We start from the raw sequence: 53,197 nt of genomic DNA on the forward strand, positions 1-53,197 counted from the left end.
ACAAGTCCCTCGCGTGTCGCGCATCCCTGCTGTGGGCGGTCTGCGGCGTTGCAAATCCTCGCCATGGCGGCGGCCATGGCTGCGGTTTGCGCCTTGCATCCCATCCCACACCAGGGCGCGCGCCACCGCGCGGACTTATTCAGCGTTGCCCTAATACGCCGCGAGGCAGGCGCAAAAAAGGCCCGCAGGGCGCGAACCCCGCGGGCCAACATGGAGTTGCCTCCCAGGCACCGTCTCGGCGGGCCTTGGAATGGGTCAATCAGCCAAACAACTGCGAGAAGAAGTCCGGGTCCTTGCTGGAGATCAGGTCCCGCCACAGCGGGAAGCTGGCCCGGTCGAACTCCTTGTCGATCACCCCGGCGACCGGTGCCTTGCGGGGCATGGGCATTTCGTCGAGGGGCTGGATGCGGCGCAGCTTCAGGCTGCGCAGCGCGTCGGAATGCTCCATGGCCTGGAGCACCGCTTCAGGGTCCATCATGAGTGCGAAGGGATTGGAGGCGATGACGGCGGTGCTCATGCTGAGGTCCTTTCGGAAGGGCCGGCACGGGTCCGGCGGGTTGGGATGCACTGCGGTTGCGGCCTTGCGGCACGGTTCGCAGAAGCGATGGACAAAATGTAAGCAGCGGCCCGGATGCCGCGGGTCAGGGCGCGGCGCGCCGATGTGTAGGACGTTTCCGGCTGTTACACGCTGCACAATGGCGCCATGCCCTACATGCCGCCCTTCATCGCCAGCCAGCGCTACACCGACGCGGATGCCGCACTGGCCCAGGTCCGCGCCATCTACGACGCGAGCCTCGCCCACCTGCGCGACGCCATGCTGCGATTCGTTGCCGGGGAAGAGCTGCCCGGCCACGTCCGGGCCTGCTATCCCTTCGTGCGGGTGCACACCGACACCGTGGTGCGGGCTGACTCGGCGCTGGCCTACGGCTTCGTCGAAGGCCCCGGAACCTACGAGACGACGCTGACCCGCCCCGACCTGTTCGCGCGCTACTACGCCGAGCAGTTCCGGCTGCTGCGCCGCAGCCATGGGGTCGAACTGGAGGTGGGCATCAGCGCCCAGCCCATCCCGCTGCACTTCTCCTTCGCGCAGAACGACCATGTGGAAGGCATGCTCTCGCCCGAGCGCCGCCTGCGCATGCGCGACCTGTTCGACCTGCCCGACCTGGCGGCCATGGACGACGGCATCGCCAACGGCACGCGGCGCGCCGTGCCGGGCGAAGCCCAGCCGCTGTCGCTGTTCACGGCGCCGCGCGTGGACTACTCGCTGCACCGGCTGCGCCACTACACCGGCACCGGGCCGGAGTGGTTCCAGAACTTCGTGCTGTTCACCAACTACCAGTTCTACATCGACGAGTTCGTGCGCCTGGGCCACGCGGCCATGGCAGACCCGCAGAGCGAGTACGTCGCCTTCATCGAGCCCGGCAACGTGGTCACGCGCCGGCACGGGCTGCCGCAGGCGGCAGCCGAGGACGAATTCGGCCAGTGGCTGGAACAGGCGCAGGGCGTGGCCCCGCCCAGGCTGCCGCAGATGCCCGCATACCACCTGGTGCGCGCCGACCACAGCGGCATCACCATGGTCAACATCGGCGTCGGCCCGTCCAACGCCAAGACCATCACCGACCACATCGCCGTGCTGCGCCCGCACGCCTGGATGATGCTGGGCCACTGCGCCGGCCTGCGCAACAGCCAGCGGCTGGGCGACTACGTGCTGGCGCACGGCTACGTGCGCGAGGACCACGTGCTGGACGAGGAACTGCCGCTGTGGGTGCCCATTCCCGCGCTGGCCGAGATCCAGGTCGCGCTGGAGCAGGCGGTGGCCGAGGTCACCGGGCTGGACGGCCCGGCCCTCAAGCGCATCATGCGCACCGGCACCGTGGCCAGCACCGACAACCGCAACTGGGAGCTGCTGCCCGAGAACGAGCCGCAGCGCCGCTTCAGCCAGAGCCGCGCGGTGGCGCTGGACATGGAGAGCGCCACCATCGCCGCCAACGGCTTTCGCTTCCGCGTGCCCTACGGCACGCTGCTGTGCGTCAGCGACAAGCCGCTGCACGGCGAAATCAAGCTGCCGGGCATGGCCAACCACTTCTACCGCGAGCGCGTGGACCAGCACCTGCGCATCGGCATGCGCGCGATCGACATCCTGCGCGAAGGCGGCGTGAACCGGCTGCACAGCCGCAAGCTGCGCAGCTTTGCGGAGGTGGCGTTCCAGTAGGCCCGAGAACCATCGGCGGCCCGTTCATGCCAGCCACCGGCGGATCGACTCCACGACCTTGCCGCTCGAGATGCCATAGCGCTCGTGCAGAGTGGGCAGCGCGCCGGCATCGAGGACGTCATCCGGCAAAGCCAGCAGGCCCGCCACCGCCTCGCCCACCTTGTCCTGCGCGAGCTGTTCGGCGGCCTCCAGGGCGCGCATGGTGAGCAGGCCGCTGGAGATCACCAGCACCTCCGCGCCGCTGCGCAACAGCTCGGCCTTGCCCAGTTCGAAGCGGTAGTCGTATTCGTCGAGCACCAGCGGCACGCTGCCGCGCAGCAGGCGCATGTACACGGGCCCGGCCGATGCGCTCTACGAGATGTTCGGCATCACAGCGCGAGCCGTCGTGCGCGAGGCATGCCGCCTGCTCGCGCGCGACGCAGAAGAGGCGCCATGAAACTCCTGGGACGCCGCGCCCGGCAGGACCGTCAGGCGCGCGGCCGCACCTTGCCCGCGGCCGCCTTGGCGACTCGGCGCGCCGTCGCCACGTCGGCGGCATGCGCCAGCGCCACGCCCATGCGGCGCTTGACGAAGCTCTCGGGCTTGCCGAAGAGGCGTATGTCCACGCCGGGCTGGGCGAGGGCTTCGGCTACGCCGTCGAACACGATGCCCTTGGCGTCCACGCCGCCGTAGATGACGGCGCTGGCGCCCGGGCTCCTGAGGGTGGCGTCCACCGGCAGGCCGAGGATGGCGCGGGCGTGCAGTTCGAACTCGTTCTGCCATTGCGTGGCCATGGTGACCATGCCGGTGTCGTGCGGGCGCGGGCTGACCTCGCTGAACCAGACGTCCTCGCCCTTGACGAACAGCTCGACGCCGAACAGGCCCAGGCCGCCGGGCTGGCCGTCGTGGCCGATGCCCAGGTTGCCGGTGACGGCCAGCGCGATGTCCTGCGCGCGCGCCAGGGCGCTCGGGTGCATCGGGTGCGGCTGCCAGCTCTCGACGTAGTCGCCGCCGACCTGGAGGTGGCCGATCGGCTCGCAGAAGCGGGTGCGGATGTCGCCGGCCGAGTCCAACGCGCGCACGGTCAGCAGGGTGATTTCGTAGTCGAAGTCGATGAAGCCCTCGACGATGACGCGGCCGTGGCTCACGCGGCCGCCGGCCATGGCGCAGTCCCAGGCCTTGCGCACGTCGGCCGGGCCGTCGATCCTGCTCTGGCCCTTGCCCGAGCTGCTCATGACCGGCTTGACGATGCAGGGGTAGCCAATGCCATGCCCGTCGACGCCGTCGATGGCGGCCTGCAGCTCGGCCAGCGAGTCGCAGAAAGCGTAGGGGCTGGTGGGCACGCGCAGCGTCTCGGCGGCCAGGCGGCGGATGCCCTCGCGGTCCATGGTCAGGCGCGCGGCGCGGGCGGTGGGCACCACGCGCACCAGGCCGGCGGCTTCCAGTTCCTGCAGCACGGGGGTGGCGATGGCCTCGATCTCGGGCACCACCAGCAGCGGGCGCTCGGCCTCGATCAGCGCCTTGAGCTGGGCCGGGTCGCTCATCTGGAGGGTGCGGGCGTGGTGCGCCACCTGGTGGCCGGGCGCGTGCTCGTAGCGGTCCACCGCGATCGTCTCGACGCCGAGCCGCTGCAGCGCGATCAGCACCTCCTTGCCGAGTTCGCCGGCGCCAAGCAGCATGACGCGCGTGGCGTTCGGGGACAGGGGGGTGCCGAGGGTGGTCATGAACAGGCTCCGCAGTGATGAGGCCGCCACTGTACCGGCTGGCTCGGGGGCTCTGCCGGCCCTGAGACCGGAATTTTTGGGTAAATATGGCTGTAGCCCAGGCATCACCTGGGCTTTTAGCTATATATTTTATAGCAACGCCAAGGCCGCCTCCCGCAGCAGCGCGGCCGCCTCGCGCGCCGCCACGCGGCCCTCGTCGGTAGGCACGACCCAGATTTCCACCGCGCTGCCCGGCGCATGGATGGCATGGGCGGCCTTGCCGTCGGCCTGCCGGTTGCGCTCCGGGTCCATGCGAAGGCCCAGCCAGGCCAGCCGCGCGCAGACCTGTTCGCGCAGCACGGCGTCGTTCTCGCCAATGCCGCCGCTGAAGGCCAGCAGGTCCAGGCCGCCCAGGGTGGCGGCCAGCGCGCCGCTCTCGCGCACCACGCGGTAGGTGAACTGGTCGATGGCGCGCTGCGCGCTCGCGCTGCCGTCGGCGCGCAGCTTGCGCATGTCGGCCGAGATGCCGGAGACGCCCAGCAGGCCGCTCTGCTTGTACAGCAGCGTCTGGATCCGCGCCGGCGTCCAGCCCTGCTCCAGCAGGTAGAGCAGCACGCCGGCGTCGAGCGCGCCGCTGCGCGTGCCCATCATCAGGCCGTCCAGCGCGGAAAAGCCCATGGTGGTGGCGACGCTGGCGCCTTCGCGGCAGGCGCACAGGCTGGCGCCGTTGCCCAGGTGGGCCATCAGCACGCGGCCGCGGCCGCGCGGGGTCTGCTCCAGCAGCACGGACATGATGTACTGGTAGGACAGGCCGTGAAAGCCGTAGCGGCGCACGCCCTGCTGCCGCAGCGGCTGCGGCAGCGCGAAGGCGTATTCCACCTCCGGCATGCTGGCGTGGAACGCGGTGTCGAAACAGGCGATCTGCGGCATCTGCGCAAACGCGGCGCGAAAGCGCCGGATGCCTTCGAGGTTGTGCGGCTGGTGCAGCGGCGCCAGCGAGTTGAAGCGCGCCAGTTGTTCGAGCACCTCCTCGGTGACCAGCACGCTGCCGGTGAAGACGCCGCCGCCATGCACCACGCGGTGGGCCACGGCCTCGATGGCGGGCGCGCCGTGCAGCCCCTGCAACAGCGCGCGCAGGCGCTCCAGCGCCGCGCTGAAAGGATCGCTGCCCGCCGGCACGGCCAGCGCCTGCTGCTGCTTGCGCCCCTGGTAGCCCCAGTCGAGCGCGGGGCTGCCGCCGGGTTCGAGCCCCTGGATGCAGCCCGACAGCACATGCGGCTGCACCTGTCCGTCCTGCAGGGGATGCAACGAGAACTTGAGCGAGGAAGAGCCGGCGTTGACGGCGAGAATGGCCATGGTGCGGTCCTGTCTGCGGGGTTCAGCCGAGCTTCCAGGCGTTCTCCGCCTGCTGCCGGCGCTGGTCATGCGCGGCCAGCACGGCCAGCACAGCGGAGGCGACGCGCACCATGGGGCCGTCGGCGCGGCTGGTCAGCGCGATCGGCACGCGCGCACCCAGCACCAGGCCCGAGCCGCTGGCGCCGGCCAGGTATTCGAGCTGCTTGGCTATCATGTTGCCGCTCTCCAGATCGGGCACGGCCAGAATGTCGGCCCGCCCGGCCACCTCGGAGACGATGTCCTTGATGCGCGCGGCCTCCATGGAGACGGCATTGTCGAATGCCAGCGGGCCGTCGAGCAGGCCGCCGGTGATCTGGCGCCGGTCGGCCATCTTGCACAGGGCGGCGGCGTCGAGCGTGGAGGGAATGCCGGGCGTGACGGTCTCCACGGCCGACAGAATGGCCACCCGCGGGCAGGCGATGCCCAGCACCTGCGCGAAATGGATGGCGTTCTGGATGATGTCGGCCTTCTCCAGCAGCGTGGGGCGGATGTTGATGGCCGCGTCGGTGATCAGCAGCGGCTTGGGGTACAGCGGCACGTCGAAGCGGAACACGTGCGACAGACGCCGGCCGGTGCGCAGCGCGGGCTGGGCCAGCACCGCCTTGAGCAGCTCGTCGGTGTGCAGGCTGCCCTTCATCAGCACCTCGACCTCGTGGCCGGCGGCCATGGCCGCGGCGCGCTCGGCGGCGGCGTGGCTGTGCTCGACCGCGATGATCTGCACGCCGCCCAGGTCGATGCCGGCTTCCTCGGCGACGCGGCGGATGCGGCCCTCGGGCCCGATCAGCACAGGCACGATCAGGCCGTGGCCGGCGGCTTCCATGGCGCCGCTGAGCGAGCCGGCATCGCAGGGGTGGACGACGGCGCAGCGCACCGCCTGCAGGCCGGCGACGCGCGCCAGGAGTTCCTTGTGCCGGGCCTCGGGGTCGAACAGCTGCACCTGCGGCGCGTTCACCCGGGGCACGCGCACCTTCTTCGTCGGCGGCATCAGGCGCGCCACGCCCTTGAGCACCACCTCGCCCTTCTGGTTGGTGACCAGGCAGTCCATGGCGACGCGCTTCTTCTCGTCGTCCTTCTCGCTCACGGTGGCCAGCACCGTCAGCGTGTCGCCGATGCGCACCGGCTTGGTGAACTTGAGCTCCTGCCCCAGGTAGATCGTGCCCGGGCCGGGGAAGCGGGTGCCGAACAGCGCCGAGATCATCGCCGCGCCCAGCATGCCGTGCGCGATCACGCCCTGGAACATGGTGGCGTCGGCGTACTCGGCGTTCAGGTGCGCGGGGTTGATGTCGCCGGAGACGGCGGCGAAAGTCTGGATGTCCTCCAGTCGCACCGTGCGCAGCAGGCGCGCGCTCTGGCCGACGCTGAGTTCGTCATAGGTGACGTTCTCCATCCATTCGGTATCGGGGTTCAGGTCAGCATTCATGCGTGTGGTACCTCAGGGGAAAAAGCGCTCAATCGACGGCGTGCACGCCGGCATCCACATAGACCACCTGCCCGGTCATGCCCGAGGCGGCATCGGAGCACAGGAAGGCGCTGAGCTGCGCGATCTCCTCCAGCGTCACCAAGCGCTGCAGCGGGGCCTTGGCCTTGGCCGTGGCCATGAGGCTGTCGAATTCGGCAATGCCCGAGGCCGCGCGCGTCAGGATCGGGCCGGGCGAGACGGCATGCACGCGGATGTTCCGCGGCCCCAGCTCCATGGCCATGTAGCGCACCATCGACTCCAGTGCCGCCTTCACCGGCCCCATCAGGCCGTAGTGCGGCACCGCCTCGCCCGAGCCCAGGTAGGTCATGGACAGCATGCTGCCGCCCGCCTGCATGTGCGGCGCGCTGAGCTTGGCCAGCTCGGCGAACGAGTGGCACGACACGCTCATGGCACGCGCAAAGCCCTCGCGCGAGCTGTCGACGACCTTGCCATGCAGATCCTGCAGCGGCGCCCAGGCGATAGAGTGGATCACGAAGTCGAGCTGGCCGAACTTGCGCACCGCGTGTTCGACGGCTGCCTCGAGCTGGCCCGGGGCCTCGACGTCGCAGTTGATCAGCTCGATGCCCAGCGGCGCGGTCAGCGGCTCGACGTACTTGCGGGCCTTGTCGTTGAGGCAGGTGGCGAGCACGTCGGCGCCCAGCTCGCGCAGCAGCCGGGCGCAGCCCCAGGCGATGCTGTGGTCGTTGGCGATGCCGAGGATCAGGCCTTTTTTGCCGCTGAGGCTGAAGGGGTTGGATGTCATGGAAGTGATCTGCACAAAAGGAATAGAAAAGGGGGCGCGCGGCTTGGAAGGCGTGAATGAATCCGGCGTGTCCGAGCGGACTGCACGAACGTGCGCCATCAAGGCACCGAGCGCAGCCGCAGGGCCGTCATGCCGGACATTCGCGCGCCGATGGGCACGTTCTTGCGGGACGAGCGGGCACGGCGGGTTCTTTCAGGACGTCTCAGTCGTAGACGCCTTCAAACAGCGGCCGCAGATTCATGCCGGGCGCCTCCGGCGCGAAGCCCTTGCACAGCAGCCGGTCGTTGGCGCAGAGCAGGATGTCGCGCACGGCCTGGGCGCCCACGCTCGTGTCGGCCGCCAGGTGCGCCACCATCTCGTATCGCAGCACCAGCAGTCCGCGCAATTCCTCGCGCATGCGGGCCTCGCGCTGGTGGGCGCCGGACGTGCCGGCTTCACCGTCGCAGTGCAGCGCGGCCCGCGTCTCGGCCGTGGTCTGCAAGGGCAGGTGCAGCGTGCGGGCCAGGAACGTGATGCGCGCACCCAGGGTCTCGAACTGCGCCACCAGGCGTTGCAGGTGCTCGGCGACGACTCCGAGCTGGTTGGCGACCTCAGTCTGCATAGCGCGTCATCACGTAGCTTCCGGGCGCATCGCACAGGACATGTTCAGCGCGCATCGCCGGCGGCTTGGCCGGCGCGCCGGAGCGCTCCGCGAGCCATGCGTGCATGGCCTCCCACCAGGAGCCCGGCCGCACCGGCGCCTGGGCCTTCCAGTCGTCCGGGTCGATCCAGCCGCTGTTGTCCTCGACGCTGGCGATCTGGTAGCTGCGCCGCGGGCGGCCGGGCTCGCAGACGATGCCTGCGTTGTGCCCGCCCTCGGCCAGCACGAAGGTCACGTGCGTGTCGGTCTGCAGGTGGATCTTGTAGACCGACTTCCAGGGCGAAACGTGGTCGCGCGTGGTGGCTACCACCATCATCGGCGCCTGGATGTCCATCAGGGCCACGGTGGCGCCGGCAAAGCGGTACTGGCCCGCGGCCAGCGCGTTGTTGAGGAACAGCGCGCTCAGGTATTCGGAGTGCATGCGCGCGGGCAGCCGCGTGGTGTCGGCGTTCCAGCTCATGAGGTCGAAGCTGGCGTCGTCCTCGCCCAGCAGGTAGCGGCGCGTGTTGCGCCCCCATAGCAGGCCGCGCGAGGCTAGGTAGACGAACGAGCCGCCCATCTGCCGGCCCGACAGGTAGCCGCGCTCGTTCATGCTCTGGCGCAGCGAGGCGAGCTGGTCCTCGTCGATGAACACGCCCAGTTCGCCCGGTTCGGTGAAGTCGGTCTGCGCGGCCAGCAGGATCACCGAGGCCAGCTCGGGCAGGTCGGCCGGGATCAGCGCCTGCTCCTTGGCCGTGCGCTCGGTCTTCTTGCGCGCCAGCCGCCCGAGCGCCGCGGCGACGATCGCCAGGAACGTGCCCCCCAGGCAGTAGCCCACGGTGTGCAGCCGCTCTGCGCCGCTGCGCGACTTGACCGCGGCCATGGCGGCGAGCACACCGGCGCTGAGGTAGTCCTGCATCTTCAGGTCGCGGTCCGACGCATCGGGATTGCGCCAGGAGATGATGAACACCGTGTGCCCCTGCTCGACCAGGTACCTGACCATGGAATTGTGCGGCGACAGGTCCAGGATGTAGTACTTCATGATGCAGGAGGGCACGATCAACACCGGCTCGGGCAGCACCTTGTCCGTGCTCGGGCTGTACTGGATCAGCTCGATCAGGTGGTTGCGGAACACCACCTTGCCGGGCGTGACGGCGACGTCCTTGCCCACCACGTGCTGCAGCGGTGCCGGCGGCTCGGCCGGCGTGTCCGGGCCCGCGCTCAGTTGCTCGCGCAGATCCTGCAGGAAGAAGCGCATGCCTTCCTCCAGCGACCGGCCCCGGCTGGCCTGCGCCGCGCGCAGTACTTCGGGGTTGGTGAAGGCCCAGTTCGACGGCGCCAGCGCGTCGAGCGCCTGGCCGGTGAAGAAGTTCACCATGTGCTGATGGTGGTGCGAGACGCCGCCGCCCTGCTGCGCTGCCTCGCGCCACCAACTGTCCACCGCCTTGAAGCTCTCCTTGACCGCGTCGAAGGGCCATTCGCGCCAGGCGGCGTCGGCGAAGCGGCCGTCCTTGTCAGGCTCGGCCTCTTCGTTCCTGACCTTGGCGATGAGGTTTGCGCCCAGGTTCTGCCACGCCTGCAGCGAGAGATCGAGCGCGCGCTGGGCCAGCACCGCCTGGCGGCCCGGCGAGGCCATCAGATGCAGCGCCCAGTCGGCGTGCGCCAGGGCCAGCGCGATGGGTGACAGGCCGCTGCATGAGCGCGCCAATTGGGCATGTACCGATTCGTCGAGCGCGAGCGCGGCCTTGCGCTGCGCCTCCCGCAGGCGCTCGTACTCCGATGGGGCATCCATGACCATGAAAGATTCCAGAAAGGGTGAAAGAACCATTTGCCATTCTGCTGATCACCGTCAAACCGCCGGTTGATGGATATCAACAAACTCCCAGTACCCCACGCCATACAGTGAGCCGGCTCCCCACGGCGTAGCCGCCAGCGGCTGCGACCGCGCGCAGAGACCTCACCATCCACCGGAGCCCACCCATGCTGGACAAGCACTATCTGACACCGTTGTTCGCGCCCGGCTCCATCGTCGTGCTGGCAGGCAGCGCCGAGGCCGCAGCGGCGCACACGCCGCAGGCACGGGCGCTGCATGCGGCGCTGCGCGCCCAGCGCTATGCGGGCACGCTGAATTTCCTGGACAGCCATACCAGCGGCACGCTGGCCGACCTGACGCAGGCGCGCGCCGATCTGGCGGTGATCGCGCTGCCGCCGCAGGAGCTGGCCGCCGGGCTGGAGACGGCCGCGCGCATGCGCTGCCGCGCCGCCCTGATGCTCGGCGGCGCAGTGGGCGCGCCGCAGGCTGCGCAACTGCACCAGATCGCACGGCGTGCAGGCATGCATCTGCTCGGGCCCAACTCGCTCGGCATCCAGCGCCCCGCGCTGCAGCTCAATGCCAGCGCCGCCGGGCCGCTGGCGCAGGACGGTTCGCTGGCGCTGGTATGCCAGTCCGGCGCGCTCACCGCGGCCGTGCTCGACTGGGCCGGAAGCAATGCGGTGGGCTTCTCCAGCGTGATCTCGCTCGGGCCGCACACGCACCTGGGCCTGGCCGCGGCGCTGGACTTTCTGGCCCACGATGCGCACACCCGCAGCATCGCAGTCTGCATGGAGGGCATTCACGACGCGCGCCGCTTCATGAGCGCGCTGCGCTCGGCCGCCAGTGCCAAACCGGTGGTGGTGCTCAAGGCCGGCCGCAGGCCCGCCGGCAGTGCGGCGGCGCAGACGCACAGCGGCGCCATCGTCGGCAGCGATGAGGTGTTCGACACTGCGCTGCGCCGTGCCGGCGCGGTGCGCGTGCGTTCTTTCGTGGAACTGTTCTCGGCTGCCAAATGCCTGGCATCGCGCCACCGGCCGGTGGGCCGGCGGTTGGCCGTGGTGACCAACGGCGGCGGCCCCGGCGTGCTGGCGGCGGATTGGGCGAGCGACATCGGGCTGGAGCTGGGGCGGCTGAGCGAAGCCGCGCAGACCCGCCTGGCGCCGCAGGTGCCGGCACCGGCCACGCTGCAGGACCTGATCGACCTGTCCGAGGAGGCCGGCCCGGAGCACTACCGCGCCGCCCTCGCCGCCGCGCTGGCCGAGCGCGAGATCGACGGCGTGCTGGCCCTGTTCTCGCCCAAACCCGGCACAGACGCAGTCGCCGTGGCGCAGGTGCTGGCCGAGGCCCGCCAGCAGGCCGACAAACCCCTGCTGTCATGCTGCATGGGCGATACCTCGGTGCTGCCCGCGCGCGAATTGCTGCGCGCTGCCCAGGTGCCGAGCTTTCGCACGCCCGAGGCGGCCGTGGGCGCGTTCGGCAGCATTGCCGCCTACCACCGCAACCAGCAGTTGCTGCAGCAGACGCCGCCACCGCTGGCGGCCACGCTGGCCGCGCCCGACATCGAGGGTGCACGCCTGGTGATCGAGGGCGTGCTGGCCGAGCGCCGCAGCAATCTGACCGAGATGGAGTCAAAGGCGCTGCTCGCGGCCTTTCACATCCCGGTGACGCGCACGCTGCTGGCGCGCAGCGCGCAAGAGGCCATGCTGATCGCGACACAGCTCGGCTTTCCCGTGGCGCTCAAGATCGATTCGCCCGACATCGCGCACAAATCGGACGTGGACGGCGTCGCGCTCGACCTGCGCAGCGCCGCGGCGGTGCGCGACGCCCATGAGGCCATGGTGCAGCGCGTGGCGCGCCTGGCGCCCGCCGCGCGCCTGCACGGCGTGACGGTACAGCCCATGGCACGCGCGCGGCGCGGGCGCGAGGTCTGCATCGGCCTGGCGACGGACGCCCCGTTCGGCCCGGTGATCAGCTTCGGTGCTGGCGGCACCATGGTCGAGCTGATGGCTGACCGCGCCACGGAACTGCCGCCACTCAACCAGTTCCTGGCACGCCGCCTGATCGAGCGCTCGCGCGTGGCGCAGACGCTGGGCGAGTGGCACGGCGCCGCCGCCGTCGACACTGCGGCGCTGGAGCAGGTTCTGCTGCGCGTGTCCGAGATGGTATGCGCGCTGCCGCAACTGCGCGAGATGGACATCAACCCTTTGATCGTGGACGCGCAGGGCGCCGTGGCGGTGGATGCGCGCATCGTCCTTGCCGCAGCCACTCCGCCGGCCAGCGGCGGCGCGGGCCATCCGGGGCCGTATGGGCACCTGTCCATCCTGCCCTACCCGGCGCGCCACGAGCAGGCCTGGCCGCTGCGCGGCGGCGGTGAGTACCTGGTGCGCCCGATCCGTCCGGACGACGCGCAGATGATCCAGCGCCTGGTGCGTGAACTCTCGCCCGAGAGCCGCTATTTCCGGTTCGCCTCGCACATCGTCGATCTGCCGCCCTCGCTGCTCGCGCGCTTCACGCTGATCGACTACGACCGCGACATGGCGCTGGTCGCGGTGCGCCGCGAGCGCGGCACCGACGACGCCGGGGAGGCCTGTCACACCGAGCGCATCGTCGGCGTGTCGCGCTACGCTATCAACCCCGACCCCGCGAGCTGCGAATTCGCCCTGCTGGTGGCCGACGACTTTGCCGGCCAGGGCCTGGGCGCACGCCTGATGCTCAGCCTCATGGACGTGGCACGCGAGCGCGGCCTGGCCGAAATCCAGGGCCTGGTGCTGGTGGGCAACAGCAGGATGCTGGGCCTCATGCGCCGGCTGGGCTTCGAGATACGCGCCTACCCGGAGGAGCCGGAGTACCGGCTGGTGACCCATCCACTTTGAATGCACAAGAGATGAGCAAGGCGCCGTTGCGGCGACCTCCCCACGTTCCCAACAAGCCCCAACACCTACATGATGTCTGCCGTTTCCCCCCCTTCCCCCGCGCGCAGCTTGCGCATCGGCGCCCGCCTGGGCCTGGCTTTCGGCGTGCTCATCGCCCTGATGCTGTGCATCGTGGCGGTGGCGCTTTTGCGCATGACCAATCTCGCCAGCGCCACGCATCACATCATTGATGTGGAATGGCCCAAAGCCGATGCCGCCAATACGTTGAGCCAGATTGCCGCAGTCAATGCACGCCGTACGGTGCAGCAACTGATCAGCAATGAGCAGGAGCGCCAGCAACTGCGCCAGGAAGTGGTGCAGGGGCGGGAACGCTTCATCGCCGCCTTCAAGCTGCTGCACGACACGGTGGAGTTGCCCGCGGCCCGCGCCCTGCTGGACAGGGCCGAGCAGGCGCGGCAGGCCTACGTCAAATCGCAGGCGCGCTTCCATGAACTGCTGGATGCCGGTCAGGACGAAGCGGCGACCCAGGAGCTCAAGACCGTCACGCTGCCGCAATTGGCCATCGCCTCGCAGGCCTGCGATGACTTGGCGGCACTGGAGAAAAAAGTGGCGATGGACGCCGGTCGGACGGCCGGCGCACAGGCCAATGCCGCGCGCTGGACGCTGCTGCTGATTGGCCTGGCCGCGCTGGCGCTGGGCGTGGTCATGGCCTGGCGCATCACACACTCCATCACGACTCCCATGGCGCGGGCAGTGCGCGTGGCGCAGGCGGTGGCCGGCGGAGAACTGGGCAACCGGGTCGAGGTGGACTCCACCGACGAGACCGGACAGTTGCTGCAGGCCCTCAAGGACATGGACGAGAGTCTGGCCCGCATCGTGGCCGAGGTGCGCGGCGGCAGCGATTCCATGGCAACGGCCACCGCGCAGATCGCCAGCGGCAACCTGGACCTGTCCAGCCGCACCGAGGAGCAGGCCAGCGCACTGGAGCAGACCACTGCCGCCATGCAGGAACTGTCGGGCACCGTGCAGCAGAACTTTGCCAGCGGCAAGCATGCGGCGGAACTGGCCGAGTCGGCCTCGCAGGTGGCTTTGCGCGGCGGCCAGGTGGTGAGCGACGTGGTGCACACCATGGAGGCGATCAACACCTCGTCGCGCAAGATCGCCGACATCATCGGGATCATCGATGGCATCGCCTTCCAGACCAACATCCTCGCGCTGAACGCGGCGGTGGAGGCGGCCCGCGCCGGAGAGCAGGGACGCGGCTTCGCGGTGGTGGCCTCCGAGGTGCGCTCGCTGGCGCGGCGCTCGGCCGAAGCGGCCAAGGAGATCAAGACGCTGATCGACGAGTCGGTGCACAACGTCAGCGGCGGCTGCACGCTGGTGGAGAAGGCGGGCAGCACCATGGACGAGATCGTGGTGAGCGTGCGCCGCGTGGCCGACATCATGGGCGAAATCAGCACCGCCAGCCAGGATCAGTCGCACGGCATCGAGCAGATCAACCAGGCCATGGCGCAGATGGACCAGGTCACGCAGCAGAACGCCGCACTGGTGGAGGAGTCCGCCGCCGCGGCCCAGTCGCTGGAAGCCCGGGCCCTGTCGCTGGTGCGCACGGTCGGCGCCTTCCGCGTACGGCAGCAGGCGGCCCTGGAAGACGCAGCGGCCTCCCATGGCGACACGGGAGAGAGCTGAGCATGGCTTACTTTGAATGGGCCGACGACATGGTCATCGACGGCGGACCGATAGACCAGGATCACCGCCACCTGGTCGACTTGGTCAACGAGCTGCATACCGCCACCAGCCACGGCACCGGCCGCAGCGTGGTGGCGTCCATACTGAGCCGCACCATCGAAAGCACACGCGAACATCTCGTGCGCGAAGAGGAGCTGATGGCACGCATGGCCTTCCCGGACCTGGAGGCGCACAAGCAAGTGCACGCGGCCTTCATGGAAAAGCTGCTGCAACTGCAGCGCCGCCTGGATGACGGCAGCATCACCGTGGCCTCGCAGTTGTCCGAGGTGCTGCGCGACTGGCTGTCGCTGCACATCCGCCGCCACGACAAGGAGTTTCAGAGGCTCGAGCGCCGCCGCCAGCGCGAGCAGGCGCGGAAGGCAAGCGCCGCGCGGCGAGCGCGCTGAAAACGTGTATAGGATTCGGGTTTTTTCGGACCGTTCAGGAGATATAGACATGACGATTTCGACCGTCGGCATCATCGGAGCCGGCACCATGGGCAATGGCATCGCGCAGGCCTGCGCCGTATCCGGCATCAATGCGGTGATGGTGGACATTTCGGATGCCGCTGTGCAGAAGGGCATCGCCACCATCGAGGGCAGCCTGGAGCGCCTGATCAAGAAAGAGAAGATCACCGCTGCCGACAAGAGCGCCACCCTGGCGCGCATAGCGACCTCGACGGACTACGAGGCGCTGAAGAAGGCGCAACTCGTGATCGAGGCCGCCACCGAGAGCTACGAGCTCAAGCTCAGGATCCTGCAGCAGGCCGACGCGCTGCTGGAGCCGGAGGTGATCGTGGCCTCCAACACCTCATCCATTTCCATCACCAAGCTCGCCGCCGCCACCGGCCGCGCCGACCGCTTCATTGGCATGCACTTCTTCAATCCGGTGCCGATGATGGCGCTGGTGGAGATCATCCGCGGCCTGCAGACCAGCGACGCCACGCACGATGCCGTCAAGGCCCTGGCCGAGAAGCTCGGCAAGACGCCGATCACGGTGAAGAACGCGCCGGGCTTCGTGGTCAACCGCATTCTGGTGCCGATGATCAACGAGGCCTTCTTCGTGCTCGCCGAGGGACTGGCGTCGCCCGAGGACATCGACGCGGGCATGAAACTCGGTTGCAACCAGCCGATCGGCCCGCTGGCGCTGGCCGACATGGTCGGCCTGGACGTGTGCCTGGCGGTGATGGAGGTCTACCTCGCCGAGTTCGGCGACAGCAAGTACCGCGCCTGCCCGTTGCTCAAGGAAATGGTCGCGGCCGGACGCCTGGGCCGCAAGACCGGACGCGGCGTGTACAGTTACTAGGGCGCGTGGGCGTGTCATACTTCACGATGCCATCGCCCCGCAAGACCGCGTGCATGGCGCGGTTTTTCCAATTAAATTGCACTCAATTCAATTGAGCACTACATTACAGCCATGCCAACGACGACCTTGAGCACCGACGAACTGCTGCGGCTGGACCACCAGCTGTGCTTTGCGGTGTACTCCGCGTCGCTGGCCATGACCAAGGTCTACAAACCGCTGCTGGACAAGCTGAATCTCACCTACCCGCAGTATCTGGTGATGCTCGCCCTGTGGGAGGAAGATGGGCTGACAGTGTCGGCTTTGGGCGCACGGCTGTCGCTCGACTCCGGCACGCTCACGCCCCTGCTCAAGCGCATGGAGGCGGCAGGCCTGCTCGCCCGCCTGCGCGACGCTGGCGACGAGCGCCGCGTGCTGATTACCCTGACCGCCGCTGGCCGGCGCCTGAAGGCGCGCGCGCGCGCCCTGCCGGAATGCCTGCTGCAGGCCAGCCAGTGCTCCATTGCCGAACTGCTGGCACTCACCCGGCAACTGCAGGCGTTGCGCGACCAGTTGCGCGTGGCCGCCTGACCCATTTTCCTCCCTCCCTCAACCCAGCAAAGGAAGCACCGTGACCAAGCCACTCGACAAGGTTCTCTACACCGCGCAATCCCACACCACCGGCGGCCGCGACGGCGGCGCCGGCAAGAGCAGCGACGGCGCCCTCGACGTCAAGCTCAACCCGCCCGGCTCCGGCAAGCCCGGCACCAACCCGGAGCAATTGTTTGCCGTCGGCTACTCGGCCTGCTTCATCGGCGCGATGAAGGCCGTGGCCGGCAAGGTCGGGGTCAAGGTGCCGGAAGACGTGGCCGTGTATGCCACCGTCTCGCTCGGCCCGACCGACGGCGGCGCGGCCTACGGCATCGCGGTGAAGCTGTCCATCAGCCTGCCGGGCCTGGACGACGAGCAGAAGATGAAGCTGGTCAATGCCGCGCATCAGGTCTGCCCTTACTCCAACGCCACGCGCGGCAACATCGCCGTGGACATCGTGTACGCCTGATTCTTGCGCAAGGGCGCCCGATCACTGAGGCGCCATTTCGAATCGCACTTCGTGCGCCAGCAGCGGTGCGCGGCAGTGGCTGCACACCACCTGCGGCCGGAACGGCCGGCCGCAGGCACGGTGGGTCGGGCGGATCGAGCTCGGTTCACCGAAGTGGTGTCGGCTGGCCCACGCCGCAAAGCAGAGGATGTAGCCGAACAGGTCACGGCTGGCGGGCGTCAGCCGGTAGATCTTGCGGCGGCCGTCGGCCAGGTCGGTCTGGCACAGCAGCAGGCCCGCATCCACCATGTTGGCCAGGCGGCGGCTCAGCACGCTGCTGCCAATGCCCAGCACATGGCTGAGCGCATCGAAGTGATGGCAGCCGAGGAGTACGGCCGACACGATCAGCAGCACCCAACGGTCCACAGTCAGGCCATGGCTCGGCTCAGCGCCATCGGAGGCGGCCAGGCGCGGCGCCCGTGACCGTACCGACGGCCTCCCCTGCAGCGCCGTGTTGGGCGCGAGCGTGAAGCGCAGGTCGCCGATGCCGGCCTTCTCTCCACAGGCCTCGCAGGCCAGAGCGGGCGCGAAAGCGTGTCCGCAGCGCGTGTGCACCAGGCGCTCGGGCAAATCGAGCGCGCGCCTGCCCCAGCGCCGCTCCCACACCCACATCATGAGCACATGCGGATACAGCGTCATGCCCTTGGTCGTCAGGTGGTAGGCGTGGCGCAAAGGCCGTTGCTGGTAGGGCCGCTGGCGCAGCAGCCCCAGTTCAGTGAGTGAGCGCAGCCGCTGCGCCAGCGTGTGGCGCGGTATGCCCAGGCGGCTTTGCCATTCGTCGAAGCGGCGCACACCCAGAAAGGCGCCCAGCACCACCGCCATGGTCCAGCGCTCACCCAGCAGTTGCAGGCCGTGGTCGAGGGTGCTGGTGGCGAGTGCGTCGCGGGTGAGGTCAAGGTCGAGGTCGGGCATCAGTGGCGTGGCGTGTCCATTCCACGATCATAGGGAAGGCGACGATTGGAGGTCAGCACCCCGAGGCTGTGCGTCGCGCAGGCACTCGCATCGCTCAGCGAAGTCAGTGCATGGCCGTGCCGCTGGATACCAGCATAGGGCGTGTCATCGTCTATTCGACCTCGCGCCATCCGGATGCGCAGTTGCTGACCCGCGTTGCGCATTTCAAGGGCTTGCCCGCGGTGGCGCTTCTCCCGAAATCGGGTTGATACACACCTCCCTAGACCGCGCCGCGGGCCACCACGAAGCTCACCACGGTCGCGCAGGACCCCCCGATGTTGAGCGTCTGGATGCGCTCGGCGCCGTCGATCTGGCAGTCGCCGGCCTGGCCTGTGACCTGGCGCGCCGCGTCGAACAGCATGCGCGCGCCGGTGGCGCCCACCGGATGCCCGCAGCCGATCAGGCCACCGCTCATGTTGACCGGACAGCGGCCGCCAGCCTCGATGCTGCCGTCTTCCACCGCCTGCCAGCTCTGTCCCGGCGCGGTGAGACCGAGGTGGTCGATGGCCAGGTACTCGGTGGTGGTGAAGCAGTCGTGCGTCTCCACGCCGTCCACGGCCTCGATGCCCGGCACACCGGCGCGGCGCCAGGCATCCTCGATGGCCTGTCGCAGATGGGGAAAGACGTAGGGCTGCCCGCGGCTGCGCTCGAACTTGTCGGCCAGCCGCAGACCGGCGTTGCGGTGCCCCCAGCCGGCGATGCGCGCCAGACGTCCGGGCGCGCTGCTCCTGGCGCGCACGAAGCGCTCGGAGGCCAGCACCACGGCGCAGGCGCCGTCGGTCACCTGGCCGCAATCCTGGCGGCGGGTGCCGGGTTCGATCACGGGGTTGGCCTGGTCGTCATCGGTGAAGCTCTGCGCGTCGAAGCGCCACTGCCGGGTCTGGGCCAGCGGGTTGCGCCGCGCGCTGGCATAGTTGAGTTCGGCGATGCGGTTCAGGTGACGCCGGTCGAGGCCGTAGCGCAGTTCGTACTCGCGCGCCACCTGGCCAAAGGCAGCCGGCCACATGAAGGTGCAGTCGATGTCCTCGCGGCCCTGCCAGGCGGCGGCGTTCTGGTTCTGCGACGCCACGTGGCCGGGCAGGTTCTTGAACTCCTCCACCCCCAGCACCAGCACGCAGTCGTAGCGCCCGGCCTCGATCTCGGCCATGGCCGCCAGCACGCCCAGCGAGGACGAGGCGCAGGCGCCCTCGTGCCGCATCGCCGGCACGCCCCAGAGTTCGGGCACCACCTGCGCCACCATCGCGCCCAGGTGCGCCTGCTGGCGCTGCAGTTCGCCAAAGGCGTTGCCGACATGGATGCTCTGCACCTCGGCCGCCTCGACCCGGGCCGCTGCCAGCGCGCCCAGCGTGGCCTCGCGCGTCATGTCCGAGAGGTCCTGGCCGTGGCGTGACCAGGCCTTGGCGAAGTCGGTCTGGTAGCCGCCGAGGACGTAGACCTGCGTGCTCATGCGACGCTCCTCAGGCGTGCGCCCGGCGAAGGCGCGGCGCCGTCCGCGTACGACAGGCCACCGAACCGTGCACGGGCCTGCGCGAATTCGCCGGCCAGCCGCTCGACGATGAGCGCCACCGGCTCGACCGCGCGGGTGGCGCCCACGCCCTGCCCGGCCGCCCATACGTCCTTCCAGCGCCGCGCCGCCAGAGTCTGGCTGCTGTCGTACTGGCGGGTCGGCGCCTGCGGCATGTTGTCGGGGTCCAGGCCGTTGGAGATCAGCGAGGCCCTGAGCCAACTGGCCGGCGTGCCGGTGACGCCGGCGCTCACCACCAGGTCGTCGACCGTGCTGTCGACCAGCATCTGCTTGTAGTCGGCATGGGCCATGCTCTCCGCGGCGGCGATGAAGCGCGTGCCCATGTAGACATAGTCGGCGCCGCTGGCGATGGCGCCGGCAATGCCGCGCCCGTCGCTGATGCCGCCGCCGAGCACGATGGGGCCGTCGAAGAACTCGCGCACCGCGCTGACGAAGGCAAAGGGCGAGAGAAATCCGGTGTGTCCGCCGGCACCCGCGCAGACGCAGGCCAGGCCATCGGCGCCGGCGGCCGCGGCCTTGCGCGCCAGCCCCAGGCTCACCACGTCGGCGAACACCAGGCCGCCGTAGCCATGCACCACCTCAATCACCGGCTTCGGGCTGCCCAGCGCCGTCACGACGATGGGCGGACGGTAGCGCGCGACCAGTTCCAGGTCCTGCGCCAGCCGCGTGTTGGACGAATGCGTGACCAGATTGGCGCACCAGGGGCCGATGGTGGACGCGGGCTGCTCGTCGCGCGCATGGGCCAGACCTTCGGTGATCTGCTTCATCCAGGCGTCGAGCGTCTCGATCGGCCGCGCATTGGGCGTGGGGAATGCGCCCACGATGCCGGCCTTGCAGGCGGCCAGTACCAGCTCGGGACCGGAAATCAGGAACATCGGGGCGGCAAACACCGGCAGCCGCAATGGGAAGGACGCAGGGGACACCATGGGATCAACCTTGTTGTTCATTCAGCGGCCTTGAAGCCGGAAATCTTCACCGCCTCGGCCCAGCGCCGGGAATCAGCGCGGGCGAACCGGGTGAACTCGTCGGGCGTGGAGGGCAAGGGCTCGAAGTCCATCGCGCGCCACTGCTCCTTGATGTCGGCCGACTGCAGAATCCTGATGAATTCGGCATTGAGCCTGTCGACCACCGCGCCCGGCGTGGCGGCTGGCGCAACGATGGCCGCCCAGATGTAGATCTCGAGATCCGGGTAGCCCTGCTCCCGGAAGGTGGCGACCTCGGGCATCAGCGGCGAGCGCTGCGGGCTGGTGACGGCCAGCACCTTGACCTTGCCCGCATCGACCTGCGGCTTGACCGCCAGCAGCGGCAGAAAGGCTGCATCGACCTGGCCGCCGACCAGGTTGGTCACGGCCGGTGGCGTGCCGTTGAAGGGCACGTGGACCATGTCGATACCTGCACGCTGGTTCAGGATCACGCCCGCGAAATGCGAGGAGTTGCCGGCCGTGAACGAGGCGAACGACACCTTGCCCGGCCGCGACTTGGTCCAGGCGACGAACTCGGCGACGTTGCGCGCCGGCACGCTATTGTTCACCGCCATCACCATTGACGCCCCAAGGAAGTTGGTGACCGGGCGAAAGCTCTTGTCCGGGTCGTAGGGCAGGCGTGCGAAGGTGTGTGGGTTGATGGTGAACATGCTGGTATTGGCCAGCAGCAGCGTGTAGCCGTCGGGCGGCGCCGCCATCACCGTTTGCGCGGCGATGATGCCGGAGCCGCCGGGCTTGTTGTCGATCAGCAGCGGTTGGCCGACGCGCTTCTGGAAGGCCTCGGCCACCTGTCGCAACGCCGTGTCCAGCGTATTGCCGGGCGCGAACGGCACGACGATGCGCAGCGGCCTATCGGGAAAGCCCTGCGCCCGCGCCCCGAAGGGTAAGGCCAGCAATGACATGGATCCGAGTCTTTGCAGTGCGCTGCGTCGTTTCATGCTTGCGTCTCCTTGCCTGTGCATGCGCGCCCCAGCAACGTGCCGATCAGCGAGGCCACGCGGGCGGGTTGTTCGATCGGCGTCATGTGACCGGCGTCCTCTATCCACTCCAGGGCCGCGCCCGGGATCAGGCCAGCCAGCGCTTCGGACAGCGCCGGCGGCGTGATGCGGTCCTCGCGCCCGCACATCACCGACACCGGTAGCGCAAGCGCCGCCAGCAGGGACCGGTGGTCGGCGCGTTCCATGATGGCGCGGTTCTGCCGGATCGCAGTGGCAGCGCCGACCTCGCGCAGCAGCGCGCCCAGTTCGTCCATCACCTCCGGGCGGCTCTGGCTGGCGGCGGCGGTGCTGAACTGCGCAATGCCGGCAGCGGCCTTGTCGAAGTCGCGCTCCATCGCGGCGATCGTCTTCTCGCGCGCAGCCCGGCCTTGCGGCGTCTCCGGCTGCGCCGAGGTGTCGAGCAGGCCGAGCGCCGCCACCGGGCGGCGTGCACTGGCCAGCATCTCGATGGCCACGTAGCCGCCCATCGAGAAGCCGCACAGCACCAGCGGCACATCGGCGGGCACGTCGCCGAGCAGGGTCCAGGCATCGCGCGCCATTTCGGCGATGCTGGACTGCGTCTGCACGTCGGCCACGCGCACCTCAGCCCGCTCGGCCAGGAGCGGCCGCACGTGGCGCCAGACTGCGGGCGTATTGAGCATGCCCGGGATCAGCAGCAGCAGCGGCTTCACGCTGGTGCCCTCGTGGACTGCCGCGCGGCCTCGGGCGGGGCGAGCAGGCGCGCGCGCTCGCGCAGCTCGCGCTTGAGGATCTTGCCGACCGGATTGCGCGGCAGCTCGTCGAGCGGCAGCAGGTATTCGGGCAGTTTGTAGACGGCCACGCGCTTGTGCTCACGCAGGAAGTCAACGATGCGCTCCAGCGTCAGCGGCGCGCCCTCGGCCGAGACGACGCAGGCACAGACCTTCTCGCCCAGCGTGGCGTCGGGCACGCCGACCACGGCCACCTCGCGCACGCCGGGGCACGCCAGCAGCAGGCTTTCGATCTCCTCCGCCGAGATGTTGACGCCACCGCGGATCACTAGGTCCTTGGAACGGCCCACGTAGCGGTAGTACTGCAGGCGGTCGCCGGCGATCTCGAACAGGTCACCGGTGCGATAGAAGCCCTGGTCGTCGAAGGCACGCCGGCTCAGCTCGGGCGCGCTCCAGTAGCCGCTGAAGATGGTCGGTCCGTCGAAGCGCAGCTCGCCGGGCCGGCCGGCCACCACGATGTCTTCGCCGGTTTCGGGATCGACCAGGCGCGTGCGGATCTTGCGCGTGGTCGAGATGCTCCACTCGTGCCCGGTCACGCCGGCGCGCGGAAAGAACTGGGCGCGCAGTTCCGGCTCCGGAATGTCGACGTGGTTGCCCGACAGCGCCGCGCCTTCGTTGGAACCGAAGTAGTTGACGATCTGCACGCCGTACCTGTCGGCGAAGCCGCGCACCATCCATTCCGACAGCGGCGCCGAGCCTGAGCCTATGCGCGCGAGCCGCTCGAAGTCGATGCCGGCCAGCAACTGCTCGTTCTGCAGCAGGGTGTTGAGGATGGCCGGCGCGGCCACGGTGTAGTCGATGCGCTCCTCGCGCAACTGCTGCAGGAACACCGGCAGCGAGAACGGCTGGTGCTGCACCACGGTCCCGCCCAGCACCAGCCAGCCCGCGAACGCGGTGGAGAGGCCCGCCATGTTGACCAGCGGAAACGGGTTGAGCAGACGCGCGTGCGGCCGGATCTCACCGGCCTCGATGATCGAGGGCGCAACCACCAGCCATTCGTTGTGGCTGCGCGGCACGCCCTTGGGCGCGGCCTCGGTGCCGGAGGTCCAGCAGATGGTGAACACGTCGTTCGCGCTGACGGCGGCGGCGCTCTCGGCCTGGGCCAGCCGCCGCCGATCCGCCTCGCTCGGGACGCAGCGCAGGGCGGCCCCGACATCGACCGCGCCCGGCTCCGCCGCCTCGCCCCAGGCCAGCACGGTGCTCAGCGCCGGGTGCTCGGCGCGCAGGCCGACGAACATACGCGCCGCGCCATGGCCGCCGCCAGGCTTGCCGATGCGCGAGAAGGTCACCGCTGCGGCCGCCCGCGTGAGAGAGAGGATATGGCCCAGCTCATGCTCGCGGTATTGCACCGGTACCGGCGTGACGATGATGCCCAGCCGCGCGCAGGCCAGGTAGACCACGAACTGCTCGACACCGTTGGGCATCTGTACCACCAGCACCTCGTCGCGCCGGATGCCGCTGGCCAGCAACAGCAGGCTGAAGCGATCGACCTCCTCGCCCAGTTGCGCCCAGCTCAGCCGGCGCGGCGTGCCGTGCGCGAACTCGGCACGGTTGGGCGCGTCGACCACCGCCTCGGCCTCGGGTCGCGCGTGCAGGTGCTGCACGAACAGCGACCACAGCGTCTGTTCGCCCCACCAGCCGCGCGCGGTGTAGGCATCGATCTTGTGTTGCGGGATCAGGATCACGGTGGATTTCCTTGTGACGGACGGACCGTCTGACGCCCTTCAATAGCCGCGCGCGAGCCGCTCGCCGCTGACCCAGGTGGCATGGAAGCCGTTGGGCACGCGCTGCGGCAGCCGGATGCGCGCCACTGGCCCCTGCGCGACGTCACGCGCATCGAACACGGTCACGAACGAGGCCTTCTTCGCACCATCCCACAGGAAGCCGACCAGGTAACCGTCGTCCTCGGCCTGCCAGCCATCCCTGGGCGCGAAGGGCGCCTCGCTGAACCACTTGTCCACGCCCTCGTGGTAGCTGGTGCAGGTGCCGCGCTCCAGATCCTGCCGCACGAAGCCGCAGAAACGCGGGTCTTCTGCGCGGTTGCTGCGGCCCATGAGCACGTTCCACGAGTAGCGGGTTTTGTAGCCCTGCATCCAGGAGTTGATGACCGGGAACTCCTGGTTCACGATGTCGTCGAGCACCCGCTCGCGGGTCTGGCCGGTGCGCAGGTTGAAGCGCCATTCGTAGAACATGAAGTCATGCTCCAGGTTGGCCAGCATCTTGGGAAAGCGCTCCACCTCGATGTTGCCGCGCCAGTCGCGCGGCAGCCGGAACGGCGTGCCGGTCATGACGATCTCGGTGCCGCCCTGGCCGTCGTCCTCTTCCCAGGCGTTGGACACGTGGTACATGTAGGTCGGACTGGCCTCGAACCAGCGGATTTGCTCGGGCGTGCCATGGCGCGGAATGACGCCGAAGCGCGAGGGCAACTGGTGGTGGAACTTGAGCTTGTGGCGCCCGGCGGCGAAGGCGTCCATGTCGTAGAACAGCGGCAGGTCGTGCACCACCGTGTGGTTCGGCGTGACCGCCATGTCGTGCGGCAGGCGCGGGCCGGGAAGTTGCACCGGCATGAAGGTCTGCAGCTTGCCGAAGCGGTCCATCACGCCGTAGTGCATGTAGGGCGCCTCCTTGCCGTAGGCGAAGAACAGGAATTCGCCGGTGCGCTCGTCCACCTTGGAATGCGCCGACACCGGCAGGCCCTTCATGCGCGGATCGAAATCGATCTTGCCGACGGTTGACAGGTCGCGCGGGTCGCACTGGTAGACGTCACCTCCCAGGTACCACATGGAGACGAGCTTGCCGGCGTAGAACTTGACGTCGGTGTTCGAGGTGTTCTTCATCGGCATGTCGGGCCGGTCCTTGCGCGGCGGATCCTTGATGCCTTGCCACAGCGCGGTGCCGGCCGCCATCTCTTCGCGCAGGGCATCGGTCTGGACCCAGCGGTTCTGGTACCGGGCGCGGCCGCCCTCGAAGCGCACCGCATGCAGCATGCCGTCGCCATCGAACCAGTGGTAGCGCCCCGTTGCCGCGAAGCGGCGGTTCGGGCCATTGCGCACATGCAGACCGGTGAGGTCCTTGGGGATCTCGCCCTCCACCTCGGTCAGGTCGAGCGTGAACTCCTGCTCGATCGGCGCGAAGCCACCACTGAGCACGGGAATGTCGTTGTGTCCCATTCGTTTCTCCTTCAGGCAATGGCAGGGGGTGCGGGGCGGCGCGACTGCACGATGCGGAAACGCCCGGCCACGAAGGCCGCGTCGGTCAGGCTGGCGTTGCCGGCAGGGTTGAGCCCGGTCACGTGGTAGTCGCTGTACGCGGCGGCGAAGTTCAGCGGCATCGGGCCGGTGAGGTTGATGGTGAGCTGGGCGCCGGCGCGTGCATAGGCCCGCTCTGCGCGCTCGATGTAGTCCTCATCGGTGGAATACAGGAACGCCGTCAGCCCGCCGAACTCCGTCACGTCCCGGCTGGCCTGGGCCAGGGCATCGCCCGCGTCCGCGCAGGCGATCACGAAGCTGACCGGGCCAAAGCGCTCCTGGCCATAAAGATCGCGCTCGGCCGTGGTGAGCTGCAGCATCAGCGGCGTACTGGTGCGCGCCTGCGGAAACTCCGGATGCGCATAGGCGGCCGGCTGCAGCAGCACCCGACCGCGCCGTGCGCCCTCCTGCTGCAGGCGCGCGAGCAGGTCCAGGGTCCGCGGCGACTGCAGCGTGGCCAGGATCATGGCGGCCTTCTTCGGGTCGGCGGTGAGCGCGCTCACCGCGTCGGCCAGGCGGCGCGCCACCTCGTCGAGCGGCACCAGGCCTTGCGGCGTGCGCACGCCGCAGGCGGGCATGTAGATGTTCTGCGGACTGGTGCACATTTGCGCGCTGAACAGGCACAGGGTCGTGGCCAGGCTGCGCAGCACCGCGTCCAGGTCGTCGGCCGACTCCAGCACCACGGTATTGCAGCCCGCGGTTTCGGTGAACACCAGGGCCGGATGCGCATGGCGCTCGACCCAGTCGCCGAACGCCACGCTGCCGGTGAAGTCGACGATGGCGGTCTTCGGATGCTGCACCAACTGCTTGCCCAGAGGCTCGTCCACGGTGTCGAGCGCCAGCGTGACCAGGTTGGGATCGAAGCCATGCTCGGCCAGCACGTGGCGGAACGCCCGCACCGAAATCGCCATCGGCAGCACCGTGGCCGGGTGCGGCTTGACGATGACCGCATTGCCCGTGGCCAGGCTGGCCAGCATCGAAGGCCAGGCGTTCCATGTCGGGAAGCTGGCGCAACTGAAGCACACGGCGACGCCGCGCGGGACAAGCCGGTAGCGCTTGTGCAGCGCGATCTGGGCCGAGCCGAAGGCGCGCTGCCAGTGCGCGGTGGGCGTGACCGCGTCCATGGCCTGCCTGGCATGGACCAGGGCCTCGATGCCGCGATCGAGCGCGTTGACGCCCGAACCCGTGTAGGCCATGTTGAAGCTCTGGCCGGCGGTGTGCATGACCGCGTGCACGATTTCGAACAGGTGCTCGCGGTAGAGCACGTCGAGCACCTCCATCAGCACGCCGATGCGCGCGTCGATCGCGGCCGCCGCCCAGTCGCCGATGGCGGACTCGGCCGCCTCGAACAGCGCATCGATGTCCGCGCGCGGGTAGACGATGCCCAGCGGCTGCTGGGTATAGGGTGAGATTTCCTCGCCGACCTGCTGGCCGACGCCGGGCGCGCCGGGCTGCCCGAGCACGAAGGGCCGCCCTAGTTGCGCCTCGAAGGCGGCGCGGCCGGCGGCCTGGGCAGCGGCGCTGTCGGGGTACTTGGCCGGCAGCTCCGGATAGGGACTCCAGGCATGGCGCTCGCGGCAGGCGATCACCGCACGCTCGAAGATGGCACGGTGCGCCTCGAACATCGGCAGGGGCGACAGCACGGCGCTCATGTGCGTGCCCAGACCAGACGATGCTGGCGCGCAATGATGCTGCCGGGCAGCGTGTCGGAAGCCGACAGCGTGAGCCGGCCCTGCGCGTCGAAGTCCATGTCGCGCACCTGCCGGGTGCCCACGAAGTTCGGATTGAGCGCATGGGTGATGCTGTGCACCACCTGCTGCCGGCCCTCGGACTCGCGCAGGGCGTAGCGCCCGGCGTACTGGAAGTAGCTCTCGAACGCGGCCAGCCGCTCGGCCTCGGGCGCGCTGCGCACGCTCTCGCTCGACAACCGGCTGCGCCCCGCCCGCGCGATGCAGGCGCTCATCCAGCCGTCGCTGCTGTAGAAGATCAACCCGCTGGCCGCGTCGCCGTAGGGCAGCGTCGGGGAGCGGCCGTCGCCGTAGCGGATATCCCAGCACACCAGTTGCCATGTGCCGAGCAGGGGATTGCGGCCATGCGTCGCGTCAGGCATCGACTTGCCTCCAATAGCTTTCTTAGTTGAACTCAGTTTAGGACGATGGGACCATGACCGCAACGCGGCTTTTCCGCAGACCTGTCGCGCAGGCGTCCGCCGGCCCGCTCACGCGCCACGCACGGTGAATGAATCCCGGAGGCCGCAGATCAGGCCATGCGCAGACACCGCGGGGCCGCAGCACGGCTTCATTGAAAGACAGGCAAAGACGCGAGGCGCGCAGCCTGGGGTGTTCCAGTCACCCCGGCAGACTGGCCACGACCCCCTGCAGCAGGCGCTCGACCAGCACATTCGCCGGCCCCGCGCGCCAGACCCCATAGGCCTCCGACTGCGCCACGCCATGCTCGAGCGGGCGGAACACCGCACCGCGCAAGGCCGATCGGCGCATGGCATGCGGCACCAGCGCCACCCCCAGGCCCTGCGACACCAGCGACACCACCGCCAGCCAGTGCCGCACCTCATGCCGCACCTCGGGCCGGAAGCCGCCTTGGGCGCAGATCGACAGGATGCGCTCGTGGTAGTCCGGCGACACGCTGCGCGCGAACAGCACGAAAGGCTCTTCTCGCAGATCGTCGAGCGCCAGCACGCGCTTGCGCGCCAGCCGGTGCTGCGCCGGCAGGCAGCAGACAAAGGGCTCCACCAGTAGCAGTTGTTGACGCAGTTGCGCCGGCATGCGGCTGGTATGGACGAAGCCCAGGTCAAGCCGGTCGTGCAGCAGTTCTGCGATCTGCTCGCCCGAATTGAGTTCGGCCAACGTGATGCGCACCGCCGGGTGCCCGGCCTGGAAGGCGCGCAAGGCCTGCGGCAGCCCGCGGTACAGCATGGCGCCGACAAAGCCGATGCGCAGCCGCCCTGCCGAGCCGGCGGCCACGTCGCGCGCCTCCAGCGCGGCTTCCTCCGCCTGCGCCAGCAGGCGCCGCGCCGAAGCCTGCAGCGCCTGCCCGGCGGGCGTCAGGCGCACCTCTTTGCTGTTGCGCTCGAACAGGCGCGCGCCCACGCTGTCTTCCAGTTGGCGGATCGCCACCGACAGCGGCGGCTGCGAGATCGCCAGCCGCGCCGCGGCACGGCCGAAGTGCAGTTCTTCGGCCAGCACGGAGAAGTAGCGCAGGTGACGCAGCTCCATGAATAGTCAAATCAAATCGAACAAGACCAATTTGATATTAGACACGGATCATTGCGGCTTCAACAATGCGGCGAACCAGGAGACAAACGCATGTCAAACGCCGCCCCCACCGGCGTCGCGCCAGAAGCCGCGCACGCCCATCCTATTCCCGACCGCCACGGCCAGAACCTGTTCACCGCCGACACCGAGCTGCACCGCCTGCTCGCGCTGTACCTGCCCGACGACCTGCGGCGCCACATGCTGCCGCATTTCGAGCGCCTGGGCGGGCTTGCCGGCGGGCGGCTGGACGAGCTTGCCGGCACCGCCGACCGCAACCCGCCCACGCTCGAACACCGCAGCCGCACCGGGCTCGACGCGCAACGGGTCGTCAAGCACCCGGCCTACGTCGAGATGGAGCGCCTGGCGCTCAGCGAGTTCGGCCTGGGCGCCATGTCGCACCGCGACGAAACCCTGGGCTGGAAGGGCAGGATGCCGCCGCTGGTCAAGTACGTGCTGACCTACCTGTTCGTGCAGGCCGAGTTCGGCCTGTGCTGCCCGGTGTCGATGACCGACTCGCTCGCGCGCACGCTCAGGAAGTTCGGCAGCCCCGAATTGGTGGCGCGCTTCCTGCCGCGCTTCCAGTCGCTCGACTTCGACACCCTGGCTCAGGGCGCCATGTTCATGACCGAGCAGGCCGCCGGCTCCGACATCGCCGCCACGCTCACCCGCGCCACGCAGGACGCGCACGGCCAGTGGCGCCTGTGGGGCGACAAGTGGTTCTGCTCCAACCCGGACGCCGACTTCGCCATGGTGCTCGCGCGCGCCGACGGCGCACCGGCCGGCATGAAGGGCGTGTCGCTGTTCCTGCTGCCGCGCGAACTCGACGACGGCGCGCACAACCACTACCGCATCATCCGGCTCAAGCACAAGCTGGGCACGCGCTCCATGGCGAGTGGCGAGATCCGGCTCGAAGGCGCCGTGGCCTACCTCGTGGGCGAAGCCGGCCGCGGCTTCCAGCAGATGGCCGACATGGTCAACAACTCGCGCTTGTCCAACGGCGTGCGCTCCGCCGGCCTGATGCGGCGCGCGGTGGCCGAGGCCGAATTCATCGCCCGCGAGCGCCGCGCCTTCGGCCGCGCGCTGGCCGACATGCCGCTGATGCGGCGCCAGCTCGACAAGCTGCGCGTGCCAGCCGAGCAGGCCCGCACCATGGTGTTCCAGACCGCGCAGGCGCTGGCCCGCTCCGACGCCGGAGAAGACGGCAGCTACCCGCTGCTGCGCATCCTCACGCCGCTCATCAAGTTCCGCGCCTGCCGCGATGCGCGCAAGGTCACCGGCGACGCCATGGAAGTGCGCGGCGGCTGCGGCTACATCGAGGAATGGAGCGACCCGCGCCTGGTGCGCGACGCGCACCTGGGCTCGATCTGGGAAGGCACCAGCAACATCGTGGCGCTGGACGTGATCCGCGCGGTCAGGCGCGAGGGCTCGCTGCCGGTGCTGCGCGCGCACTGCGAAGCCCTGCTGGCCGAAGCGGCGCAGGCCCCATCCGTCACGCCTGCCTTCCTCGACGCGCTGCGCCGCGCGCTGCACGGCGCCTGCGCCCTGGCCGAAACCGCCGCGCGCGAGGGCGGCGAGGTGCTGGCGCGCCAGGCCGCCTCCGCGCTCTACCACTGCACCAGCGCCTGCGCCATGGCGTGGGAGGCCGCGGCCGGCGGCTCGGCCGATCGCCTGCGCTGGGCCCAACTGGCCTTGCTGCACCGCGTGCTGCCGCGCGACCCGCTGGCGCCGGACGAGCTGCCCGCCGGCTGGACCGCCGTGGCCGCGCGCGCCCTTGCCTGACGCCCTTTCATCCCCCAATAACCAACGGAGACACACCATGAAAAAACGCGCCCTTCTCATCGCGGCCGGCTGCGCCGCCGCGCTCCTGGCACCCTTGGCCCACGCCGACACCTTCCCGTCCAAGCCGCTGACCCTGGTCATCCCCTACCCGCCCGGCGGCCCCACCGATGCCATGGCGCGCACCCTGGCCGCGGAGATCCGCGACAAGCTGGGCCAGCCCATGGTGGTGGAGAACCGCGCCGGCGCCAACGGCAACATCGGCGCCGAGTACGTAGCGCGCGCCGAGCCCGATGGCTACACGCTGATGTTCGGCACCTCCGGCCCGCTGGCCATCAACGCCAGCCTGTACCGCAGGATCAGCTACGACCCGGTCAAGAGCTTCGCGCCGGTGATCCGCGTGGGCTACCTGCCCAACGTCCTGGTGGTCAACCCCAACGTCGTGCCGGCGAAGACCGTGCCCGAACTGGTGGCCTATGCCAAGGCCAACCCCGGCAAGCTGGCCTATGCCTCGTCGGGCAACGGCGCCTCCTCGCACCTCGCGGGCGTGCTGTTCAATTCGATGGCGGGCACCGACTTCCAGCATATTCCCTACAAGGGCACCGGCCCGGCGCTCAATGACCTGCTCGGCGGCCAGGTGGCGATGAGCTTCACCGACGTGCTCACCGCCCAGCAGTACGTCAAGGCCGGCAAGCTGCGCGCGCTGGGCGTGACCACCACCCGGCGCTCGCAGGCGCTGCCCGAGGTGCCGACCGTGGCCGAGCAGGGCTACCCCGGCTACGACGTGAGCGTGTTCTTCGGCGTGGTGGCGCCGGCCGGCACGCCGGCCGACCGTGTCGCCCTGCTCAACAAGGCCTTTGCCCAGGTACTGGCCGCGGACAAGGTCAAGGCGCTGTTCGCCTCGCAGGGCCTGGAGGCGGCCAGCGACACCAGCCCGCTGGCGCTGGGCCGCTTCATCCACGACGAAACCGCCAAGTGGGCCGGCGTGGTCAAACAGTCTGGCGCGCAACTCGATTGAGCACGATGCAGCCCCTTCCAACCGCCCCCACCGGCGCCCTCGCCGGCATCCGCGTACTCGACCTCTCGCGCATCCTCGGCGGCCCGTACTGCGGCCAGATCCTGGGCGACCACGGCGCCGACGTGCTCAAGGTCGAGCCGCCGCAGGGCGACGACACCCGGACCTGGGGCCCGCCCTTCAGGGACGGCGTGGCCTCGTACTACCACGGCCTGAACCGCAACAAGCGCAGCATGCACCTGGACCTGGGCAGCGCCGAGGACCGCGAGGCGCTGCTGGCGCTGGCGGCCGAAGCCGACGTGCTGGTGGAGAACTTCAAGACCGGCACCATGGAGCGCTGGGGCATCGGCTTTGATGCCCTCTCGCAGCGCTTTCCGCGCCTGATCTGGTGCCGCGTCACCGGCTTCGGCACCGACGGGCCGCTGGGCGCCCTGCCCGGATACGACGCCGCGGTGCAGGCCATGACCGGCATCATGAGCATCAACGGCGAAGCCGAGGGCGGCCCGCTGCGCGTGGGCCTGCCGGTGGTGGACATGGTGACCGGCCTGAACGCGGTGATCGGCGTGCTGCTGGCGCTGCACGAACGCGGCAGAAGCGGCCGCGGCCAACTGGTGGAAGCAGCGCTGTACGACAGCGGCCTGTCGCTGCTGCACCCGCATGCGGCCAACTGGTTCATGGACGGCACCGCGCCGCGCCGCACCGGCAATGCGCACCCCAACATCTACCCCTACGACGCGCTGGCCACCGGCACCGACCCGGTGTTCGTCGCCGTCGGCAACGACCGCCAGTTCGCCAGCTTCTGCCGCTGCATCGGCCAGCCGCAGCTCGCCGACGATGCGCGCTACCGCGACGCGGGCGGCCGCTCGGTGCACCGCGACGCGCTAAAGCGGGCGCTCGAAGCCGCGCTCGCCGCTTTCGATGGCCGCGCGCTGGTGGATCAGCTGATGGCCGCCGGCGTGCCGGCCGCGCCCGTGCTGCCGGTGGAGGCGGCACTGACGCACCCGCACACCGCGCACCGCGGCATGGTGGTCGAGATGGAAGGCGGCTATCGCGGCCTGGGCGCGCCGGTCAAGCTCGGCCGCACGCCGGCCACCTACCGCCACGCGCCGCTGACGCCAGGCGATCAATTCATCGGCTGAGCAGGGCTGCAAGGCGAGGGGGACAATCGGCGCATGACCGCCTCCGCTTCCGCCGACACCCTCCATCCCTACTCTGCCCTCGGGCCCGACACCGTGCTCGACGCGCTGGCCAGCGTGGGCCTGCACGGCGACGGCCGGCTGCTCGCCCTGTCCTCCTACGAGAACCGCGTCTACCAGGCGCGGCTGGAAGACGGCCGGATGGTGGTCGCCAAGTTCTACCGTCCCGGCCGCTGGAGCGACGCGCAGATCGCCGAGGAACACGCCTTCGCCGCCGAACTGGCCGCCGCCGAAGTGCCCATGGTCGCGCCGCTCACCCTCGACGGCGCCACGCTGCACCACCATGCCGGCTTTGCCTTCAGCGTCAGCTCCAGCCGCGGCGGCCGCGCGCCCGAGCTGGACGACTTCGAGGTGCTCGAATGGACCGGCCGCTTCCTCGCGCGCCTGCACACCGTGGGCGCCAGCCGCCCCTTCGCGCAGCGCCCGGCGCTGGACCTGCGGAGCTTCGGCACCGACTCGCGCGACTGGCTGCTGGCGCACGACAAAGTGCCGTTGGACGTGCAGGGCGACTGGCAGCGCGCCTGCGACGATGCTCTCAAATTGATAGCTGATAGCCCACTATGTACTAAGGCTGTAGCCACTTTTCCTTCAGATTCTCCGGCCGAAGACGGCGCACTGCGCCGGCTGCGCCTGCACGGCGACTGCCACCCCGGCAACATCCTCTGGACCCCCGCCGAGCTGCCCGGCGGCGGCCCGCACTTCGTCGACCTGGACGACGCCCGCACCGGCCCGGCGGTGCAGGACCTGTGGATGCTGCTCTCGGGCGACCGCCGCCAGCGCACGCAGCAGTTGTCGGCCCTGCTCGACGGTTACGAGCAGGTGCGCGACTTCGACCGGCGCGAACTGGCGCTGATCGAGCCGCTGCGCACCCTGCGCCTGATCCACTACAGCGCCTGGCTGGCGCGGCGCTGGGACGACCCGATCTTCCCGGCCAACTTCCCCTGGTTCGGCAGCAGCGACTACTGGCGCGGCCAGGTCCAGATGCTGGAGGAGCAGGCCGAGGCGATGCAGGAGGCGCCGCTGTCGGCCTGAGCGCGCGCGGCGGCGTGGCGTCCGCCACAACGAAATATGGCAGGCATTCAATGAAAGCGCAGATTCACTCGAAGATGGTGGCCGGCGCATAAAAGCAGTACCCCAGGCTCCGCAGCGTCTTCACCGGCAGCGGCTGGCCGCTCGCCTCCAGCACCCGGCGGCGCAGGCGCAGCATCTGCGTGTCCAGGCGGCGCTGGTCGTAGTCCAGGTAGTCCGCGCCCAGCGCCTGCACGATATGCCGTCGGCTCACGCTCTCGCCCGCGGCGCGCATCAGGCAGTGCAGCACCTGCAGATCCTGGTAGGACAGCTGCACCGACGGCGCGACCGGGGGCTGCAGGCAGCTCGGGCCCACCATCAGCAGCCAGCGCGCCTCGCGCCGTTGCAAGCCCAGGCGGCGCACCAGTGCTGCCAGCGTGGCCTCCAGCTCATGCAGGTCGCAGCCCTTGCCCAGGTAGTGGTCGGCGCCGGTTTCAAGGCCATCGATGCGGTCCGCGCTGGTGTTGCGCGCACTGAAGACGATGATGCCCAGTTGCTGCCCGCCTTGGCGCAACCGCTGGATCAGCTCCAGGCCGCTGCCGTCGGGCAGGCCGATGTCGATGATGGCCAGCCGGTGGCGCCGGGCGTCGAAATGGAGATCGAATTCGGCCAGACTCGACACGCAGACAGGCGCGTAGCCGATGTACTCCAGGAATTCTCCCAGCTCGCCGCGCAGCACCGGCTCGTCTTCGAGGAGGATCACGTCGATCATGAAGGTCACAGGGAGTGGTACGCTCGCGCCCGCCGCTGGAGCCCGAATGCGAAATTATCGTGCGCTGTTCTTACTGCTGGCGCTGCTGCTCGCAGCCGGCGCAAGGCCGGTGCACTCGCAGGCAGTTGCGCCGCCGCCAGCACTGCGGCTAGAGCCCACGGCCCCCATGCGCGACACCGCCGGCCACCTGCAGCGGCTCGACGACCCCGGCGGCACGCTGGACGCCGCGCAGGCCGGCCAATCTCCGGGCTGGACCAGCCTGCCCGGCAACCTCAGCGCCGGCTTCACCAGCGCCGCTATCTGGCTGCGCCTGCGCATCGACGCCTCCCGGCCCGGCCAGTGGATGCTGCTGCTGGGCAACCCCCTGCTGGACGACGTGCGCGTCTACACCGAGCAGCCCTCCGGGGGCTGGCGCCTGCTGGACCATAGCGGCGAAGACGTGCCGCGCCACCAGTGGCCGACCGACTTCCGCAGCCCGGCCGTGCAGCTCGGCCTGCTCCAGGCGGGCGAGCAGACCTTGCTGGTGCGGCTTGCCACGCGCAACGCGTTCAAGACCAAGCTCGAACTCTGGCAGCGCCTGGCCTTCGACAACCACACGCGCCGCGAAGGCCTGTTTTTCGGCCTGTACTTCGGCTTCTACCTGCTGCTGATCTGCCTGCACGCCTTCTTCTGGAGCGCCACGCGCGCGCCCATGAGCGGGCTGTTCCTCGCCTACCTCGGCACCACCGTGTTCAACGAAGCGCTGTCGCTCGGGCTAGTGCAGCAGATCACCGACCTGCCCGCCGCCTGGAGCGACCGGGTACTGGGCATCGGCGTGGCTTTGTCGCTGCCCATCGCGGTCCAGGTCGCTGCCCGGCAGCTGGAACTGGCGCGCATGCTGCCGCGCACCACGAAGGCGCTGCTGCGTTTGGTCTGGGGCCTGGGCCTGGCCGCCTGCCTGCCGGTGGCGGCCGGGCGCTACGCCTGGGGCGTAGCGCCGGTACAACTGCTGTCCATACCCATGGCCGTGCTGCTGATCGCCCTGGCCCTGCGTCTGCTGCGGCGCGGGCACCGGCCGGCGCGCTTCTTCCTGGCCGCGTTCGGCGCGTTCTACGCAAGCGTGCTCGTCGCCTACGCGCGCAACCTGGGCTATCTGCCGCTCAACGACTTCACCGAGCACATCTCGGCACTGGGCACCATGCTGCACATGGTGCTGCTCAGCCTGTGGCTCCTGGGCCAGCACGAACGCCGGCGTCGCGCCCACGAGCGGCAGCAGGTCTACCTGCAGGCCGAACTCGCCCAGCGCGAGCAGAGCGAAAGCGAACTGCGCGCCGCACTGGAGCTGGAGCGGCGCGTGCGACAGGAGCAGCGTGACTTCGTCGCCATGGTCTCGCACGAACTGCGCACGCCGCTGGCCATCATCACCACCAGTGCCCAGCAACTGGCGCGCAACCTCGGCGCCCCGCCCAACAAGACCCTGGCGCGCAGCCGCAACATCCGCGAAGCCGCGCAGCGCCTGCTGGCACTGATGGACGACTGCCTTGCCGAAGACCGCATGGCCGAACCCCATGCCGAGCCGCGGCTGACGCCCTGCGACCTGCACGCCCTCATCGAAGAGCTGTGCCAGGATTTCGCCCCCGGCCGCATCGTCTGCGCGCGGGGCGAAGGTACCCGCCATCTCACCACCGACCTAGCACTGCTGCGCATCGCCCTGCGCAACCTGCTGGCCAACGCCGATCGCCACGCGCCCGGGCATCAGGCGGTGCAAATCGACCTCCAGCGAGACGGCGAGCGCCTGCGCATCGACATCGCCAACACCTCCGGGCCCATCCCGCCCGAGGAACAGGCCCTCCTGTTCGAGCGCTACTACCGCGGACGCAGCGCCCGCGCACACCCCGGCGCCGGGCTCGGGCTGTACCTGGTGCGGCGCATCGCTTGCAAGCTGGGCGGCAGCGTGGCGCTGGTAACGGCGGGCGGTGACCAGCCAGTCTGCCTGCGGCTGGAACTGCCGTTGTAGGCCCGCGCGGGCCTGCGCCGCGCTCAGATTCGCTCAGATTCGGCGGCTGAAATCCCGTTACTTTCGGAACGAACGCTTGCAACTCACGCTGCGAGCAACAGCCCAGTCAAGCGAAGGGAAGCCATCGGAACCCCTGAGCACCAATTCTGAAAGAGATCGCCCATGCGCCGGATCATGGTCCATACCACCCCATTTGCCTGTGCGCTCGGCGCCCTCCTGGCCCTGCCAGCCTTGGCCGCCGACTGCGTCAATGGCGACACCAATGGAGCAAGTTGCACCATCCCTGCCGGCATTGGGTCGGTGACCATCGAAGCCTGGGGCGGCGGGGGCGGGGGTGGCGGTGGGAACATGGACGACGTGCGCGGGGCCGCGGGTGGAGGCGGAGGCTCGTACTGCAAGGCCACTTTCGCGGTGACGCCGGGTAGCGCACTCACCATCACCACAGGCACGGGGGGAGCGGGCGGCGCAGCCGGTCCTGCGCTGTTGGACAGCACGGACGGCATGGCGGGCGGCTACTCCAGTGCCACCGGTGGCGGCATCGACGGCATGCGCGCCAATGGCGGTGCCGGTGGCCCCAGGCCCGGCACTGCGCTCCTTCAGAACGGCGCACCGGGCGGCTCCGTTGACGGTTGCACCGCGCCCGCGGCGGTCAAGCATGCAGGGGGATCGGTACTTGCGTCGCAGACGCCTTATACAGGCTTGGGCGGCGGCGGTTCTGCCACGGCTACGAGCGCAGGCAGCAGCCCCAACGGCAGATCCGGCGGCACGGGCGCGGGCGTTGGCGGCAACGGCGCTCACTTCCCCAGCAGTTCCTCGGCGACTCAAGGGGCCTCTCCAGGCGGCGGCGGCGGTGGCGGCGCCCCCAACTATCCTGGCGCCGACGGCGGCGGCGGCCGGGTCGTCCTCACACTGAATCTGGCGCCAGCCACGGACGGCGCCTGCGGAAGCGCCAATGGGCAGCAGCCACTCCTCGTCCTGCCCGCGGGCGCGGTCGCCTGCAGCGCGGGCACCTTCAGCAGTAGTTCTGTCACCGGCGGCACATTCAACTGGTCCTGTGCTGGCAGCAACGGCGGCGCAGCGGCAAGCTGCCAGGCACCGCAGGGCGCGAGCGTCACGGCCAGCGCGGGCGCGGGCGGCACCTTCAATCCCACGGGGCAGCAGATCGTGGCCAGCGGCGGCTCGGCCACCTTCAGCCTGAGCGCGAATACGGGTTACGTGATCGACCAGCCATCGGGAGACTGCAATGGCGCATTCACCTCCGGCACGGTGGGCGCCAGCACCGCCTCCTACCAGACGAGCGCACTGACAGCGGGCCAGTCGTGCACCGTCACATTCAACTTCATCTCCGCCAACGCGGCGCCCACCGCCTCGGGCGTCAGCGTCACGGGCACGCCGCGCATGGGCCAAACGCTCACGGGGTCCTATACCTACGCCGACGCCAATGGCGACCCGCAGGGCACCAGCGTCCTGCAATGGATTCGCGGCAGCACGGCCATCCCGGGCGCCAGCGGCTCGCAGTACACCCCGGTGGTCGCCGACGCGGGCCAGACTCTGTCATTCTGCGTGACCCCGGTGGCCACCACGGGCCAGACACCGGGCACGCAGGTGTGCTCGACGCCCACGGCGCCCGTGGGGGCAGATGGCGCCTGCGGCGCAGCGGTGGGCCAGGCCATGGCGCTGGCCCCGAAGGCGGGGCTGTGCAGCATGGGCACGCCAAGCGCGGTGAACGTGTCGGGCGGGCAGTACTCCTGGGTCTGCCAGGGGCAGAACGGCGGCGCCGCCAGTTCCACTTGCCAGGCCCCCTGGGTCGGCACCGGCGGCAGCCGCAGCGCCACGGTGGCAGTGCAGTCCACGAACAACTGGCAGGTGAACAGCGCCAGCTTCAGCGCCACGCCGCCCCCGGGCGTGACCGCCCCGCCCAATGCCACCTTCCCCGCCGGAGTGCTGACGCTGAACCTGAACAGCGGCACCGCGGGCAGCGACGCCACCGTCACCCTGCAGTTCAGCAGCCCCATCCCTTCGGGCGCGGTGTACATGAAGTACGGCCCCAGCCCCGATGGCTTCAACTGCCAGGGTACGAGCGCCTGCGCGCAGCCGCACTGGTACGAACTGCCCTCCACGCGTGCCGTACTCGCCACCGACCGCCTGAGCGCCACGCTGACGCTGACCGATGGCGGCCTGGGCGACCACGACGGCGCGGCCAACCAGTTCATCCAGGACCCGGGCGGCTTCGTGCTGATGGGGACACCCGCCGGCGCGCAGACCATTCCCACGCTCAGCGAATGGGGCGTGGCACTGATGTCTCTGCTGGTGATGGCGCTGGCTGCGGTGCACATGTTTTTTGCGGTGCGTGTGCGTGGGTGAGGCGCATGGGCGACGGCCAACACCGTGCCCACACCCAGCCCGATGAGCAGCAGCAGAACACCTGCGGGTTCATCGCAGCATGCGGGCCCGCTGCCGGCCGCGCCGAGCGCCATGGCTGCGCGCCCCCATGCCAGGGCCGTCCGCATCACAAGGATTCACAATTTCGGTGCCCACTTGGTCTACAGTGGACCCTTCCTACAACAACTTCGAGGATGCACACATGGGTCTGATCAGCTTCATCAAGGATGCCGGCGAGAAACTCTTCGGCGGCAGCAGCGCCGTCGCCGCCACCACGCCCGCAGCCGCAGCGCCATCGGCGGAGGAACTCAACGCCAAGGCCGGCGCGGCCATCCGCACCTACATCGAGACGCAGAAGCTGGGCCTGACCAACCTGGCCGTCACCTACGACGGCAGCAGCGGCAAGGTCACGCTCACCGGCGGCGCGCCGACCCAGGAAGCCAGCGAGAAGGCCAGCCTGGCCGCCGGCAACGTCAGCAGCGTGACCCAGGTCGACAACCAGCTCACCGTCGCCGCCGCGGCCAACGCCTCGCAGTACCACGACGTGGTGAGCGGCGACACGCTCTCGGCCATCGCCAAGAAGTACTACGGCGACGCCAACAAGTACATGAAGATCTTCGAGGCCAACAAGCCCATGCTTAGCGACCCGAACAAGATCTATCCGGGGCAGAAGCTGCGCATTCCTGCACTTTGAGACGGGTTCCGGGCCCGGATCCAGAACTATCAAATAGATAGCTGATAGCCCAGTAAAAATCTAGGCTACAGCCACATTTCTTCAGAATTCATGGCGCCACGCCCATAACGCGGGCTTATGCCAAAAGGCCGGCCGGGGACTGATCGGCGCGCCGGTGTCTTCCTAGACTCGGCGCCATGCCTGAGTCCCCCGTCACCGCCGTCGATACCCACGCGCATGTCTTCGTGCGCGGCCTGCCGCTGGCCGCGCAGCGCCGCCATGCGCCCGGGTACGACGCGTTGCCGCGCGACTACCTGGCCCACCTGGACCGCCACGGCCTGTCGCACGGCGTGCTGGTGCAGGCTCAGCCCTTGAGCGGCTTGAACATGACATAGGCATCGACGTCGCCATGCCGCTGATGCTGGAACGCGCCGGGCAGCGTGCCGACGATGCGGAACCCGAGCTTCTGCCAGAGCCGCACCGCGCCTTCGTTGGTGGACACCACCAGATTGAACTGCATGGCGCGAAAGCCCAGGCGCCGCGCCTCGGCCTGCGAGTGCTCGCACATGGCGGACGCCAGCCCGCGCCCCCGCGCCGCGGGCGCCACCACGTAGCCGCAGTTGCACACGTGCCCGCCCAGGCCGGGCTGGTTGGGCTTCAAGGTGTAGCTGCCCAGCAGCGTGCCGTCGTCGGCGCAGGCGACGTAGGTGGCCAGCGGCTGCTCGACCCAGGCGGCATGGATCGCGGCCTCGGGCGCATCGGGCGCATAGGCGTAGGTGTCGCCGGTGGCAAAGGTCGATCGCAGCAGCGGCCAGAGGCTGGCCCAATCCTGGGGTTGGAAATGGCGGATGGCGGTCATGGGAGGGTGGTGATGCTGATGAAGGTGCCCGCCAAAATAGCAGGGGGGGACGACTCCCCGGAACGGAAAATCCTCATGGCACGATGGCGCCATGAGGATTTTTTGCTATATTTTTCATAGCTTACAGCCCATATACTACCTAGGCTGAAGCCATTTTTTTCCTCACACCAGCAGCGCGTTCACCCGCTTCACGTACGCCGCCGGGTCATCCGGCAGGCCGCCTTCGGCCAGCAGGGCCTGGTCGAACAGGATGTTGGCGAGGTCGTGGAAATGCACGCTGCCGTCGAGCTTCTTCACCAGCGGGTGCTCGGGGTTCACTTCGAGCACCGGCTTGCTCTCGGGCGCCTTCTGGCCGGCCTGCTTGAGCATGCGGGCGAGCTGGGTGCTCATGCCGTGTTCCTGCACCACCAGGCAGGCCGGGGAGTCGACCAGGCGGGTGGTGGCGCGCACGTCCTCGGCCTTGTCCTTGAGGGCTTCCTTGAGCTTGGCGAGCACCGGCTTGAAGCTCTCGGCGGCTTCCTCTGCGGCCTTCTTCTCGGCCTCGTCCTGGAGCTTGCCGAGGTCGACCGCGCCCTTGGCGACCGACTGCAGCGGCGTGCCGTCGAAGTCGTGCAGGTAGTTCAGCGCCCACTCGTCGACGCGGTCGGTCATGAGCAGGACCTCGATGCCCTTCTTCTTGAAGACTTCGAGCTGCGGGCTGTTCCTGGCGGCCGCGAGGGTGTCGGCGGTGATGTAGTAGATGGCCTCCTGGCCCTCCTTCATGCGCGCCTTGTAGTCGGCGAAGGAGACGCTGACGCTGTCGCTGGTGGTGGAGGCAAAGCGCAGCAGCTTGGCCAGGCGCTCGCGGTTGGCGAAGTCCTCGCCCAGGCCTTCCTTGAGCACGGCGCCGAACTCGGCGTAGAACCTGGCGTACTTGCCGCTGTCGGACGGCGCGGCGGCTTCGGTCTTGTCGACCGCGTCGGTCACGCCTTCGGCCGCGGCGTCGGCCGGGGCGGCGTCCTTCCTGGCCAGGTCTTCGAGCATGGACAGCACGCGCTTGGTGCAGCCGTCGCGGATGGCGCGCACGTCGCGGCTTTCCTGCAGCAGCTCGCGGCTGACGTTGAGCGGCAGGTCGGCCGAGTCGATCACGCCCTTGACGAAGCGCAGGTAGCCCGGCAGCAGGGCTTCGGCGTCGTCCATGATGAAGACGCGCTTGACGTAGAGCTTGACGCCGGCCTTCTTGTCGCGGTTCCACAGGTCGTATGGCGCGGTGCCAGGGATGTAGAGCAGCTGGGTGTACTCGGTGCTGCCTTCGACGCGGTTGTGGCTCCAGGCCAGCGGCGGCTCGTGGTCGTGGCTGATCGACTTGTAGAACTCGATGTACTGCTCGTCGGTGATGTCCTTGCGCGGCCGCGTCCACAGGGCGCTGGCCTTGTTGACGGCTTCCCACTCGCCGGTGGGCACCATCGCGCCGCCCTTGTTGTCCTCGCCTTCCTTCCACTCCTCCTTCTCCATGAGGATCGGCAGCGAGATGTGGTCGGAGTACTTGCCGATGATCTGCTTGAGTTTCCAGGCGTTGAGGAACTCGTCGGCGTCCTCGCGCAGGTGCAGGATGACGCTGGTGCCGCGCTGCTCGCGGGTGATGGTCTCGACCTCGAAGTCGCCGGCGCCGGAGCTGATCCAGCGCACGCCCTCGGCCGCGGGCAGGCCGGCGCGGCGCGATTCGACCGTGATCCTGTCGGCCACGATGAAGCCCGAGTAGAAGCCCACGCCGAACTGGCCGATGAGCTGGGCGTCGGCCTTCTGGTCGCCAGAGAGCTTGCCCATGAAGTCCTTGGTGCCGCTCTTGGCGATGGTGCCCAGGTGGTCGATCGCCTCCTGCCGGCTCATGCCGATGCCGTTGTCGGCGATGGTCAGCGTGCGTGCCGCCTTGTCGAAGGACACGCGCACTTCCAGCGTGGGCTGGTCCTCGTAGAGCGCGGGATTGTCCAGCGCCTCGAAGCGCAGCTTGTCGCAGGCGTCCGACGCATTGGAGACCAGCTCGCGCAGGAAGATCTCCTTGTTGGAGTAGAGCGAATGGGTGACGAGGTGCAGCAGTTGCGCCACTTCGGCCTGGAAGGAAAGCGTTGTCTTGGTCGTTGCCATGGGATGGATGGAAGAAAAAAGAGACGAAAGGACAGGCGCCCGGAGCGCTCCGCAGGCCATATGGGGCGCCCGGACCGGTCTTCAAGCCCCCCGCGCGCGCCCGCGCTTTTGGCGGAGTACGATGCCCGCCCCACCACACGGTTTCAGGAGCGTTCCCATGAATCCCTCCCTCAAGCGATTACTGGCCGCGGCCGGGCTGCTCGGCGCTTTCGCGGCCCAGGCGCTGACCCCGCCGGCCGATGCCGCGGCCGGCACCACGGTGCAGTGCAAGGACGGCAGCTACGCATCCCCGGACAAGAAGGCCGGCGCCTGCCGCGGCCACAAGGGCATCAAGACCTGGTACGGAGATGCCGCCAGCGGCGGCAAGCCGGCGGCCGCGGCGGCCGCGGGCGCGGCGTCCGCGGTGCAGACGCAGTCGTCCTCGGTGAACAAGACCGGCGTGGCGCCGCCCACCGGCGCGGCCAGCAAGACCCCGGCGGCGCCCAACCCCGCCACCATCGCCGCGGCGCCGGGCGGCGGCGCCGGCAAGGTCTGGGCCAACGACGCGACCAAGGTCTACCACTGCCAGGGCGACCGCTACTACGGCAAGACCAAGGCGGGCGAATACATGAGCGAAGCCGACGCCAAGGCCAAGGGCATGCACGCCGCGCGCAACAAGAGCTGCAGCACCTGATGGCGCACTGCCACAGGGCCGGGCCGCTGCGGCGGCCGGCGGCCCTGTCGCCCGCGGGATAGGGGCCGGGTATTCACGCATGACGCGGCGCAGCATGGTCCCTGTAATGAATTTCTCCTCGAAATTCATTCGTCCTCCATGAAGCCTTTTTCCTCCGTGCCCCCACAACGCGCCGCGCTGGCGGCACTGGCCGCTGCCGTGCTCAGCGCCTGCGGCAGCGTGGCACCGGCGCCGGGCGCGCGCTCGGTGCAGATCCAGCGCACCACCTATGGCATCGCCCACATCAGCGCGGCTGACTACGAGGGCCTGGCCTATGGCACGGCCTACGCCTACGCGCAGGACAACGTGTGCCAGATGGCCGAACAGCTGGTCACGGTGCGCGGCGAGCGCTCGCGCTACTTCGGGCCCACGGCGCAGGGGCAACTGGGGCTGCGCATGCTGCCCAATGCGCAGATCGACCTGTTCATCCGCGGCCACATGGACGACGCCGCGCTGGCCCGCGCCAATGCCGCGCTGGGCGCCGACGCCCAGGCCAGCCAGCGCGGCTACGTCGCGGGCTACAACCGCTACCTGCAGGACACCGGCGTGCACAACCTGCCGCAGGCCTGCCGCGGCGCGGCCTGGGTCACGCCGATCACGCTGGCCGACCTGCACCGCCTGACCGAGCAGTCCATGGTGCTGGGCGGCGTGGGCGCGCTGGCCGATGCGGTGCTGGCCGCCGCGCCGCCCGCGGCCGCGACCCGCACCAGCGCCAGGTCGCCCAGCCCGCCCGCCGTGGCGCCGCGGGCCGCGGCCGCCGAGCTGGCGCGCTACAGCCTGAACCAGCGGCCCGCCGAGGGCGGCGAGCTGGGCTCCAATGGCTGGGCCTTCGGGCGCAATGCCACGCCCGACGGCGCCGGCGTGCTGCTGGGCAACCCGCATTTCCCGTGGGTCGGCATGAACCGTTTCTGGCAGATGCACCTCACCATCCCGGGCCAGCTCGACGTCATGGGCTCCACCACCGGCGCCAGCCCGGTGGTGACCATCGGCTTCAACCGGGACGTGGCCTGGACGCACACCGTCTCCACCGGCAAGCGCTTCACCCTGTACGAGCTCAAGCTCGACCCGGCCGACCCCACGGTCTACCTCGTGGACGGCCAGCCGCGCCGGATGACGCAGCGCACCGTGTCGCTACCCGCGTCCACGCCCGGCGCGCCGGTGGTGCAGCACACCTTCTGGGGCACCGACTGGGGCCCGGTGCTGGCGATTCCGCGCGCCGGCCTGGCCTGGAGCGCCAGCACCGCCTACGCGATCGCCGATGCCAACACGCTCAACGTGCGCTCCATCGAGACCTGGATGCGCATGGCCCGCGCCCGCAGCGTGCAGGATCTGCGCGCGGCCATGGGCAACCAGGGCATTCCGTGGGTCAATACCCTGGCGGCGGACCGCTCGGGCAACGCGATGTATGCCGACCTGTCGGTGGTGCCCGACGTGTCGGCCGAGATGCTGCGGCGCTGCGCCCCGTCGCCGCGCGCGGCCGCGCTGCTGGGGGAGGCCGGCCTGCCGGTCCTGGACGGCTCGCGCGCGGACTGCGCCTGGCACCGCGACGCCGCGGCCGCCGCGCCCGGGCTCATTCCCGATGCGCGCATGCCGGTGGCCATCACCCCGGACTGGGTGCAGAACAGCAACGACAGCTTCTGGCTCAGCACCGCCGGCCGGCCTTTCGGCACGCAGATCTCGCCGCTGGTGGGCGCGGTGGGCACCGTGCAGCGGCTGCGCACGCGCGCGGGCATCGAGGAGATCGAGGGCCGCCTGGCCGGCGGCGACGGCCTGCCGGGCAACAGGATGGGCCTGGACGAGGTGCGCAGCGTGCTGTTCCGCGACAAGAACCTGGCCGCCCGCCTGGTGCTGGACGATCTGGCCGCCGCCTGCCGGGCGATGGACGCCACGCTCACGCCGGCGCAGCGCGAGGGCTGCGCCGTGCTGGCGCGCTGGGACCGCACCAACGACGTGCAGGCACACGGCGCCGTGCTGTTCCGCGAATTCTGGCGCCAAGCCAAGGACATCCCGCGCCTGTGGCGCGTGCCGTTCGACCCGGCGCGCCCGGTGGCCACGCCTGCCGGCCTGGCCATGGCCGACGCCCGGGTCGGCGCCGCAGTGTTCAAGGCGCTGGGCGACGCGGTGACCCTGGTGCGCGCGGCCGGCTACGCGCCCGACGTGGCGCTGGGCGAGGCCCAGTGGCGCGAGGTGCAGGGCCGGCGCGTGCCGATCCCCGGCGGCGACGAGTTCGAGGGCGTGCTCAACAAGGTGGAGTCGCAGGGCCAGCCCACGCTGAGCGCGGGCGGCTACCGCATCAACTACGGCAGCAGCTACATCCAGGCGGTGGGCTTCGACGCGCGCGGCCCGGTGGCCTGGGGCATCCTCACCTACGGCCAGAGCAGCGACCCGGCCTCGCCCCATGCCTACGACCAGTTGCCGATGTTCTCGGCCGGGCAGTGGCAGGCACTGCCCTTCCACCCGCAGGACGTGCAGGCGCAGCGCATGGGCCCGCCGCTCGTCCTCGCATATTGAGCCGGCAGCCCCGGTGCGGCGGGGAGTTGCAGCGCGGCTCCCGGCAGCGCCCGAGCGCCTGGCCGTTGACTTCCACGGCGTTGGCCCCTGGAGCGAATTGCTATATTTTTAGCAGCAACAAACCCACACCGCTCTAAGGCTAAACCCCTATTTCATCCACAAAACCTCCGCGCTGGGCCACGGAGCGGGCCCTGAAGCTCACGGCTCCTGCAGGTCCTGCCGGAGGATGCGCCGGATCTCCAGGATCGCCGCCGGCGACTCCTGCACGCTGTGCGACGACCTCACCACCAGTTCGGACCGCGCGCCCTCCAGGTGGGCGCTGGCATAGGGCACGATGCCGTCGCTGGATTTGGCCAGCGGCAGGCCCGGCGTGTCGTCTCCGATGATCGAGTGGAAGGGCACGCGGGCCATCGGCAGCGTGGCCGCGCGTTGCACGAAGGGGTCGCGGTCGCTGAGGTTGTCGATGCTGTTGGGAACGTGCAGCAGCGGCGCGGGCGTGGAAATCTGCGCCTGTCCCGGCCGGGTGCCGTAGACGTCGGCGACCCGCTCGGCAATGCCCAGCGGCAGCGTCACGAGGTTGGCGGCCCAGCGGGCCAGCCGGTTCTCGGCGAACGGCGTGCCGCGGTGTGGCGTGGCGATGAAGATCACCCGCCCCACGTCCGGCATCGGATCGAACCGCAGGTACGGCCCGAGCCGCGCGCGGGCGCGCTCGAGCTGCTCTCCCGCCATCGGGGAGTCGGCCAGGAAGCTGTTCCACAGTTGCTCGCCGGACGAGGACACCAGCAGCCGCGCCAGCACCCCGCCCATGCTGTGGCCGACCAGCACGATGTGGCGCGACGCGGGCGCCGTGCCCTGCGGGTCGAAATGCCGCAGCGTCCGCTCCAGCACCGACCGGATGGCCTCGCGGTTGTAGGCCAGCGGCGCATTGGTCGGGTAGTAGACCTGCCAGACCTGGAACTTGCGGCGCAGCGCCTCGTCGCCCATCACCTCGTTGGCGACGTTGATCCAGGCCTCGGGGCTGCTGGCCAGGCCGTGCAGCATGAGCACGATGCGGCGCTCGGGGTCATAGGGCTGCATCAGGTAGATGTGCGGCGCCTGCAGGCCGCGGGCGCCGCCGAACAGCGTGCGCAGGGCCTGCGTGGCGAAGTCCGAGCGCGCCAGCCACAGGCCGTAGCCGGAGGTGAAATTGGCGGCCAGCGGCACCGGGGTGCCGGCCACGTCGATGGTGGCGCGCCGGTACGGGTCGTAGGCCACGAGCGTCACCTCGCGCGTGGCCAGTACCTCGGGCAGGCTGCGGCCGGCGAAAAGGGCGATCGCCGAGATCGCCGGGAATGCACTTTCGCGGAAGGGCAGATCCAGGCCGTCGGCCGAACGTTCCTGCGGCGTGGTCACGGCCACGAGTTCGGCGCCGAAGCCGTCGCGCCGGTACAGGCTGCGGATGCCCGCGAAGGTCAGCGAGGCCGCCGGTATCAGCTCGCGCGGCATGGCCTGCTCGCCCGGCGGGCGCATGTCCTCTAGCTGGGCGCGGATGTTCCAGCCGGCCACGGCCACCGGCGTGCCGTCCTGGTGCGGCGGCTGGTTGCGCGACATCTCGAACAGCAGCGTGCTGGTCTGCTGCACGGCGAAGTTGTAGTAGTCCCGCACCTGGGTCTGGCGCTCCTCGAAGGCCCGCTCGCCCGGCCGCCGCGCGGTGAAGAACAGGTAGGCGTAGGCATGGCGCGCGGCCTCCAGGTAGGCCGCCAGACGCGCCGGCGCATCCTGCGGACCCGGCGCAGGCGCGTTCGCGGCCTGCAGCCACAGCTCCGACAGCGCGGACAGGCGCCGTTCGTCGTCCAGCCCGCCGGAGGCGGCCAGCGCCCGCCGGCAGGCCGGAAGGTCGGCGCCGCAGGCCGTGTCGTCCAGGCCGATGACCTGCAGCGCCTCGCGCGTGGCGAAGCTGAGCTTGCCCGTGCTGAGCACGTCGCCCCGGCGCTGCGCCACGTAGTCCTTCATGTCGATGGAGGACACCTTGACGCCGGCGCAGCCGCTCAGCAGCAGGGCCACCGCCAACCCCGCCAGCCAACGCGCGGCGCTCATGCAGACACCTCCGTGCCGCGCACTGCGGCGCAAGCTGGCTTGGGACGGCCCGGCGCGGCGCTCATGGCAGGCCCCTCTCCTGTGCCGCGATGCCCGGCACGCCCCGCCGGATCGCCTGCGAGAACGCCGGGTCGGCATCGGCCGCCCTGGCGCGGTCGGTGAAGCGGCCGGCGTGCCGCAGCGCCTCGAAAGGTTGCCGGCGGTCCAGGCCGCCGATTTCGTACAGGTACTGCGGCAGGTAGCCCGACAGCACCAGCCGGATGTCGAGCGGCAGTTGCGGCACGATCTGCCGCACCAGGGTATAGACGATGGTGGTGCAGTTGGCCGTCACGGTCTGGTAGAAGCGCGGCGCCCGCGCCAGACGGTTGGCCTCCTCCACGTAGGCCAGGAACAGCGCGCGCCGCTGCGCCGGGGGCAGCATGACGCGGTAGAGGTAGTCGTCCTCGCCGCGCACGTTGGTGCGCACGCGCAGGATGTCGCGCTCGTCGGCGGCGATCACCGCCAGCTCGAACTCCTTGAAGAAGCCCCCCACCTCCGAGAAGCTCTCATGCCGCTCCTTGCGGATCTCCACCGAGAACACCACGAAGCGGCCGTCGTCGAAACCGAAGGACACCAGGGTGTGGGCGATGGCCGGGCCGGTCCAGTAGGACACCACCAGGTCCACCGACTGCAGGCGGTCCAGCTCGTAGCGGCGGCGCTCCCAGCGCACGCGGTAGTCGGTGTCGCTGCGCCAGTCGAAGTTGCGCACGTGGTCCAGCGTGACGAACGACCCCTCCAGCGTGCCGGTGGCGGTGTGGGCCACGTCGTCGGCCCAGTCACGGGTATTGGAGGGCTGCAGGCTGCCCCACCAGGCCAGCAGGGCCGCGAAGCCGAGGACATAGACGCCCAGGCCGGCCGCCACGCGGCGGCGCAGCACGGCCGCCAGCACCGCCAGGGCGAAGCCGCCCCACAGCGCGATCAGCAGCACGCGCCCTGCCGCACCGGGGCCCTGGTAGGCCAGCGCGACACCACCCCAGAGCGCGGTGGCCAGCACCGCCACGCAGGCCAGCACCCGCCCCACGCTGCCGCGCCGGGACGGTGGAGGCAGTGGCGCGGCCATGCGGGTCAGAACCGTTCGCCCGGCCCCAAATAGCGCCACTGCCCGACCGGCAGCTTGCCCAGCACCACGCGACCGATGCGGATGCGCTTGAGGCCCACGACCTTGAGGCCGACCTGCTCGCACATGCGGCGGATCTGGCGCTTCTTGCCTTCGGTCAGCACGAAGCGCAGTTGCTCGGGGTTCTGCCAATCGACCTGGGCCGGCTTGAGCGGCTGGCCGTCCAGGCTCAGGCCGTGGCGCAGCCGCGCCAGTTGCGCGGGCGGGAAGGCCGCCTGCACATCGGTGGCGATGTCGCCGCCGCCCGGCGCGGCGTAGGTCACGCGCACCAGGTACTCCTTTTCGATGCCGGAATCCTCGCCGATGAGCTGGCGCGCCACGCGGCCGTCCTGCGTCAGCACCAGCAGGCCGACCGAGTCGATGTCCAGCCGCCCGGCCGGCGCCAGGCCGCGCAGCTGCGGCGGCGAGAAGCGGTTCTTGCTCGGGTCCTCGCGCCAGTGGCTGCGCGAGTGGATCAGCACCACGGCCGGCTCGTGGCCGTCCTCGGCCTGGCCGCTGACGTAGCCCATGGGCTTGTGCAGCAGGATGGTGACGCGCTGCTCCTGGTGCTGCTCGGCCTGGCGGTCCACCGTGATGCGGTCTGCCGGCGTGACCTTGACTCCCATCTCGGCCACCCGGCCGTTGACCTTGACCCAGCCCTGCGCGATCCACTCGTCCGCCTCGCGCCGCGAGCACAGGCCGAGCGCGGCCATGCGCTTGTTGAGCCGCTCCGGGCCGCCGGCGGCAGCGGCCTGCGCCGCAGCAGCGGGCTGGGGGGCGCGGACGAAGCGCGGGCGGTGGGCGGGCGGGACAGGCATGGCGTTGGAGCGGCGCGCGAAGGGAACGGGCCCCGATTCTGGCCGATGTGCGCCGGCACCGGGCCGCTACCGGGCGCGGCGCCCCGGCCGGCGGTGCCGCTCGTACAGGATCAGCGCGCTGCCCGCCAGCCCCACCCAGTAGTCGACCGGCGCGCCGAACAGCCAGTGCCTGTGCCAGGTGGCCAGCGCCGGATCGAAGCGGCTCCAGCCCCAGGCGGGGTTGAGCATGAACCAGAGGAAATCCTCGGCGATCCAGAACACCGCCAGCCCGGCCAGCGCCAGGCCGGCGTCGCGCCAGCTCCAGCGCCCGGAGAAGGCCAGCGGCGAGAAGAACACCAGCAGCATGAAGGAGAACACCCAGGCGTGGTAGCCGGTCATGGCGCGCCCGCCCCAGAACAGGTCGAGCAGCCAGTGGTGCTCGATGCGCCAGGTCGGCAGGCTGGTGGCCCAGCCGGCGCCGCCCTCGATCTGGATTTCGGCGTTGGCGAAGAAGAAGGCCATCACCAGCACCCAGGCGAGGTAGCCCGCGGTGCGCCACGGACTGCGGGGTGGCGCGTTCATGCGCGGCCCTGCACGCGGTCCAGCACCTGCTGCGCGGCGTCGGGCCGGCCCAGCGCGCGGCTGCGTTGCGCCATGCGCTCCAGGGTGTCGGGCGCGGCCATGAGGCGCGCGAGCTTGTAGCCCAGTCCGATCATGTCGTAGGCCAGCCAGGCCGCTCCTTCTTCCAGCAGAAAGCCGGCGTTGTGTTCTTCCTGGCCCGGGATCGGCGACACCAGCAGCATAGGCTTGCCCAGCGCCAGGCATTCGGAGATGGTGAGCCCGCCCGGCTTGGTCACCACCAGGTCGGCGGCGGCCATGAGCCGGTCCATCTCATGCGTGAAGCCGATGGCCCTCAGGCGCCCGGCATGGCGCGGCGCCAGCGCCTGCAGCGACGCCAGCGCGGCGGCGTTGCGCCCGGCCACGGCGACCACCTGGAAGTCGCAGCCCGGCCCCTGCAGCGCCAGCGCGCGCGCCGCCATCGCCGGCAGGTCGCCCATGCCCGCGCCGCCGGAGGCGATCAGCACCACCTTGCGCGCCGGGTCCAGCCCCAGGTGCGCCACCTGCGCCGCGCGCAAGAGCGCGGGCGCCTCGGGGCGCGAGAAACCAGGCATCACCGGGATGCCGGTGACGTGCAGCCGCAGGGCGTCCAGCCCACGCTCGCGCATGCGGAAGGCGACCTCCTGCGTCGCCGCGAAGTAGCCCTGCAGGCCCGGCACGATCCACATGTTGTGCAGGTCGTAGTCGGTCACCTGCAGCCACACCGGGCACCCGAGCCGGCCGCGGTTGCGCTCGCGCATCAGCAGCTCGGCCGGCAGGAAGTGGGTGCAGACGATGGCCGCCGGCCCGACGCGCCGCACCTCGCGCAGCAGCGCGCCGGCGCTGGCGCGCTCGATGCCGCGGCGCAGGCGCTGCGAGGCGGCGCTGTGCGGCGTGCTGTCGCTCTTCTGGTGCAGGTAGGACCACAGGTCCGGCGCGCGCTGGACCAGTTGCAGGTACCAGTCGGTGTAGACCTTGCGAAAGCCCGCCGCCATGTGCGCCATGGCATCGACGTGCACCGCCGCGCACGCCGGCTGCCGCGCCTGCGCCGCCGCGCACAGCGCCTGCGCGGCGCGCACGTGGCCGTTGCCGGCGCTGACGCTGAGGACGAGAAGTGGGCGCATGGAAAAAGGCAGTGGCTCCGGAAAATTGTGCGGAGCTTCGATGACAGCCGTACGCGCGGCCCGCCCGGCGTGGGGATTTCGCCACGCCCGGCCCGCGGGTGAGCCTGTGTGCGCTCACGCGCCCCGCAGCCGGCGCGTCAGCCGCTGGCCCCAGGCAATCGCCGGCGCCTCGATCCATCGGTACGACGCGGCCGCCAGCACCAGGGTCACCGCCGCCGCGAGCAGCGTGGTCGCCCAGAGCGGCGCGTCCATGCGGGATTTCAGGACCAGGAGGACGCCGAAATGCCAGATGTAGATGCCATAGCCCCACACCCCGATCTGCCGCACCACCGGATGCGTCACCAGCGCGCTGGGCGCGGCATAGGCACCGGCCATGGCGGCGGCCAGAAAAGGCCACAGCAGATAGGGGTGCTCCCACTCGAAGTAGCCGGGGTCCCGATGGAAGAGGCTGAACAGCACCGATGAACTCAGCGCCCACAGCCCGATGGCGCCGGCCCAGAACAGGGCTCTGCCTGCGCGGGGCCCGACACGATGGAGGCCGGCAGCGAGCGCCATGCCGATGATGAAGGGCACGATGCGCAACTTCAGGCCGAGGCCCTGCCACGGAATCGACACGATCTGCACGACGTCGAACAAGACATAGCCGCCGACCCCGCATGCGACCAGCACCCCGAAGGCATGGCGGGGGGCGATGCGGCAGAGCACGACGAACAGCGGGAGGACGGCGTAGAACAGCAGTTCCTGCTTCACCGTCCAGAAATGCATGTCGGCCTGGATCAGCACACTGTGCGCCAGCGCGCTGCGCCATCCCCCAAACTCGGGAACGGCCATGGCGTAGAGGGGAACCGCCACCAGCAGCAGCGGCCAGATGCGCAGCAGGCGACGGACGCCGTATCCGATCAGGCCGCGCCCCTCCAGGCGGTAGCCGCTCCTGACGAAGGGCCGAAAGAGCAGGAAGCCGCTGAGGATGAAAAACAGCCAGAAACCGGTGCCGCCCCACACGTGAAACCCGGCGGAGTGGGACCAGAACACCATGGCGGCGGCCCAGCCCCGCACCCCGTCGAGGGCCGGTTCGCGCTCGTGGCGCAGGTGGCCCTCCAGGCCATTGGCGGATGCAGGCCGGACGGCCGGAAGCGATGGAGCACGAGACATGATGAGCCGCGGAAAGGACGGCAGCGGGCGGCCTGCCGCCCGCTGCCTATGAAGGAGCCGCTTCGATCTTACGCACCGCGCTCCCCCGGAGCGCGGACCCCTGGCCCAGCGGCCGACGGCCAATGCCGGCCCCGGCCAGCGGCCATGCGGGGGCCGGTTCAGCTATCAAATAAATAGCTAAGAGCCCAGAATATACCTGGGCTACAGCCGGTTTTCTTCAAGAATCGGCAGCCGTCTCGCGCTTCCGCTGGCGCATGGTGTCTCTGGTCGCGTCGGAGGACACTACGGCCCAACCGAAGGTGTCGTAGGGCTTGTTGCGCTCGGCCACGGCGATCTGGTGTCCAGCGTCCACCTTCTTCAGCAACGCAAAGTGCAGGTCGGTGGGGCCACCGCCGATGCACACGATCTTCATAGCTGCTCCAGTACAGTGTCTCCGGCCCATACAGGCGAGACAAGAGAAAAGGTCCTGCGCCGCCGGGCGCACGTCCCGGCTCCCGACGCCCGCAACGCACCCAGCCCAGGGGTATCTCAAAGACCTTGAAATGGCTCTTGCTTAGAGCTTGATGCCCGAAGCCCGGATCACCGGCGTCCACTGCGCGCGGTAGGCCTCCAGCATCTTCGCGGTCTGCTCCGGCGTGCTGC

The 53,197-nt window shown here is 69.8% G+C and carries 43 protein-coding genes and 3 pseudogenes; 18 read left to right on the forward strand and 28 right to left on the reverse strand.

What is annotated here, in order from left to right; all coding sequences use genetic code 11:
* Positions 1-259: 259 nt before the first annotated feature.
* Positions 260-517 carry a hypothetical protein gene (locus JHD63_RS05925; protein ID WP_198969820.1) on the reverse strand — a complete coding sequence of 86 codons (258 nt, stop codon included), beginning with the start codon at positions 515-517 and terminating at the stop codon, positions 260-262.
* Between the two features lie 186 nt (positions 518-703).
* On the opposite strand from JHD63_RS05925, the gene JHD63_RS05930 reads away from it, so the two are divergent.
* Positions 704-2,212 carry an AMP nucleosidase gene (locus tag JHD63_RS05930; RefSeq protein WP_198969821.1) on the forward strand — a complete coding sequence of 503 codons (1,509 nt, stop codon included), beginning with the start codon at positions 704-706 and terminating at the stop codon, positions 2,210-2,212.
* Between the two features lie 24 nt (positions 2,213-2,236).
* Here JHD63_RS05930 and JHD63_RS05935 read toward each other — a convergent pair.
* From JHD63_RS05935 to JHD63_RS05965, 7 genes and pseudogenes are all read right to left on the reverse strand, one after another.
* Positions 2,237-2,563: pseudogene (locus JHD63_RS05935) on the reverse strand (transketolase family protein); the annotation flags it as partial.
* Between the two features lie 116 nt (positions 2,564-2,679).
* Positions 2,680-3,915 (reverse strand): formate-dependent phosphoribosylglycinamide formyltransferase, encoded by a 1,236-nt coding sequence (purT, locus tag JHD63_RS05940; protein ID WP_198969822.1) that lies wholly within the window; start codon positions 3,913-3,915, stop codon positions 2,680-2,682.
* A gap of 129 nt (positions 3,916-4,044) precedes the next feature.
* A complete protein-coding gene (locus JHD63_RS05945) occupies positions 4,045-5,250 on the reverse strand; it encodes an acetate/propionate family kinase (protein WP_198969823.1) in 1,206 nt (401 codons plus the stop codon).
* 22 nt (positions 5,251-5,272) lie between these two features.
* Positions 5,273-6,709: a bifunctional enoyl-CoA hydratase/phosphate acetyltransferase gene (locus tag JHD63_RS05950; protein WP_198969824.1), complete on the reverse strand. Its 1,437-nt coding sequence runs from the start codon at positions 6,707-6,709 to the stop codon at positions 5,273-5,275.
* A 28-nt stretch (positions 6,710-6,737) separates the two neighbouring features.
* Positions 6,738-7,511: an enoyl-ACP reductase FabI gene (gene fabI / locus JHD63_RS05955; protein WP_198969825.1), complete on the reverse strand. Its 774-nt coding sequence runs from the start codon at positions 7,509-7,511 to the stop codon at positions 6,738-6,740.
* Between the two features lie 202 nt (positions 7,512-7,713).
* Positions 7,714-8,112 carry a hypothetical protein gene (locus tag JHD63_RS05960; protein ID WP_198969826.1) on the reverse strand — a complete coding sequence of 133 codons (399 nt, stop codon included), beginning with the start codon at positions 8,110-8,112 and terminating at the stop codon, positions 7,714-7,716.
* Entirely contained in the window at positions 8,102-9,928 is a 1,827-nt protein-coding gene (locus JHD63_RS05965) for a PHA/PHB synthase family protein (RefSeq protein WP_233167693.1), read from the reverse strand. Before JHD63_RS05965 ends, JHD63_RS05960 begins: the two co-directional genes overlap by 11 nt.
* A gap of 182 nt (positions 9,929-10,110) precedes the next feature.
* Here JHD63_RS05965 and JHD63_RS05970 point away from each other — a divergent pair, with 182 nt between their 5' ends.
* The 6 genes from JHD63_RS05970 (at position 10,111) to JHD63_RS05995 (ending at position 16,885) form a co-directional block, all read left to right on the forward strand.
* Positions 10,111-12,816 (forward strand): bifunctional acetate--CoA ligase family protein/GNAT family N-acetyltransferase, encoded by a 2,706-nt coding sequence (locus tag JHD63_RS05970; RefSeq protein WP_198969827.1) that lies wholly within the window; start codon positions 10,111-10,113, stop codon positions 12,814-12,816.
* 72 nt (positions 12,817-12,888) lie between these two features.
* Complete coding sequence (locus JHD63_RS05975) at positions 12,889-14,505, forward strand: methyl-accepting chemotaxis protein (RefSeq protein ID WP_198969828.1); 1,617 nt, start codon at positions 12,889-12,891, stop codon at positions 14,503-14,505.
* A gap of 2 nt (positions 14,506-14,507) precedes the next feature.
* Entirely contained in the window at positions 14,508-14,951 is a 444-nt protein-coding gene (locus JHD63_RS05980) for a bacteriohemerythrin (RefSeq protein WP_198969829.1), read from the forward strand.
* A 49-nt stretch (positions 14,952-15,000) separates the two neighbouring features.
* Positions 15,001-15,849: a 3-hydroxybutyryl-CoA dehydrogenase gene (locus tag JHD63_RS05985; RefSeq protein ID WP_198969830.1), complete on the forward strand. Its 849-nt coding sequence runs from the start codon at positions 15,001-15,003 to the stop codon at positions 15,847-15,849.
* A 111-nt stretch (positions 15,850-15,960) separates the two neighbouring features.
* The gene (locus JHD63_RS05990) at positions 15,961-16,416 is read left to right on the forward strand and encodes a MarR family winged helix-turn-helix transcriptional regulator (protein ID WP_198969831.1); all 456 of its coding nucleotides are present in this window, start codon (positions 15,961-15,963) and stop codon (positions 16,414-16,416) included.
* Positions 16,417-16,456: 40 nt separating this feature from the next.
* The gene (locus JHD63_RS05995; protein WP_198969832.1) at positions 16,457-16,885 is read left to right on the forward strand and encodes an organic hydroperoxide resistance protein; all 429 of its coding nucleotides are present in this window, start codon (positions 16,457-16,459) and stop codon (positions 16,883-16,885) included.
* A 21-nt stretch (positions 16,886-16,906) separates the two neighbouring features.
* Here JHD63_RS05995 and JHD63_RS06000 read toward each other — a convergent pair whose 3' ends face one another.
* Positions 16,907-17,836 carry a winged helix-turn-helix transcriptional regulator gene (locus JHD63_RS06000; protein WP_198969833.1) on the reverse strand — a complete coding sequence of 310 codons (930 nt, stop codon included), beginning with the start codon at positions 17,834-17,836 and terminating at the stop codon, positions 16,907-16,909.
* A gap of 110 nt (positions 17,837-17,946) precedes the next feature.
* Here JHD63_RS06000 and JHD63_RS06005 point away from each other — a divergent pair, with 110 nt between their 5' ends.
* Positions 17,947-18,084 carry a hypothetical protein gene (locus JHD63_RS06005; RefSeq protein ID WP_198969834.1) on the forward strand — a complete coding sequence of 46 codons (138 nt, stop codon included), beginning with the start codon at positions 17,947-17,949 and terminating at the stop codon, positions 18,082-18,084.
* Between the two features lie 11 nt (positions 18,085-18,095).
* Here JHD63_RS06005 and JHD63_RS06010 read toward each other — a convergent pair whose 3' ends face one another.
* The 9 genes from JHD63_RS06010 to JHD63_RS06050 all read right to left on the reverse strand — a co-directional run bounded on the left by JHD63_RS06010 (position 18,096) and on the right by JHD63_RS06050 (position 28,611).
* Positions 18,096-19,322 (reverse strand): acetyl-CoA acetyltransferase, encoded by a 1,227-nt coding sequence (locus tag JHD63_RS06010; protein WP_198969835.1) that lies wholly within the window; start codon positions 19,320-19,322, stop codon positions 18,096-18,098.
* A complete protein-coding gene (locus JHD63_RS06015) occupies positions 19,319-20,326 on the reverse strand; it encodes an NAD(P)H-dependent flavin oxidoreductase (protein WP_198969836.1) in 1,008 nt (335 codons plus the stop codon). The genes JHD63_RS06010 and JHD63_RS06015 overlap by 4 nt, the downstream gene beginning before the upstream one ends.
* A gap of 17 nt (positions 20,327-20,343) precedes the next feature.
* A complete protein-coding gene (locus tag JHD63_RS06020) occupies positions 20,344-21,321 on the reverse strand; it encodes a Bug family tripartite tricarboxylate transporter substrate binding protein (RefSeq protein WP_233167695.1) in 978 nt (325 codons plus the stop codon).
* Positions 21,318-22,052, reverse strand: a complete 735-nt coding sequence (locus tag JHD63_RS06025; protein ID WP_370590405.1) for an alpha/beta fold hydrolase — start codon at positions 22,050-22,052, stop codon at positions 21,318-21,320. Before JHD63_RS06025 ends, JHD63_RS06020 begins: the two co-directional genes overlap by 4 nt.
* A complete protein-coding gene (locus JHD63_RS06030) occupies positions 22,049-23,815 on the reverse strand; it encodes a class I adenylate-forming enzyme family protein (protein WP_198969837.1) in 1,767 nt (588 codons plus the stop codon). Before JHD63_RS06030 ends, JHD63_RS06025 begins: the two co-directional genes overlap by 4 nt.
* 39 nt (positions 23,816-23,854) lie before the next feature.
* Positions 23,855-25,300, reverse strand: a complete 1,446-nt coding sequence (locus JHD63_RS06035) for a carotenoid oxygenase family protein (RefSeq protein WP_198969838.1) — start codon at positions 25,298-25,300, stop codon at positions 23,855-23,857.
* Between the two features lie 11 nt (positions 25,301-25,311).
* The gene (paaN, locus tag JHD63_RS06040; RefSeq protein ID WP_233167697.1) at positions 25,312-27,030 is read right to left on the reverse strand and encodes a phenylacetic acid degradation protein PaaN; all 1,719 of its coding nucleotides are present in this window, start codon (positions 27,028-27,030) and stop codon (positions 25,312-25,314) included.
* On the reverse strand, positions 27,027-27,488 hold the full coding sequence (locus tag JHD63_RS06045) for a lipocalin-like domain-containing protein (RefSeq protein ID WP_198969839.1): 462 nt from the start codon (positions 27,486-27,488) through the stop codon (positions 27,027-27,029). Before JHD63_RS06045 ends, paaN begins: the two co-directional genes overlap by 4 nt.
* A gap of 238 nt (positions 27,489-27,726) precedes the next feature.
* Positions 27,727-28,611: a LysR family transcriptional regulator gene (locus JHD63_RS06050; protein ID WP_198969840.1), complete on the reverse strand. Its 885-nt coding sequence runs from the start codon at positions 28,609-28,611 to the stop codon at positions 27,727-27,729.
* 90 nt (positions 28,612-28,701) lie between these two features.
* On the opposite strand from JHD63_RS06050, the gene JHD63_RS06055 reads away from it, so the two are divergent.
* The 4 genes from JHD63_RS06055 to JHD63_RS06070 are packed head-to-tail and all read left to right on the forward strand — an operon-like array spanning position 28,702 to position 33,669.
* Positions 28,702-30,429, forward strand: coding sequence for an acyl-CoA dehydrogenase family protein (locus JHD63_RS06055; protein ID WP_198969841.1), 1,728 nt, complete (start codon positions 28,702-28,704; stop codon positions 30,427-30,429).
* A 37-nt stretch (positions 30,430-30,466) separates the two neighbouring features.
* The gene (locus JHD63_RS06060; protein WP_198969842.1) at positions 30,467-31,444 is read left to right on the forward strand and encodes a tripartite tricarboxylate transporter substrate binding protein; all 978 of its coding nucleotides are present in this window, start codon (positions 30,467-30,469) and stop codon (positions 31,442-31,444) included.
* Positions 31,445-31,449: 5 nt separating this feature from the next.
* Positions 31,450-32,580, forward strand: coding sequence for a CaiB/BaiF CoA transferase family protein (locus JHD63_RS06065; protein ID WP_198969843.1), 1,131 nt, complete (start codon positions 31,450-31,452; stop codon positions 32,578-32,580).
* A gap of 33 nt (positions 32,581-32,613) precedes the next feature.
* The gene (locus JHD63_RS06070) at positions 32,614-33,669 is read left to right on the forward strand and encodes a serine/threonine protein kinase (RefSeq protein WP_198969844.1); all 1,056 of its coding nucleotides are present in this window, start codon (positions 32,614-32,616) and stop codon (positions 33,667-33,669) included.
* Positions 33,670-33,733: 64 nt separating this feature from the next.
* Here the strand turns inward: JHD63_RS06070 and JHD63_RS06075 are convergent, their stop codons facing one another.
* On the reverse strand, positions 33,734-34,417 hold the full coding sequence (locus JHD63_RS06075; RefSeq protein WP_198969845.1) for a response regulator transcription factor: 684 nt from the start codon (positions 34,415-34,417) through the stop codon (positions 33,734-33,736).
* A 46-nt stretch (positions 34,418-34,463) separates the two neighbouring features.
* Here JHD63_RS06075 and JHD63_RS06080 point away from each other — a divergent pair, with 46 nt between their 5' ends.
* The 4 genes and pseudogenes from JHD63_RS06080 to JHD63_RS06095 all read left to right on the forward strand — a co-directional run.
* On the forward strand, positions 34,464-36,413 hold the full coding sequence (locus tag JHD63_RS06080; protein ID WP_198969846.1) for a sensor histidine kinase: 1,950 nt from the start codon (positions 34,464-34,466) through the stop codon (positions 36,411-36,413).
* Positions 36,414-36,587: 174 nt separating this feature from the next.
* On the forward strand, positions 36,588-38,777 hold the full coding sequence (locus tag JHD63_RS23910; protein WP_445327097.1) for an IPTL-CTERM sorting domain-containing protein: 2,190 nt from the start codon (positions 36,588-36,590) through the stop codon (positions 38,775-38,777).
* A 220-nt stretch (positions 38,778-38,997) separates the two neighbouring features.
* Positions 38,998-39,489: a peptidoglycan-binding protein LysM gene (gene lysM / locus JHD63_RS06090; RefSeq protein ID WP_198969847.1), complete on the forward strand. Its 492-nt coding sequence runs from the start codon at positions 38,998-39,000 to the stop codon at positions 39,487-39,489.
* A gap of 176 nt (positions 39,490-39,665) precedes the next feature.
* Positions 39,666-39,830, forward strand: a pseudogene (locus tag JHD63_RS06095) (amidohydrolase family protein); the annotation flags it as partial.
* A 2-nt stretch (positions 39,831-39,832) separates the two neighbouring features.
* Here the strand turns inward: JHD63_RS06095 and JHD63_RS06100 are convergent.
* Positions 39,833-40,327: a GNAT family N-acetyltransferase gene (locus JHD63_RS06100; RefSeq protein WP_198969848.1), complete on the reverse strand. Its 495-nt coding sequence runs from the start codon at positions 40,325-40,327 to the stop codon at positions 39,833-39,835.
* A 162-nt stretch (positions 40,328-40,489) separates the two neighbouring features.
* Positions 40,490-42,451, reverse strand: coding sequence for a molecular chaperone HtpG (htpG, locus tag JHD63_RS06105; RefSeq protein ID WP_198969849.1), 1,962 nt, complete (start codon positions 42,449-42,451; stop codon positions 40,490-40,492).
* 157 nt (positions 42,452-42,608) lie between these two features.
* On the opposite strand from htpG, the gene JHD63_RS06110 reads away from it, so the two are divergent.
* Together JHD63_RS06110 and JHD63_RS06115 are read left to right on the forward strand one after the other, a co-directional pair.
* Positions 42,609-43,124: a DUF3761 domain-containing protein gene (locus JHD63_RS06110; protein WP_198969850.1), complete on the forward strand. Its 516-nt coding sequence runs from the start codon at positions 42,609-42,611 to the stop codon at positions 43,122-43,124.
* Between the two features lie 138 nt (positions 43,125-43,262).
* Positions 43,263-45,674 carry a penicillin acylase family protein gene (locus tag JHD63_RS06115; RefSeq protein WP_198969851.1) on the forward strand — a complete coding sequence of 804 codons (2,412 nt, stop codon included), beginning with the start codon at positions 43,263-43,265 and terminating at the stop codon, positions 45,672-45,674.
* A 198-nt stretch (positions 45,675-45,872) separates the two neighbouring features.
* Here JHD63_RS06115 and JHD63_RS06120 read toward each other — a convergent pair whose 3' ends face one another.
* From JHD63_RS06120 to JHD63_RS06150, 7 genes and pseudogenes are all read right to left on the reverse strand, one after another.
* Entirely contained in the window at positions 45,873-47,750 is a 1,878-nt protein-coding gene (locus JHD63_RS06120) for an esterase/lipase family protein (protein ID WP_198969852.1), read from the reverse strand.
* A 61-nt stretch (positions 47,751-47,811) separates the two neighbouring features.
* The gene (locus JHD63_RS06125) at positions 47,812-48,849 is read right to left on the reverse strand and encodes an Lnb N-terminal periplasmic domain-containing protein (RefSeq protein ID WP_198969853.1); all 1,038 of its coding nucleotides are present in this window, start codon (positions 48,847-48,849) and stop codon (positions 47,812-47,814) included.
* A gap of 5 nt (positions 48,850-48,854) precedes the next feature.
* Positions 48,855-49,703 (reverse strand): pseudouridine synthase, encoded by an 849-nt coding sequence (locus JHD63_RS06130; protein ID WP_198969854.1) that lies wholly within the window; start codon positions 49,701-49,703, stop codon positions 48,855-48,857.
* A 66-nt stretch (positions 49,704-49,769) separates the two neighbouring features.
* A complete protein-coding gene (locus JHD63_RS06135; protein WP_198969855.1) occupies positions 49,770-50,264 on the reverse strand; it encodes a hypothetical protein in 495 nt (164 codons plus the stop codon).
* A complete protein-coding gene (locus JHD63_RS06140; protein WP_198969856.1) occupies positions 50,261-51,403 on the reverse strand; it encodes an MGDG synthase family glycosyltransferase in 1,143 nt (380 codons plus the stop codon). Before JHD63_RS06140 ends, JHD63_RS06135 begins: the two co-directional genes overlap by 4 nt.
* A gap of 114 nt (positions 51,404-51,517) precedes the next feature.
* Positions 51,518-52,555 (reverse strand): acyltransferase family protein, encoded by a 1,038-nt coding sequence (locus JHD63_RS06145; protein WP_198969857.1) that lies wholly within the window; start codon positions 52,553-52,555, stop codon positions 51,518-51,520.
* A gap of 229 nt (positions 52,556-52,784) precedes the next feature.
* Positions 52,785-52,967 (reverse strand): annotated as a pseudogene (locus tag JHD63_RS06150) (hypothetical protein); the annotation flags it as partial.
* Between the last annotated feature and the right edge of the window lie 230 nt (positions 52,968-53,197).

Source organism: Xylophilus sp. ASV27, from assembly GCF_016428875.1.
Classification (GTDB): domain Bacteria; phylum Pseudomonadota; class Gammaproteobacteria; order Burkholderiales; family Burkholderiaceae_C; genus Xylophilus.

Bases quoted from the DNA above. Each gene is read 5' to 3' on its own strand.
- JHD63_RS06075 (WP_198969845.1), bottom strand. From the start codon at position 34,417: ATGATCGACGTGATCCTCCTCGAAGACGAGCCGGTGCTGCGCGGCGAG.
- purT (WP_198969822.1), bottom strand. From the start codon at position 3,915: ATGACCACCCTCGGCACCCCCCTGTCCCCGAACGCCACGCGCGTCATG.
- JHD63_RS23910 (WP_445327097.1), top strand. From the start codon at position 36,588: ATGGTCCATACCACCCCATTTGCCTGTGCGCTCGGCGCCCTCCTGGCC.
- lysM (WP_198969847.1), top strand. From the start codon at position 38,998: ATGGGTCTGATCAGCTTCATCAAGGATGCCGGCGAGAAACTCTTCGGC.
- JHD63_RS06035 (WP_198969838.1), bottom strand. From the start codon at position 25,300: ATGGGACACAACGACATTCCCGTGCTCAGTGGTGGCTTCGCGCCGATC.
- JHD63_RS05985 (WP_198969830.1), top strand. From the start codon at position 15,001: ATGACGATTTCGACCGTCGGCATCATCGGAGCCGGCACCATGGGCAAT.
- JHD63_RS06070 (WP_198969844.1), top strand. From the start codon at position 32,614: ATGACCGCCTCCGCTTCCGCCGACACCCTCCATCCCTACTCTGCCCTC.
- JHD63_RS06020 (WP_233167695.1), bottom strand. From the start codon at position 21,321: ATGAAACGACGCAGCGCACTGCAAAGACTCGGATCCATGTCATTGCTG.
- JHD63_RS06065 (WP_198969843.1), top strand. From the start codon at position 31,450: ATGCAGCCCCTTCCAACCGCCCCCACCGGCGCCCTCGCCGGCATCCGC.
- htpG (WP_198969849.1), bottom strand. From the start codon at position 42,451: ATGGCAACGACCAAGACAACGCTTTCCTTCCAGGCCGAAGTGGCGCAA.
- JHD63_RS06130 (WP_198969854.1), bottom strand. From the start codon at position 49,703: ATGCCTGTCCCGCCCGCCCACCGCCCGCGCTTCGTCCGCGCCCCCCAG.
- JHD63_RS06055 (WP_198969841.1), top strand. From the start codon at position 28,702: ATGTCAAACGCCGCCCCCACCGGCGTCGCGCCAGAAGCCGCGCACGCC.
- fabI (WP_198969825.1), bottom strand. From the start codon at position 7,511: ATGACATCCAACCCCTTCAGCCTCAGCGGCAAAAAAGGCCTGATCCTC.
- JHD63_RS05960 (WP_198969826.1), bottom strand. From the start codon at position 8,112: ATGCAGACTGAGGTCGCCAACCAGCTCGGAGTCGTCGCCGAGCACCTG.
- JHD63_RS06135 (WP_198969855.1), bottom strand. From the start codon at position 50,264: ATGAACGCGCCACCCCGCAGTCCGTGGCGCACCGCGGGCTACCTCGCC.
- JHD63_RS06115 (WP_198969851.1), top strand. From the start codon at position 43,263: ATGAAGCCTTTTTCCTCCGTGCCCCCACAACGCGCCGCGCTGGCGGCA.
- JHD63_RS06050 (WP_198969840.1), bottom strand. From the start codon at position 28,611: ATGGAGCTGCGTCACCTGCGCTACTTCTCCGTGCTGGCCGAAGAACTG.
- JHD63_RS05945 (WP_198969823.1), bottom strand. From the start codon at position 5,250: ATGGCCATTCTCGCCGTCAACGCCGGCTCTTCCTCGCTCAAGTTCTCG.
- JHD63_RS06140 (WP_198969856.1), bottom strand. From the start codon at position 51,403: ATGCGCCCACTTCTCGTCCTCAGCGTCAGCGCCGGCAACGGCCACGTG.
- JHD63_RS06100 (WP_198969848.1), bottom strand. From the start codon at position 40,327: ATGACCGCCATCCGCCATTTCCAACCCCAGGATTGGGCCAGCCTCTGG.
- paaN (WP_233167697.1), bottom strand. From the start codon at position 27,030: ATGAGCGCCGTGCTGTCGCCCCTGCCGATGTTCGAGGCGCACCGTGCC.
- JHD63_RS06010 (WP_198969835.1), bottom strand. From the start codon at position 19,322: ATGAGCACGCAGGTCTACGTCCTCGGCGGCTACCAGACCGACTTCGCC.
- JHD63_RS05980 (WP_198969829.1), top strand. From the start codon at position 14,508: ATGGCTTACTTTGAATGGGCCGACGACATGGTCATCGACGGCGGACCG.
- JHD63_RS06080 (WP_198969846.1), top strand. From the start codon at position 34,464: ATGCGAAATTATCGTGCGCTGTTCTTACTGCTGGCGCTGCTGCTCGCA.
- JHD63_RS06000 (WP_198969833.1), bottom strand. From the start codon at position 17,836: ATGCCCGACCTCGACCTTGACCTCACCCGCGACGCACTCGCCACCAGC.
- JHD63_RS06145 (WP_198969857.1), bottom strand. From the start codon at position 52,555: ATGTCTCGTGCTCCATCGCTTCCGGCCGTCCGGCCTGCATCCGCCAAT.
- JHD63_RS06110 (WP_198969850.1), top strand. From the start codon at position 42,609: ATGAATCCCTCCCTCAAGCGATTACTGGCCGCGGCCGGGCTGCTCGGC.
- JHD63_RS05970 (WP_198969827.1), top strand. From the start codon at position 10,111: ATGCTGGACAAGCACTATCTGACACCGTTGTTCGCGCCCGGCTCCATC.
- JHD63_RS05975 (WP_198969828.1), top strand. From the start codon at position 12,889: ATGTCTGCCGTTTCCCCCCCTTCCCCCGCGCGCAGCTTGCGCATCGGC.
- JHD63_RS06005 (WP_198969834.1), top strand. From the start codon at position 17,947: ATGGCCGTGCCGCTGGATACCAGCATAGGGCGTGTCATCGTCTATTCG.
- JHD63_RS06125 (WP_198969853.1), bottom strand. From the start codon at position 48,849: ATGGCCGCGCCACTGCCTCCACCGTCCCGGCGCGGCAGCGTGGGGCGG.
- JHD63_RS05950 (WP_198969824.1), bottom strand. From the start codon at position 6,709: ATGAATGCTGACCTGAACCCCGATACCGAATGGATGGAGAACGTCACC.
- JHD63_RS05925 (WP_198969820.1), bottom strand. From the start codon at position 517: ATGAGCACCGCCGTCATCGCCTCCAATCCCTTCGCACTCATGATGGAC.
- JHD63_RS05930 (WP_198969821.1), top strand. From the start codon at position 704: ATGCCCTACATGCCGCCCTTCATCGCCAGCCAGCGCTACACCGACGCG.
- JHD63_RS06120 (WP_198969852.1), bottom strand. From the start codon at position 47,750: ATGAGCGCCGCGCGTTGGCTGGCGGGGTTGGCGGTGGCCCTGCTGCTG.
- JHD63_RS05965 (WP_233167693.1), bottom strand. From the start codon at position 9,928: ATGGTCATGGATGCCCCATCGGAGTACGAGCGCCTGCGGGAGGCGCAG.
- JHD63_RS06015 (WP_198969836.1), bottom strand. From the start codon at position 20,326: ATGGTGTCCCCTGCGTCCTTCCCATTGCGGCTGCCGGTGTTTGCCGCC.
- JHD63_RS06045 (WP_198969839.1), bottom strand. From the start codon at position 27,488: ATGCCTGACGCGACGCATGGCCGCAATCCCCTGCTCGGCACATGGCAA.
- JHD63_RS06060 (WP_198969842.1), top strand. From the start codon at position 30,467: ATGAAAAAACGCGCCCTTCTCATCGCGGCCGGCTGCGCCGCCGCGCTC.
- JHD63_RS05990 (WP_198969831.1), top strand. From the start codon at position 15,961: ATGCCAACGACGACCTTGAGCACCGACGAACTGCTGCGGCTGGACCAC.